Origin of the sequence: Streptomyces marispadix, from assembly GCF_022524345.1 — a bacterium.
In the GTDB taxonomy this organism is placed as follows: Bacteria; Actinomycetota; Actinomycetes; order Streptomycetales; family Streptomycetaceae; genus Streptomyces; species Streptomyces marispadix.
Genome location: NZ_JAKWJU010000002.1, coordinates 3,505,528 through 3,562,101 on the forward strand (window position 1 = coordinate 3,505,528; position 56,574 = coordinate 3,562,101).

Annotated in this window: 48 protein-coding genes, 1 tRNA gene and 1 pseudogene (2 of these 50 cut by a window edge); 27 read left to right on the forward strand and 23 right to left on the reverse strand. The window is 68.9% G+C overall.

All coding sequences use genetic code 11. The annotated features are described in order from the left end of the window. A protein-coding gene (locus tag MMA15_RS14590; protein ID WP_241063199.1) for an FkbM family methyltransferase crosses the window boundary here: on the reverse strand, nucleotides 1-194 show its 5' end (the start). 727 nt of this gene lie to the left of the window's left edge; 194 of the gene's 921 nt are visible here — the first part of the coding sequence; its start codon is at nucleotides 192-194; the stop codon falls past the left edge of the window. Nucleotides 195-334: 140 nt separating this feature from the next. Between MMA15_RS14590 and MMA15_RS14595 the strand changes: the two genes are divergently transcribed. Together MMA15_RS14595 and MMA15_RS14600 are read left to right on the forward strand one after the other, a co-directional pair. Beyond that, on the forward strand, nucleotides 335-910 hold the full coding sequence (locus MMA15_RS14595) for a hypothetical protein (protein ID WP_241060097.1): 576 nt from the start codon (nucleotides 335-337) through the stop codon (nucleotides 908-910). A gap of 95 nt (nucleotides 911-1,005) precedes the next feature. After that, nucleotides 1,006-1,809, forward strand: coding sequence for a trypsin-like peptidase domain-containing protein (locus tag MMA15_RS14600; RefSeq protein WP_241060099.1), 804 nt, complete (start codon nucleotides 1,006-1,008; stop codon nucleotides 1,807-1,809). Between the two features lie 18 nt (nucleotides 1,810-1,827). On the opposite strand, the gene MMA15_RS14605 is transcribed toward MMA15_RS14600, so the two are convergent. The 3 genes from MMA15_RS14605 to MMA15_RS14615 form a co-directional block, all read right to left on the reverse strand. Continuing rightward, nucleotides 1,828-2,808, reverse strand: coding sequence for a PIN-like domain-containing protein (locus MMA15_RS14605; protein ID WP_241060100.1), 981 nt, complete (start codon nucleotides 2,806-2,808; stop codon nucleotides 1,828-1,830). Between the two features lie 317 nt (nucleotides 2,809-3,125). Further along, complete coding sequence (locus MMA15_RS14610; RefSeq protein ID WP_241060102.1) at nucleotides 3,126-4,334, reverse strand: response regulator; 1,209 nt, start codon at nucleotides 4,332-4,334, stop codon at nucleotides 3,126-3,128. Continuing rightward, nucleotides 4,331-7,348, reverse strand: coding sequence for an ATP-binding protein (locus MMA15_RS14615; RefSeq protein WP_241060104.1), 3,018 nt, complete (start codon nucleotides 7,346-7,348; stop codon nucleotides 4,331-4,333). Before MMA15_RS14615 ends, MMA15_RS14610 begins: the two co-directional genes overlap by 4 nt. Nucleotides 7,349-8,210: 862 nt before the next feature. Between MMA15_RS14615 and MMA15_RS14620 the strand changes: the two genes are divergently transcribed. From MMA15_RS14620 to MMA15_RS14630, 3 genes are all read left to right on the forward strand, one after another. Then, nucleotides 8,211-9,413: a DUF1266 domain-containing protein gene (locus MMA15_RS14620; RefSeq protein WP_241060106.1), complete on the forward strand. Its 1,203-nt coding sequence runs from the start codon at nucleotides 8,211-8,213 to the stop codon at nucleotides 9,411-9,413. 94 nt (nucleotides 9,414-9,507) lie between these two features. Continuing rightward, nucleotides 9,508-9,595, forward strand: a tRNA-Ile gene (locus MMA15_RS14625). A 272-nt stretch (nucleotides 9,596-9,867) separates the two neighbouring features. After that, the gene (locus tag MMA15_RS14630; RefSeq protein WP_241060107.1) at nucleotides 9,868-10,674 is read left to right on the forward strand and encodes an SDR family NAD(P)-dependent oxidoreductase; all 807 of its coding nucleotides are present in this window, start codon (nucleotides 9,868-9,870) and stop codon (nucleotides 10,672-10,674) included. 183 nt (nucleotides 10,675-10,857) lie between these two features. Here the strand turns inward: MMA15_RS14630 and MMA15_RS14635 are convergent, their stop codons facing one another. The 6 genes and pseudogenes from MMA15_RS14635 to MMA15_RS14660 form a co-directional block, all read right to left on the reverse strand. Then, nucleotides 10,858-11,775 carry an NADP-dependent oxidoreductase gene (locus MMA15_RS14635; RefSeq protein WP_241060109.1) on the reverse strand — a complete coding sequence of 306 codons (918 nt, stop codon included), beginning with the start codon at nucleotides 11,773-11,775 and terminating at the stop codon, nucleotides 10,858-10,860. A 66-nt stretch (nucleotides 11,776-11,841) separates the two neighbouring features. Continuing rightward, on the reverse strand, nucleotides 11,842-12,135 hold the full coding sequence (locus MMA15_RS14640) for a DUF6510 family protein (RefSeq protein WP_241060111.1): 294 nt from the start codon (nucleotides 12,133-12,135) through the stop codon (nucleotides 11,842-11,844). Between the two features lies 1 nt (nucleotide 12,136). Beyond that, nucleotides 12,137-12,897: pseudogene (locus MMA15_RS14645) on the reverse strand (ferredoxin reductase). Next, entirely contained in the window at nucleotides 12,867-13,466 is a 600-nt protein-coding gene (locus MMA15_RS14650) for a sulfite oxidase-like oxidoreductase (RefSeq protein ID WP_241060113.1), read from the reverse strand. Before MMA15_RS14650 ends, MMA15_RS14645 begins: the two are co-directional and overlap by 31 nt. Before the next feature lie 280 nt (nucleotides 13,467-13,746). Further along, complete coding sequence (locus MMA15_RS14655) at nucleotides 13,747-14,019, reverse strand: hypothetical protein (RefSeq protein WP_241060115.1); 273 nt, start codon at nucleotides 14,017-14,019, stop codon at nucleotides 13,747-13,749. Further along, complete coding sequence (locus tag MMA15_RS14660) at nucleotides 14,020-14,448, reverse strand: DUF1622 domain-containing protein (protein WP_241060117.1); 429 nt, start codon at nucleotides 14,446-14,448, stop codon at nucleotides 14,020-14,022. 220 nt (nucleotides 14,449-14,668) lie between these two features. On the opposite strand from MMA15_RS14660, the gene MMA15_RS14665 reads away from it, so the two are divergent. Together MMA15_RS14665 and MMA15_RS14670 are read left to right on the forward strand one after the other, a co-directional pair. Beyond that, complete coding sequence (locus MMA15_RS14665) at nucleotides 14,669-15,091, forward strand: DUF3592 domain-containing protein (RefSeq protein ID WP_241060119.1); 423 nt, start codon at nucleotides 14,669-14,671, stop codon at nucleotides 15,089-15,091. A gap of 1 nt (nucleotide 15,092) precedes the next feature. Next, the gene (locus tag MMA15_RS14670) at nucleotides 15,093-15,518 is read left to right on the forward strand and encodes a DUF3592 domain-containing protein (protein WP_241060121.1); all 426 of its coding nucleotides are present in this window, start codon (nucleotides 15,093-15,095) and stop codon (nucleotides 15,516-15,518) included. Nucleotides 15,519-15,678: 160 nt separating this feature from the next. Here the strand turns inward: MMA15_RS14670 and MMA15_RS14675 are convergent, their stop codons facing one another. Beyond that, complete coding sequence (locus MMA15_RS14675) at nucleotides 15,679-16,299, reverse strand: dihydrofolate reductase family protein (protein ID WP_241060122.1); 621 nt, start codon at nucleotides 16,297-16,299, stop codon at nucleotides 15,679-15,681. Between the two features lie 354 nt (nucleotides 16,300-16,653). Beyond that, entirely contained in the window at nucleotides 16,654-16,917 is a 264-nt protein-coding gene (locus MMA15_RS14680; protein WP_241060124.1) for a hypothetical protein, read from the reverse strand. Nucleotides 16,918-17,282: 365 nt separating this feature from the next. Between MMA15_RS14680 and MMA15_RS14685 the strand changes: the two genes are divergently transcribed. Next, nucleotides 17,283-17,846 carry an RICIN domain-containing protein gene (locus MMA15_RS14685; RefSeq protein ID WP_241060126.1) on the forward strand — a complete coding sequence of 188 codons (564 nt, stop codon included), beginning with the start codon at nucleotides 17,283-17,285 and terminating at the stop codon, nucleotides 17,844-17,846. Between the two features lie 242 nt (nucleotides 17,847-18,088). Here the strand turns inward: MMA15_RS14685 and MMA15_RS14690 are convergent, their stop codons facing one another. Both MMA15_RS14690 and MMA15_RS14695 read right to left on the reverse strand, forming a co-directional pair. Continuing rightward, nucleotides 18,089-18,409, reverse strand: a complete 321-nt coding sequence (locus MMA15_RS14690; protein ID WP_241060128.1) for a hypothetical protein — start codon at nucleotides 18,407-18,409, stop codon at nucleotides 18,089-18,091. A 59-nt stretch (nucleotides 18,410-18,468) separates the two neighbouring features. Beyond that, nucleotides 18,469-19,191 carry a dienelactone hydrolase family protein gene (locus tag MMA15_RS14695; protein WP_241060130.1) on the reverse strand — a complete coding sequence of 241 codons (723 nt, stop codon included), beginning with the start codon at nucleotides 19,189-19,191 and terminating at the stop codon, nucleotides 18,469-18,471. 546 nt (nucleotides 19,192-19,737) lie between these two features. Here MMA15_RS14695 and MMA15_RS14700 point away from each other — a divergent pair. Beyond that, nucleotides 19,738-20,283: an RICIN domain-containing protein gene (locus MMA15_RS14700; RefSeq protein ID WP_241060132.1), complete on the forward strand. Its 546-nt coding sequence runs from the start codon at nucleotides 19,738-19,740 to the stop codon at nucleotides 20,281-20,283. 471 nt (nucleotides 20,284-20,754) lie between these two features. Here MMA15_RS14700 and MMA15_RS14705 read toward each other — a convergent pair whose 3' ends face one another. Further along, nucleotides 20,755-22,374 (reverse strand): ABC-F family ATP-binding cassette domain-containing protein, encoded by a 1,620-nt coding sequence (locus MMA15_RS14705; protein WP_241060134.1) that lies wholly within the window; start codon nucleotides 22,372-22,374, stop codon nucleotides 20,755-20,757. 683 nt (nucleotides 22,375-23,057) lie between these two features. Between MMA15_RS14705 and MMA15_RS14710 the strand changes: the two genes are divergently transcribed. The 6 genes from MMA15_RS14710 to MMA15_RS14735 all read left to right on the forward strand — a co-directional run bounded on the left by MMA15_RS14710 (nucleotide 23,058) and on the right by MMA15_RS14735 (nucleotide 33,290). Beyond that, nucleotides 23,058-24,494, forward strand: coding sequence for an ABC transporter substrate-binding protein (locus tag MMA15_RS14710; protein WP_241060136.1), 1,437 nt, complete (start codon nucleotides 23,058-23,060; stop codon nucleotides 24,492-24,494). Nucleotides 24,495-24,628: 134 nt separating this feature from the next. Beyond that, a complete protein-coding gene (locus MMA15_RS14715; RefSeq protein ID WP_241060138.1) occupies nucleotides 24,629-26,527 on the forward strand; it encodes a B12-binding domain-containing radical SAM protein in 1,899 nt (632 codons plus the stop codon). Nucleotides 26,528-26,576: 49 nt separating this feature from the next. Continuing rightward, on the forward strand, nucleotides 26,577-27,746 hold the full coding sequence (locus MMA15_RS14720) for a HesA/MoeB/ThiF family protein (RefSeq protein ID WP_241060140.1): 1,170 nt from the start codon (nucleotides 26,577-26,579) through the stop codon (nucleotides 27,744-27,746). Then, a complete protein-coding gene (locus MMA15_RS14725; protein WP_241060142.1) occupies nucleotides 27,743-29,509 on the forward strand; it encodes a carbamoyltransferase family protein in 1,767 nt (588 codons plus the stop codon). Before MMA15_RS14720 ends, MMA15_RS14725 begins: the two co-directional genes overlap by 4 nt. Before the next feature lie 9 nt (nucleotides 29,510-29,518). Then, complete coding sequence (locus MMA15_RS14730) at nucleotides 29,519-31,867, forward strand: SGNH/GDSL hydrolase family protein (RefSeq protein WP_241060144.1); 2,349 nt, start codon at nucleotides 29,519-29,521, stop codon at nucleotides 31,865-31,867. Then, on the forward strand, nucleotides 31,851-33,290 hold the full coding sequence (locus tag MMA15_RS14735; RefSeq protein ID WP_241060146.1) for an MFS transporter: 1,440 nt from the start codon (nucleotides 31,851-31,853) through the stop codon (nucleotides 33,288-33,290). The genes MMA15_RS14730 and MMA15_RS14735 overlap by 17 nt, the downstream gene beginning before the upstream one ends. A 165-nt stretch (nucleotides 33,291-33,455) precedes the next feature. Here the strand turns inward: MMA15_RS14735 and MMA15_RS14740 are convergent, their stop codons facing one another. Both MMA15_RS14740 and MMA15_RS14745 read right to left on the reverse strand, forming a co-directional pair. Beyond that, nucleotides 33,456-34,409, reverse strand: coding sequence for an aminoglycoside phosphotransferase family protein (locus tag MMA15_RS14740; RefSeq protein WP_241060148.1), 954 nt, complete (start codon nucleotides 34,407-34,409; stop codon nucleotides 33,456-33,458). Nucleotides 34,410-34,540: 131 nt separating this feature from the next. Further along, nucleotides 34,541-35,077, reverse strand: coding sequence for a Pycsar system effector family protein (locus MMA15_RS14745; RefSeq protein WP_505016611.1), 537 nt, complete (start codon nucleotides 35,075-35,077; stop codon nucleotides 34,541-34,543). Between the two features lie 235 nt (nucleotides 35,078-35,312). Between MMA15_RS14745 and MMA15_RS14750 the strand changes: the two genes are divergently transcribed. Continuing rightward, the gene (locus tag MMA15_RS14750; RefSeq protein ID WP_241060152.1) at nucleotides 35,313-36,029 is read left to right on the forward strand and encodes a Crp/Fnr family transcriptional regulator; all 717 of its coding nucleotides are present in this window, start codon (nucleotides 35,313-35,315) and stop codon (nucleotides 36,027-36,029) included. A 193-nt stretch (nucleotides 36,030-36,222) separates the two neighbouring features. On the opposite strand, the gene MMA15_RS14755 is transcribed toward MMA15_RS14750, so the two are convergent. From MMA15_RS14755 to MMA15_RS14765, 3 genes are all read right to left on the reverse strand, one after another. Beyond that, complete coding sequence (locus tag MMA15_RS14755) at nucleotides 36,223-37,032, reverse strand: hypothetical protein (RefSeq protein ID WP_241060154.1); 810 nt, start codon at nucleotides 37,030-37,032, stop codon at nucleotides 36,223-36,225. Further along, nucleotides 37,029-38,510 carry an AbeC-like domain-containing protein gene (locus tag MMA15_RS14760; RefSeq protein WP_241060156.1) on the reverse strand — a complete coding sequence of 494 codons (1,482 nt, stop codon included), beginning with the start codon at nucleotides 38,508-38,510 and terminating at the stop codon, nucleotides 37,029-37,031. The genes MMA15_RS14755 and MMA15_RS14760 overlap by 4 nt, the downstream gene beginning before the upstream one ends. A 576-nt stretch (nucleotides 38,511-39,086) precedes the next feature. Then, entirely contained in the window at nucleotides 39,087-40,031 is a 945-nt protein-coding gene (locus tag MMA15_RS14765; RefSeq protein ID WP_241060157.1) for a LysR family transcriptional regulator, read from the reverse strand. Nucleotides 40,032-40,178: 147 nt separating this feature from the next. Here MMA15_RS14765 and MMA15_RS14770 point away from each other — a divergent pair, with 147 nt between their 5' ends. The 5 genes from MMA15_RS14770 to MMA15_RS27925 all read left to right on the forward strand — a co-directional run bounded on the left by MMA15_RS14770 (nucleotide 40,179) and on the right by MMA15_RS27925 (nucleotide 46,124). Next, nucleotides 40,179-41,339: a 2-methylaconitate cis-trans isomerase PrpF family protein gene (locus tag MMA15_RS14770; RefSeq protein ID WP_241060159.1), complete on the forward strand. Its 1,161-nt coding sequence runs from the start codon at nucleotides 40,179-40,181 to the stop codon at nucleotides 41,337-41,339. 217 nt (nucleotides 41,340-41,556) lie between these two features. Beyond that, nucleotides 41,557-42,690, forward strand: coding sequence for a type 2 periplasmic-binding domain-containing protein (locus tag MMA15_RS14775; RefSeq protein WP_241060161.1), 1,134 nt, complete (start codon nucleotides 41,557-41,559; stop codon nucleotides 42,688-42,690). Nucleotides 42,691-42,877: 187 nt separating this feature from the next. Then, nucleotides 42,878-44,905: a tripartite tricarboxylate transporter permease gene (locus MMA15_RS14780; RefSeq protein ID WP_241060163.1), complete on the forward strand. Its 2,028-nt coding sequence runs from the start codon at nucleotides 42,878-42,880 to the stop codon at nucleotides 44,903-44,905. After that, nucleotides 44,902-45,603 carry an AbrB family transcriptional regulator gene (locus MMA15_RS27920; protein WP_308290545.1) on the forward strand — a complete coding sequence of 234 codons (702 nt, stop codon included), beginning with the start codon at nucleotides 44,902-44,904 and terminating at the stop codon, nucleotides 45,601-45,603. Before MMA15_RS14780 ends, MMA15_RS27920 begins: the two co-directional genes overlap by 4 nt. After that, nucleotides 45,600-46,124, forward strand: a complete 525-nt coding sequence (locus tag MMA15_RS27925) for an AbrB family transcriptional regulator (RefSeq protein ID WP_277400278.1) — start codon at nucleotides 45,600-45,602, stop codon at nucleotides 46,122-46,124. The genes MMA15_RS27920 and MMA15_RS27925 overlap by 4 nt, the downstream gene beginning before the upstream one ends. Nucleotides 46,125-46,234: 110 nt before the next feature. Here MMA15_RS27925 and MMA15_RS14790 read toward each other — a convergent pair whose 3' ends face one another. Then, nucleotides 46,235-46,966 carry a GntR family transcriptional regulator gene (locus MMA15_RS14790; protein WP_241060165.1) on the reverse strand — a complete coding sequence of 244 codons (732 nt, stop codon included), beginning with the start codon at nucleotides 46,964-46,966 and terminating at the stop codon, nucleotides 46,235-46,237. Between the two features lie 162 nt (nucleotides 46,967-47,128). Between MMA15_RS14790 and tcuA the strand changes: the two genes are divergently transcribed. The 3 genes from tcuA to MMA15_RS14805 all read left to right on the forward strand — a co-directional run bounded on the left by tcuA (nucleotide 47,129) and on the right by MMA15_RS14805 (nucleotide 51,303). Beyond that, entirely contained in the window at nucleotides 47,129-48,610 is a 1,482-nt protein-coding gene (tcuA, locus tag MMA15_RS14795; RefSeq protein WP_241060166.1) for an FAD-dependent tricarballylate dehydrogenase TcuA, read from the forward strand. Between the two features lie 56 nt (nucleotides 48,611-48,666). Continuing rightward, nucleotides 48,667-49,782 (forward strand): isocitrate/isopropylmalate dehydrogenase family protein, encoded by a 1,116-nt coding sequence (locus MMA15_RS14800; protein ID WP_241060168.1) that lies wholly within the window; start codon nucleotides 48,667-48,669, stop codon nucleotides 49,780-49,782. Nucleotides 49,783-49,971: 189 nt separating this feature from the next. Further along, a complete protein-coding gene (locus MMA15_RS14805) occupies nucleotides 49,972-51,303 on the forward strand; it encodes a hydroxyacid-oxoacid transhydrogenase (protein ID WP_241060170.1) in 1,332 nt (443 codons plus the stop codon). Here the strand turns inward: MMA15_RS14805 and MMA15_RS14810 are convergent. Together MMA15_RS14810 and MMA15_RS14815 are read right to left on the reverse strand one after the other, a co-directional pair. Beyond that, nucleotides 51,281-51,871, reverse strand: coding sequence for a GNAT family N-acetyltransferase (locus MMA15_RS14810; RefSeq protein ID WP_241060172.1), 591 nt, complete (start codon nucleotides 51,869-51,871; stop codon nucleotides 51,281-51,283). The two genes, MMA15_RS14805 and MMA15_RS14810, sit on opposite strands and share 23 nt — an antisense overlap. A 144-nt stretch (nucleotides 51,872-52,015) precedes the next feature. After that, a complete protein-coding gene (locus MMA15_RS14815) occupies nucleotides 52,016-53,299 on the reverse strand; it encodes a Gfo/Idh/MocA family protein (RefSeq protein WP_241060174.1) in 1,284 nt (427 codons plus the stop codon). A 218-nt stretch (nucleotides 53,300-53,517) separates the two neighbouring features. On the opposite strand from MMA15_RS14815, the gene MMA15_RS14820 reads away from it, so the two are divergent. The 3 genes from MMA15_RS14820 to MMA15_RS14830 form a co-directional block, all read left to right on the forward strand. After that, nucleotides 53,518-54,690: an ROK family transcriptional regulator gene (locus tag MMA15_RS14820; RefSeq protein WP_241060176.1), complete on the forward strand. Its 1,173-nt coding sequence runs from the start codon at nucleotides 53,518-53,520 to the stop codon at nucleotides 54,688-54,690. 248 nt (nucleotides 54,691-54,938) lie between these two features. Next, a complete protein-coding gene (locus tag MMA15_RS14825) occupies nucleotides 54,939-56,210 on the forward strand; it encodes an ABC transporter substrate-binding protein (protein WP_241060178.1) in 1,272 nt (423 codons plus the stop codon). Nucleotides 56,211-56,215: 5 nt separating this feature from the next. Continuing rightward, a protein-coding gene (locus MMA15_RS14830; RefSeq protein ID WP_241060180.1) for a carbohydrate ABC transporter permease crosses the window boundary here: on the forward strand, nucleotides 56,216-56,574 show its start. The gene runs 634 nt beyond the window's last position; 359 of the gene's 993 nt are visible here — the first part of the coding sequence; it begins with the start codon at nucleotides 56,216-56,218; the stop codon falls past the right edge of the window.

A 56,574-nucleotide genomic window follows, 5' to 3' on the forward strand; every position in this document is an offset into this window, starting at 1 on the left:
CGCTGGATCAGGTCCTCGCTGTCGACGAGCAACCTCGCGCCGAAGCGTGTCCGTGCTTCGCGACGTACGGAGTGCTCCCGGAGGTGAGGAGTGAGGTACACCCGCGCAAGCATGTTCTTGCCCAGCGTCCCGGGCGAGTAGCGGACGTAGTTCCGCCCGAGTCCCCACAAGAACCGACGCCCGTCGACACCCATCCCGCTACCCACCTCTTCGCCGGCCGTCTTGCCGGTCACCGGGGCTGAGCTGCACTTACCGGCCCACTGGAACAACGCTTCACGCGCCTCATAAAGTCCTCTGGACATCTGGACAACAAGTTCCATGCCAGGGGGATGACTTGGACACCGGCGAACAGTTCGTGACCATCAGCGCCGTCTTATTGGGTGCCCTGATGACGCACGTGACCAACTACATGCTGGAGCGAAGCCGCAACCGCCACCAACTGCTGACGCGGTGGGACGACAAGAAGCTCGACGCCTACGAGGGATACGTCGACCGCACCCGCGCGATGATCTTCCTTGCCGTGCAACTGTACGAACACAAGGAAGGCATACGCGAAAGCCAGAAGTCAGAGCCGGAGATGCTGGCGGAGATGAGCGACGCAAGCCGGCTACGGGGCCGTGCCTTCGAGCGGGTCATGCTGCTCGGGGGTGACGAGGTGGTCGAGGCTGGCCATCGACTCAACGCGGCCGTTGTCGAAGTCGACTGGCAGGCCACCGGTAGGACATCCGGGCCCCTCGACGAGTGGCGAGCACGGAACCGAGCCGCCTTCCAGGCCATCAATAGCTTTCACGACGCCGCGAGGGAAGACCTGGGCGTCAAGGGCGACGTGACTGGCGAAAGCCACCCAGAGCGGGACCTCTTGCTTCCACCGCGTCAGCGAAACAGCGAAGAGTCACTGCGAGACGCGTGAGTTTCTATGAGCTGAGCCGAGGTCAGAACGGTCAGTGAAGCGGCAGGGTGCCGCGCCACTATCTTCACTCTAAGTATACGGATGCGGAGACTGAAATGCCCATCTCGCCATTCTCAGTGGCATCATTGTTGCTGACACCGTTGGTTGAGACCAAACCGCTAGGCACGGCCACAGGATTCGTCCTTACCCATGATGCAAAGAACTATCTGATCACCAACTGGCACGTTGTAGCCGGGAGAAACCGACTGACGGGCCAACCCATCCATAACTCGGCAGCAACTCCCGACTCAATCACCATTCGGTGCCTCGAAAATCGAGGCAGGCGAGCGTCGTACGTCGACGTTGCTCGATGGGTCGACGTATCCGAGGAGCTACTTGACGAGGAGGGTATGCCCTTGTGGCTAGAACATCCCAAGTTCGGACGTCGCGTGGACGTGGTCGCACTGCCACTGACGCCGAGATCAAACACGCAGCTGGTTCCGTACAATGACCAATTGATGAATGAGACGATGCGAGCGGGGGTTTCAGACTGGGTCAACATACTTGGATTCCCCTTTGGTGTTACTGGTGGAGGATCTCTTGCAGTATGGACCAAGGGTGCAATCGCCACTGAGGTTGACGTGGATTTCGGGGACTTGCCGTGTTTTTTGATTGACTCACGGACTAGGCCCGGGCAATCCGGGTCCCCGGTAATCGCCTACTCGCCGGGAGGGATGACAGCAATGGCGAACGGTGAGACCGTGATGGCTCAGAATGCTATGGCCAACTTGCTTGGTGTCTATTCAGGAAGGATCAATGAAAAATCAGACCTCGGCCACGTGTGGAAAACTAAAGCTGTTCGCGAAATTCTTACTAATGGCGTCGAAGGGAATGGCGCCTTGAACTCTAATGCAACCTGAGCATGGCTCTCGATTACCTTACTGACTCTCCGGTTCCTCGAAAAATGTGAAACTTCCAGGGGTTGGTGCGTTGATGAAGTCGGTGGCAACCCAGTCAAAGCGATTCACTTGCTCCTCCGATGCCTCGGCAACGTGGACCTGCAGGCTCTCTTTCCCCAAGCGCAGCAGCACCTGCGGAGACACCATGAACAACCTGCATCCAGCTCGGTCCTTCATCTCGCGGACGAGTTCGGGGCGGGGTCCCCGAACTACGCCTCGGGTTCGACGCCACCAGTCTTCTTTCATGTCCTGAGTCACGAACAGCACATCAGCATCCCGGCGTTGTGCTTCCCGCAGCGTCTGTTCCCACCGCAGGTAGTCTCCCGCTGCTCGATCCCCCCTCTTGTTTCGATCCAGGTAGCCTGGCGGGATCTCCTCCTGAGCACGCTTGTCCGCCTGTTGTACAGCCTGCTCGTAATCGCTCCGCGACAGTGCCGGCCCGACGCGGCCCGACAGAATGGTCTCAAGAGCACAAGTTACCGGGTCATCCCCGGTGCCAATCAAGTAATCGAGCTCTGCGTCGTTAGCATGGACGGTAATGAAGTCTCGCAGTCGCGCAAAAGCAGTGTTTAGGTTGGCAAGGGGCTCCTCTCGATCGGCCTCGTCGACACCGGTGGAACGTGCCCAGCTCTCCACTACCGTGACGCTTTTGCTAGCAAGGTTCTCCAGCGAGGACGAGGCTTCTCGTGCCCTGTTCCGGCGAAGCGTGAGAATAGATTCTCGGTTGCTCCAGAATTCGGCAATTGCTTGGTGAGGGACCCAGATTTGATCTTTGATGCGACTAAGAACGGAGAGAAGGTCCTGCCGGGCCTGGACGCTGTACAGGTACAGATTGAGAAGAACGTTCGTGTCGAGGACGACCATGCCTTCGGTCATGACCCGCTGGTATTCCTCTGCACCCGGGGTACGGTATGCCTCAAATCCATCGAATAGTCCATGATTGATTCCCTCGTCGGGCATCTGTGCCTCCGCGTCCCTTCTCGACCAGGAGAAAGCATGACGCATTGAGCGCTAAAGCACCAAGGGAGCTGGCCATGGGAGGGCCTGGATTGGGTTTCACGCCCCACGTGGGCTGGCCTTCTGTTTGGAGCTGGTGAGGGGTCGAACACCACGCTCTGAATTTGGGAATCACCGAGCGGTTGGGGCTGAGCAACCCTACTGAGCTGCGTACACGACGGCTGAAGCCCTGCCGAGAGAGTCCTAGTCGTGACCGAAGTTGACCGGGACTCCCTGCTCTTTCTGGCACGAAGCTGGAACGGTGCAGCCGACAGCCTGCTTCAGGTGGCAATCCACTGTGCCAGGGTCTGCCACTGCGCTGCTGGGTGGCTTACCGTCGGCATCTCGATACCCTCGTCCGTCTTCGTGTATGTGAACGGCGTATTGGGTGCGCGGCCGCCCTTGGCGTGTTGCAGCCCGTCGAATAGCTGGCAGCGTACGGTGCCTGCCGCCGGGTCCGAAGACGTTAGTAGCCACGGGGCTAAGGGCAGCGGTTCGGTATCGCCGGAAACGAGGAGCGGCTGCCCTGTGATCACCGGAGCCTGGGCCATCACCTTGTCAGGGACCGGCCTTCCCACTCCCTTGAGGCTGAGTAGGTGGATGACGTACATCGCGCCGTCGTAGGTCATGGAGACGGGCACCGTGAGGTTCGCGCGCCACGAGGAAGCCGCGCGATGCGCGAATCGGCGTAGCAGGCTGTCGAGTTGTTCAGCTTGGGCTGGTGTGGGTTCATCCCTGCCGTGCGCGAGGGCGTTACGCATTGAGATGAGGTCCTGCACTGGCTGGTGGTCGGAACGTTCAGGAACGAGACACGAGAACATCCGGGCGAAGTCATTCCCCGCACCAGGCAGTCCCGAAAGGGCTGTGCTGAGGGCGAACCAGGTCCTCATACTGGGGGTTGCGAGCCGCTCCGGTGTGATTCCTCGGAGTGGCGCGGGTGGGGTGCTGCTGAGCCCTAGAGCGGTCGTGAACCGCAGAACAGCCTCCAGCGTGTGGAGCCCCTCCAGGACCTTCTTGTTAGGATCATCGGTTCGGGCATACCTGGCGAGGCGGTGGGCCAGGGGCGTCGGCAGTTGGGCGGCGGCAAACTCCAGGGATTGCCGCAGATGGTCGGCGATGGTCGAGAGGCAACGTTCCAGCAGTTCTTCGCCTGCAGCGTCTTTGACGATCCAGTCGTCTGCGTCAAGACGGAGCGCTTCGATGACCTGTTGCTTCGAGCCCTCGCCGGACAGTACAAGACTGGGAATTCGCCACCCCCCGTGCTTGAGCTGCCGGAGCAGCCAGAGGCCGCCCCATTCCGCTGGTGGCATCTTCATGTCGACGAGGACGAGGTCGAAAGGGCGGTCAGTGATCTCCTGCAGCGCGGCGTGCCCGTCTGCCGCGAAGCGCAGACGGGCTCCGGCCTTCTGGAGTGGACGGCACAGCGTGCGGGCTACGTCAGTCTGGTCGTCGGCTACGAGGATGCGCATGTTGGTCAATTGCTGGATCACTCGGGCTCCCCAGCCGTAGGGGTGGCCAGCGGCAGGGTTATCAGCCAAGCAGTGCCCTGGGCTGTTGCGACCGGGGTGAGCTGCCCGCCGGCTCTGGCAAGGAATGAGCGGACGCCGAGGAGGCCCAAGCCGTTGCCGCCGGGCTTGGTGCTGCTAACCCGCTTTCCGGCGTCCAGTGCGGCTGCGACATCTGGTGGGAGCCCGGGACCATCGTCGGCGATCTCGACGATGGCTTCATACTCGTCGGCGGTCCAGTCGATGGTGATGGCCCCCCCATCGTGGAGCGCTTCAATCGCGTTGCTCACTAGGTTATCGAGGGCAGCTGTCAGAGTCCTTGCATCCAGTGCGACGTGGACGGCGCTGCTGGACTCGGGAATCGACAGCGAGATGGCGGGGGGAAGACGAGTAAGTACAGCTCCTGCGTAGTGGCGGAGAAAACCCCCTAGCTCGACGTCCTCGGAGTCGACTGGCGTGAGCATTGAGGTTGCCGCCCTGAGGCGCAGGGCCAGGGCATGCGCCTCGTCGAGGTGTCGGCTTGCGGCGAGTTGCTGCTGTAGCCGCGCTGTACGGCTTTCCGCGGGCTGGGATTCGGCGAGACGGGCAGCGGCGAGCTGATTCTTGAGGTCGTGCAGGAGGTCCGCCGATGCGGCTCGATACGGCTCGGGCCTGGGACGGAGGGCGGCCAGCACCGCCGCGGTGATTGGACCCGGTTCGCTCGGTAGGTTGGGAGCAGTGATGATCACATCTATGCCGTGCTCACTCCCCTTCAGGGTGGCTGTCCTGCTCACTCTGGACCAGAGCGCGCAGACGGTGTCTACGTCGATCCGCGAGGGAGGCTGGGTCGATCGGAAGCGCAGATGGAGCGGCCGGGCGTTGAGAGACTCTACGGAGATTTCTCCATCATGCACCTTCAGGCTGGATAATGCGGCATCGACAATGGCCCGCTCTCGCCCGGAGAGTTGTACAGACGGGAGGAGCCCGGTGGTCTTTAGACGGCCGCGGTGCAGGATTCGCCAGTCGTCTGCAAGGTCTGGCAGGGATATGTCACTGTCCTCGGCGCCGAGGCACCGGTAAACATCGCACAACTGCACCAGGTGCTGTACGTGCGCCTGCGTCAGGTTCTCTGGTTCCTCTACGTGCTCCAAGGTGTCCAGGGCACGTGCGAGTGCTGTATCGAGTGTGTGGTTTGAATCAGTGGGCTCGTCGATGGCTTTCCGGAACCCATCACACAGGTGACTGCCTGGCTGAAGGGGGAGATCGAGTCCCAGGAGTTCATCTACGCCGGTGGCCCACTTGAGCAGCGTGGAAGCATCCGAGGCGAGATGGAGTCCGAACAGTCGGGCATCGACCCACCTTTGCGTCTGAACAGGCGCCATGTCCAGCACGCATGCCTGCTGCGCGAGTAGGAATTGGGCCAACGAGCGATCCCGTCCATCGGCGCCGTCGAAAGATCGTGCCGGGGACCCATCAGCGAGTCGGTCGAGAACCGCGAGGACAGCTAACGAAGCGATGTGCTTCGCTGGTGTCTTACCGGCCACGGAAGCGCCGTCCACTCGAAATTGGACTCCCAGCGCCACACTGTCGAGCACGGCGACCGCCGCGTACCGCCGTGCGTGGTCAGGCCCCGAGACGCGGAACTCGTAGGTCACGTGCAGTTTCATGGCGCTAGCTGCGCGCTGCAGGCGGGTTGTTGGGTCAACTGGCCGTGGTGCGGTGGGTGCTACAAGCTGCCACGCTTCTGCCCACTCTGTCGGCCATCGATCGGCCAGTGTTCCCTGGAAGCTTCCTGCAGCGGAGACTGCGCCGATGACAGCTTGAAACGTGTCGGCTCCGATTTCCACAGGTATCCCCTGTGAATGCTGGCCAGTGCCGAGGAGTAGGCCGGATGCTAAGCCGACCTGGTGGAAAGCTGTGTCGTACACGTCGTTCGGGAGCGTCATGAATCCGAATTCATCAGGAGGATCAATCGCTATATGGCGTGTCTCCGCGAGTCTGTGCTCGTATATGAGGACTTGAGATCCCAAATAAGCAAGAGTCTGATAGTCCTGTTGTTGGCACCTTGCCATTAGATAGCGGTTCTCGTAAGCCCACGAAGCGTGCACGAGGGCTTGGGAGAGAAGGGGACGTGACGTCTCAGGAAGCGAAAAGAGGTCCTGCGTGCGGCGTATTGTCACTAGATGCCCGGGCGATGCACGGATCTCCTGTGCTGGCCGGGACGGTGCGGTGGCCACACGCCGAGGGTTGAAGACCTGGGGTATGTGCCGATGGAGGAAGTCAAGCGCAGCCTGCTGAGCGGCGGCCTTCTTGTTCCTCCCATTTCCCCGGCCTGATCGTCCGCGGCTGTCCTTGACTAAGGCTCGGAAAATTGTGACGTGATCGGGTCCTTCACGCTCATATTCGTACGCAACTGCGTCATAGCCCAGGTACTCGCCCAGGACGGTCTTGGGATCGCTGACGCCAGACTCCATCTTCCGGCGCTGAAAGGTTATGTGATCCATCAGTAGCCGCTTGGCTACCTCCTCCTCGCCTTCAAGGCACAGGACACCGACGACTTGTCGATAGAGGATTGCTGTGACCCTCGAGGGAAGAGTTTTTCGATCAAGTCCGACGCTCAGAGCTGCGGAGTCGAGGAGCCACTTCTGTGCCGTAGTCCAGGCTGGGAACTCGGCGGTGATCCCGGCAACCTCCTTGCTGAGGGTCCCCGAGCTGGGATTTACGGTGCTGCCGTAACATTCAACAGCTGCTGTCTTCCTCAAGAACGCATCGCCCAATCGACTGAGTGCATCCAACGAGACCTGTGTTATGGCTGGCAGGGTCTGACGGTTCTCGTGGAGGTAGGAGCGGTGCACAAGGGCCATGGCAATAGCATTGCGTACGCCTCGTCGGGGGGCAGTGAGTCCCAGTGTGCTCAAGTGCTCGAAGGCCGCACCTGCCTCTCTGACCCGTGCCTCTACGGGGTGCTCAAACTTGCCCAGTCGAGCCCTGCTGAATCCGTCATCCTCAATCGCGATCATGCCCCCCCCGGTTGGTTCCTCTACACAGGCATTCAGTATGACCTGTAGCCACGTCGCTCGATCAAGCTCATTGCCGTATGAGCGCTGTCCTCCATGAGCACGGGCGCTTCGAGGCCGGTCTCTCCGGGTGCCTGCTAGTACCCGCGGAGCCGACCGGCCCTGCCGGTGCCTTCGCTCTTAAGGTTGTGCTCCGCGCACGGGCCGGCCGCCGGGCCGCGCGCGAGTCCCACTCGTGCTACGGCCAAGCGCGGGCAGTTGCTCAGCACTGCGCGGCGGCGTCGAAGTGTATTGGCTGCGGCCGACTTGCCATCTTGGCGCTTCGCCACCGCCGAGATCATTGCAGCGATCTGCCAGGCAGTGCCGGGAGTTCGGTTGCACGGCTTTGGCATTCTTTCGCCCAGCCGACACTTGTCGATGCATCTCTCAGATTGATGAACCGGTCGAGGGGTTCGCCCCGCCGGGGCTGGTGATGTCGCGCGGGGAACGGCACAGCCGGCGGCGCGCTGGGCGGCGTCGGTCGGGGGCCGTTGTCGTGGGCGATGCCCGACGGTGACCGTGGATCCCCGTGGTTTCCCGCTCGCTGGGGCACGGGAGGTGCACGGCCCCCCTGTCTCTGACAACTGAGGCCTTAGACGGGCTTGTTGACCTCGGCGTTTCGTCTGTTGGGGTGTGAGAAGCGTCGGGCGTGAAAATTGCACGCGACTGCCGCGACGCCACTGTCAACGGCGAACGGATCCCGCCGCTGAGGATTCCATCCAGGCAAGAGACCACTGCAAGGAGAGGCGGGAATTCACGCCTCCGTTCGTGCAGGCTGCAGGCCCCAGGTAAATCAGGCGGTTGGGCGTTAATAAGGTTCTTGCTCATGGAGACGTGGAACGCACCGGCGGCTGCTGCGCCGCCCCGTGCAGGAGTGTGGCAGGCGCCGACAGAGTGCGAGCAGAAGCTGCACGAGGCGAAGATGCGTGGCGACTGGGCAGCGTACTTCGACGTCCTGGCCGATTCGGAGCTGTTCATGTCGATGCCTCGGCTGAAGGCCGACGGGATGGACGCCGGCCCGGAGCAGATGTATTGGAGCCCAGCGGTAGGGCAGTGGTGCGAAGTCCTCATGACTGAAGGTGTGCTGCCTGCTCCGGCACCCGATCCCATCTTCATCCTCCTCTCTCTGGAAGCCGTCGCGCAGCTGTGGGAAGAGAACGATGGCGAATGGCTCGCGATCAATCCCGGTACTCCGTGTGAGGCGTTCTTCCCGCCCAACCCCGCCCTGTGGAAGCAGCACGCCGACCGGGCGGCTGGACCGAACGGGAACCTCGGAACCCTGCGCACTCTGAAGCTAGGCGGTCCGCTGCAGGGACCGGTCGCCCACGGTCTGGGCTGCGGAGCGATGATGAGTGTCGTCAACGGTTCCCTGTGGAATGCGATGGCCTCACACGGAGGCGGCTACTTCCAGGAGCGCAAAGCCCTTGAGGAATGGTGGGGAGTAACAGACCACGAGAGCTGGCGTAAGGCCACGGAAGCTCTCCTCAACGGACGAAATGTCAGTGGCACATGGGAATTCGTGCTGGAGATACGCCGCTCCTTGTCCCGACAGTTCGGAGGCCCGGTCGAGCCGGAGTTGTGGCGGGATTCGGCCGAAAGAGCCATGCGCGCTGCCGCCGCCGAGACAGGCAGCACGGTTCTCGACGCCGAAGTAGCCGGCGTGAAGCAACTCATCGGCCGCATCACCCGGTACGAGGCCCGCTTCCGCGCAGAGGGCATCCTCGCAGCCAACACTCAGGTCCGATCCGCTCTGGCCTGGGACTACGGACGGGCCTCCAGCATGGCGCGCTGGGGGATCGCTGCCCGCTACTGCGGGATCCCGGAGGCGGAACAGGTGGTGCTCCGAACCTCCCGCCTGAGCCAGGTCACATACGGCTCCTGGGAAGACTTCGCCGCCGGATACATCCTGGGCCGGTGCCTCCACTTCGACGAGGAGCACTTCGGCGACTGGTACACGGAGATGCTCGACGCGCACCGTCTCCTGAAGACGCACAGAGAGAGCCCCTGGCTCACCATCCCCTGGAACTAGCACAGCTCCACAGGCGGGGCGAGCGGAGAGTCCAGTGGGCCATGTGTGGGCCGAGGGCACGCGCTGCGAGGCTGCGAAGGGCTTCATCGCAGGTGGGCGGCGTTTCGGTTCTCCCAGCCTGACGGTCTTGAAAACCGTCGTGAGGTGATCCCTCACCGTGGGTTCGAATCCCACCGCCTCCGCGGAGGTTATGAGTTTCGCAGGTCAGAAGGGGCGCCCGACGAAAACGGGCGCCCCTTCGGCGTGCACGGTGTCTCACTCTCGATCGCCCGTGTATCGGGTTCGACCAGCGCGTATGGGCCATGTGTTGGCCAGGATCGGCTGTTGCCGTTCGTGCATATCCCGGGTGAAGTGAGCCGAGGCGGGCGTTTGGGACCATGAGGCGTGGGCGGCACCAGTCGTGAAGGTGCGATCCCACCCGCCGCCACACCACTCCAAGCGCCAGGAGCCTGCTGTGCCCTCCGCATTCAAGACCTCGTCGTGGGACGTTCACCGTCTGCCTCACGCGGAGGGCAAGAGCTTCCTGGTCACCGGCGGCAATGCGGGCATCGGGTACTTCGTCGCCGAGCAACTCGCCGGCACTGGGGCCACGGTCGTTCTCGGCAGCCGCGACGAGGCGAAGGCCAAAGCTGCGATCGCTTCGATCAGTTCACGCGTCCCCGGTGCCGATGTGCGGCATCTGCGTCTGGACCTGGCCGATCTCTCGTCGCTCAGGACGTCCGTGGACGCGCTCGAACTGGGCCGCCTCGATGCGGTCGTCTACAACGCCGGCGTGGCACTCGACCATCCACCGCGCCGCGAGACCGAGGACGGCCACGAGCTGATGTTCGCAACCAACCACCTCGGCCACTTCGCACTGACCAGATGGCTGGCTCCCCTGCTCATGGCCACCCCAGAGAGCCGGATCGTCACCACCGGCAGAAAAGGCCGAGCGGCAGGCCGCGATCGAACGCATCTGGAACCACCTGGCCGACAACACGATCGCGGCGCGCCTATGGGCGGCCAGCTGCGAACTGATCGGCGCCGACCTGGCGTTCACCCCAGACGGCCAGGTTCGCTGAGGCAGAAGGCGAAACGACTGCGTTCGCTGAGTGAACGCCTCCCTTGGATGGGGCGGACACAGCAGAGCGCTGGCTTTCGAGCAGTAGTGACGTTGCCTTCGATGGGTTCGGGAGGCGCCCCGATCTTCGGCTGGGCGATGTCGATGAGCTTGGGAGGCACCGGAGTTCTTGCCAGGGCAGCACCCGAGCTCCGCGGGTGAGGTCGCCTTCGATGCCCATGCCCATGCCCATGCTGTTCCAACAGTGGAAGTACTTGGGCAGGAGCAGAGCCGGCAACGCAGATGTGGGCGACTTGGCAGGCCGGAGCACTACCGCCCCCTCACCGACCTGGCTACGCGGCCGACGCTGATCCACGAGGGGGGCCGGTCGCTCTCCTCGAGTCCTCACGGATGAACGCGGATGATCGTCTGCCCGCTGATCCGCTCGGTCGGGTTGAAGGCGGCGACGGCGTGGTCGAGGGTCGAGACGTTGCCGATGTCGGTCCGCAGTCGTCCGTCACGCACCCGCCGGACGATCTCGCTCAGTTGGGCACGATCGGCCTCGACGACGAAGTCGATCGCCTGGCCGTCCGCGGGCCGCGTCTCGGGCGGCCCGACGATGGACACCAGCGTTCCTCCGGCTCGAACCAGGCCCGCGGAGCGCTTCTGAATGTCGCCGCCGATGACATCGAAGACCAGGTCGACGCCGCCGACGTCTTCCAGCGCGCTGTTCTCAAGGTCGACGAACTCCTGCGCGCCGAAGTCGAGCGTCTTCTGACGGTCGGCGGCGCGTCCGGTGCCGATGACGTACGCGCCGAACTCACGTGCAAGCTGCGTCACCATCGAGCCGACTGAGCCGGCCGCGCCGTGCACGAGCACGCTCTGCCCCGCCTGAAGGCGACCGTGCTCGAACAGTCCCTGCCACGCGGTCAGACCCGGAATCGGCAGGCTCGCGCCCACCGTGAAGTCGACGTCGCCCGGGAGCGGCGCGAGGTTGCGTGCCTCGACGGCCACGTACTCCGCCAGGGTGCCGTCGCGATGCCAGTCTGTGAGGCCGAACACCCGCTGTCCCACTGACAGCCCCGTCGTGCCATACCCGAGGGCGGTGACCACTCCGGCCAGCTCGTGCCCGGGAACCGACGGCGTCCGGTCACGGTCGACGCGATCGGTCCAGGTCGAGGGCCACGACAGCTCGGTCGGGACGAAGCCCGAGGCATGAGCCTCGACGACGACGTCGTTTGTCGCCGGTTCAGGCTCGGGCAGCTCCACCAGCGTCATCCCGGCCGTTCCCGCAGCCTGGTCCGTCACCACGATCGCTTTCATCAGGCACCTCCCTGTATCCAGTTCTCGCCGGCACACTCTGCGCACGCTTCTGTGGACGGTCTCGGGTCACTTGGCCGTCAGGGGGATGCGCAGGGTCATGGTGCCGCGCAGGTCGAGCCATGCGTCGTCCGGTGAGCGCATCATGCGGAGCGTCACGTGGCCGCAGTGGGGGCAGCGCCCGACCAGGCCGGGGGCCCGGGTGTAGACGTGCAGCCGCGCCACCGGTTCGGTGACACCGCAATTCGCGCAGCGGCCGCGGGCGCTGGTGAGGTCGACGGCGAAGATCTCGGAGAGCGGGCCTGCCAGGGTGTTGCCGTCCTCGTACTCGTCGCCGTCGGGGTGGTGGGTCATGTCAGCCATGTCAGCCTCCACTGGGGCCGAATCGTTCGGTTCGGATGCGGTCGGGGCCGTGGCCCAGGTCGACGAGGAGGTCCGCCGCGGTCTCGACGAATCCCGTGGGGCCGCAGACGTAGCACATCGGTGAGGTCTCCGGCGGCCACGCGAAGGCGCTGATGTCCTGCCTGGTGATCCGGCCGGCCGGCGCGGCCAGCCGTCGGGAGAGGTCCGTGTGTAGAGGAGTTCCGTCTCCAGGCCGGGGTCGCCGCGCATCAGTTCGGCGCCGTAGTAGCCCTCGGCCGGACTGCGGACCGAGTGCAGCAGCCGGAAGGGTGTGGGGTCGGTGGTCTCGCGCCGGGCGCGGATCATCGCCATGAGGGGTACGACGCCAGAGCCGCCGCCGATCAGCAGCACTGGCCGGGTTCCGTCCGGCGACCACACGAACCAGCCGCCGACCGGTCCGCGCAGCTCCACCGGGTCTCCCGCCGCGAGTTGATCGACCAGATACGGGGAGACCTCGCCGTCTGCGACCCTCTGCACCGTGATCTCGACGTGCTGCCCGCCGGGCGCCGACGCGAGCGAGTAGCTGCGCTGGGCGCTGTAACCGTCCTCAGCGGTCAGCCGCACGTCCACGTGCTGTCCTGCCAGGTGACCGGGCCAGTCCGGCACGTCCAGTACGAGAGTGCTCGCGGTCGCGTTCTCCGTGCGCCTCTCCATGAGCGTCGCGACCCGCCAGCGCAGGCGGGGGCGGGTGCCTAGTCGCCCTGATACCGCTGCTCGCGCCATGGGTCTCCGTAGTCGTGGTAGCCGAGGCTCTCCCAGAAGCCGGGCTCGTCCCGGGTGAGCAGGCGCATGCCGTGCACCCACTTCGCCGACTTCCAGAAGTAGAGGTGGGGGACGAGCAGCCGGGCCGGGCCGCCGTGCTCCGGCGGAATGTCGTCGCCTTCGTAGCCGTAGGCGATCCAGGCCTGGCCCTCTGTCAGGTCCTCCAGCGGCAGGTTCGTGGTGTATCCGCCGTAGGAGCTGACCATGACGAAGTCGGCGGCCGTCTCCACGTCCGCGAGGAGTACGTCGAGGGAGACGCCCTGCCAGGAGGTGTCGAACTTCGACCACTTCGTCACGCAGTGCAGGTCGAGCGTGGGGCTCTCGCTCGGCAGGGACGTCAATTCGGCCCAATTCCAGGAATGCCGGTCTCCCGTTTCGGTGGTCACCGTGAACTCCCAGTCGTCCCGGCCGATTTGCGGCGTAGGGCCGGCCGAAAGCACCGGAAAGTCATGCGTCTCGTACTGCCCCGGCGGCAGCCGGCGGGAGGACTCCCGCGGACGACCCCGGAATCCGGGGGAGACCACACCCATCCGCGACTCCTTCTTCTCCGTCCCCGAAGGGAATGGGACGCAGCGCGCCCACGACGCCTGCTACCGGCGGTGACGAATCGTCGAGCTTTGACGAACGTACGATTCGGTGATCGAGAATGCGACGCGAGGAGCCGGTCGGCGTAACGCCCAGCGGAAGCGAGCCCTCGTGGACCCGTGTCCAGGGCACGCCCGGCGTGGAGATCGCCCGCCCACCCGGGCGGACATCGGGGCGACGTGGCCAGGGCGGTGGTTGCGTCATGTCGGGCTCGAAGGCGGCCAACTAGCGTCTGCCCAGTTCATAGTGCTCACTGTGCAGGCCCTTCTCGGCCACGCCGAAAGCGGCGACCTTGCGGACAGCGATGATGGCGACCGTAAGCAAGATGCTGCTCCAGGACAGATCACCCGCGAGACGGAGCAGGCCCGCCGCCATGAGAAAGTCCAGGAGCAGCGGCAGGGCGGTGCGAATCGTGCGCGTGGTCGCATAGGCGGCCAGGAAGGACACGACACCGAGTGCGGTGATCAGCAGCGCGGCTGCCTCGATCGCGGCGTTCACCTAGGGCGCCTTTCGCCCGCTGGACCGGGCTTCCGCGTCTTGCTGTGGTTCTCCTTCCGCGTCGCGTTCGAGCTCGGCGCGCTCATGGGCGATCTCACGGCCCAGGATGTAGTTGAGCGCCGTCCGGATGGCGGCGATCGCGGCGAGCTGTCCGATCTCGCTGAAACTGGGCGCCACCGCGGTACGCAGTACATCGCCCGCCAACTGGAACTCGAGCCCCAGCACGAGAAACCTGCCCAGCGTCAGCCGGATCCGGTGGAACCCTCGCCCGTGGCCCCCGCTACGCACCACGGCCGCGATGAAGCGGGCGAACGCCCAGACCGCCCCCACAAAAATGATCAACGCTCCCGCGGTCTCCACCACACGTACGAGGACACCGATCGCCTCACGCAGACCCGACTCCGGCAGTACCTCCCACGACAGGACCATGCCTGGCAGTTACCCGCCCGCCGGAGCCCCTTTCACCACCGAGCCTCCCGGGCCCTTCTAACGGCAGACACCAGGCACCGGATCAAGCTTGCAGCACGCGGAACAGACTCCCCGTGCGGTGCAACCCCCCGCCGTCGAGGGCGCGTGTTCGTCGGTAGCGGTGCGCGGCCCGGGGCTGCGCTGCGTCCGTGCCCGGATATGCGACGGGGGTGAGAGATCGGTGGTGGACGCCGGTATTTCGTTCTGGATCTGTCTGGCCGGCGCCGTGTCCTTCTCGGGCGTCCTTTGCCTGGAGGCCCGCTCGGTGCTCCGGTTGCGTCGTGAAGGCGTGCGTGCCGAGGGGACCGTGGTCGACAACGTGGAGAAAGCGGAGCCGAGACGGCGGCGGTGGGTGCCCGTCATCGCGTTCACCGACGCCGAGGGCTACCACGTGGAGTTCGTATCGCGGGTCCAGTCAGGGCGTTCCCTGCCGCTCGGGCGCACGGTGAGCGTGATCTATCCGCGCGAGAATCCGTGGGCCGCTCGGATCGACCGCTGGGCCGATCTGTGGCTCGGCGTCACGTTGCTGGTCGTCATGCTGGCCGGCGACGGGTGGGCACTGATCGGCCTGGGGATGCAAGTCGCGGCGGAGGGAGGCGTGTGACATGTCGGGACGAGCGCGGAACCTCACGCGCCGCCTGCCGGACAAGCCCGGTGCATTCCTGGTCGGTCTCTACGCGTTGAGCCTGGGCTGCCGGGAAGCCTCACTTGCGCTGCGTCTGCGCCGGCGCGGTCTGACTGCTGAGGGCACGGTGGTGGAGAACGTCCGCTGCACGGGCGCGAGCGGACCGTCCTGGGCTCCCGTGATCGCTTTCACCGACTGTGCGGGCAACCGAGTGGAGTTCACCCCCAGCATGCGGGGCACCGGCATGGGAATCTCCACCGGCCGCACCGTGGAGGTGATCTACCTCCCCGAGTCATCGCCGGACGCCCGGGTCAACACCTGGCAGCACCTTCTCCTGCCGTCTCTGGTCGCCATGTTCGCGGGTCTGGCGCTCGTCGCCTTCGCCGTCTTGTTCGTGGCCCTGTAGCGAGGGCGTCTGCTGAAGATCCAGCCGGAGGTGGCCGGGGCTCGTGTGCTCTCGTCAGCCTTGGGCATTCTCGTCAACTCCACCGCTGGCCAAGGGAGTCGGTCGGTGGGCAGGGACCGGGGCCCCTTTCCGTTTGCCTGTCCGGCTGGAGGACCGTGGGTCAGCGCAGCACGCGATAGGTCACGTGCGTGACCGAGTTCGCTGCTCGCGACTCCACCTGCTCAAGGTTCAGTGACGGTACGCCGTCGAAGAGCCGCGTGCCCGCGCCGAGCGTGAACGGCACGATGTGCAGCCGCAGTTCGTCGATCAGGCCTGCGGCGAGGTACTGGTTGACGGTGGTCGCGCCCCCGTGAATCGACACGTCGCGGTCCCCGGCCGCCTCGCGTGCCTGCCGCAGTGCGGACTCGATGCCGTCGGTGACGAAGTGGAACGTGGTGCCGCCGTCCATCGGCTGCGGGTCGCGCGGGTGGTGGGTGAGCACGAAGACCGGTGCGTGGTAGGGCGGGTCGTCTCCCCACCAGCCCTTCCACTGCCGGTCCCACGCGCCGCGTACGGGGCCGAACATGTTGCGCCCCATGATGAAGGCGCCGACCGCCGTCAGCCGGTCGAGCTCGGCCTGCCGCTGCTCCGGGGTCTCGAACATCCAGGCGTGCAGCCTTTCTCCCCAGCCGTCGCCGGCGTCGTCGCCGAACGGGCGCTGCTCGGTCTGGTTGAGCCCGGCCGAGTATCCGTCGACGGAGATCGACAGGTCGCAGGTCACCCTGCCCGACTGTTCAGTCACTGCGTCATCCTCCTGGTGGCGACCTTTCCGTCGCCCTAGCGGTGAGCCGCCTGAGCCGTTCAACACCGGAGCAGACCGTTGCGGGGCCGCGAACTCATCGCACGCCCCTACCAAGGTTGCCGGGCTGCGAGCTGCTCCCGGCTCGGAGGACCCGGCACGAGCGACCACAGCCGGGAACAGCTACGAGGGCGCCGCGCCGCGATGCCCGAATAGCGCCTTGAGCAAGCAGACCTGCAACTGCCGCCGGATCACGGTCGGTTGTGCTTGTCGGCTCTCGTGGGCGTCATGCCTTGAGAGGCAACTCGCGGCGACTCGGCGCGGACCAGATCAGCGTCCTCGTTCTGACGCGCCGCTTCACAGTCCGATCTGCCACGGGAACGGCGGCAGCTCGGCCGCGCGGCAGTAGACGTCCAGCGCCCACGGCAACAGCGCCGCCATGGGGTGCAGCCGGGCGCCCTTCATGCTGGCGAGCTGCCGGGCACTGTGCTGCACACATCCCGTGATCTGCGTGCCGTCGCCGGTGACGATCACCACTGCGGCCAGCGGCCCCTCGCACGGCGTCGGATCGCCCTCGTCCGCCGCGGCGCACCGCCGGGTTAAGCCGTCCGGACTCCCCATTCCGCCCCCTTCCCGATGCCACTCTCGGCAAGGGAAAGCTGCCCCAACTAATCCTCTTTACGGGCTAGTTGGATACTCCATGGGGTGATATTTACGGCGGATTACCCTCGCGCGCCCCTCCCCGGGCGGGCGGCCGAGTAGGGCCCGGTTCTTCACCCCGCAACGCGCCGTCGCCCGGGGCGACATCGGCGCTCGCCTCCGCCGAGCACATCGTGAACGAGGCCCTACTGGGGCGTGGGCGTCAACTCCCTTGAGGGCGGCGGCACTCGGTCGGGTGGCATGATCAACTGTCGCCGGATTCCGACCCGTTTTCCCGGGCAGTCTGGGCGAGTTCCAGCAATTCGGACACTCGCCAGAGGAGATCAATGCGCAACTCGCGCTTCCGTGTAGCAATGGCCGCCGTCGCCGCTCTCGTCGGCGCCCTGGGCAGCGGCAGTTCGGCACAGGCCGCACCGGCGGCGCCGGTGGCAGCAGGTGCGGTTCCCACCGGTTCGAATGTCGTCATCACCAACAACGCCTACTCGAACTACCTGATCCCTGACGACACGAAGGGCAAGCCCGGCACCTACCTCCAGGTGTACTACGCCGACAACCATCCCTACCCGCGCACCTTCACCTTCGAGCCGGTCAGCGGCCGGGAAGGCATCTACAAGTGGAAGCACTCCAGCATGGGGGCCTGCGCCGAGACCCAGGGCAGCGGAAAGGTCGGCACCTCGGTCTACCTACAGGAGTGCAACTCCAACAAGGCGCAGTGGTGGGTCGTCCGGCTCGTGCACGGCACCGGTGACCAGTTCGTCATCTCCCCCTACAACGACGAGAGCCTGGCGGTGACCGGCCTCTACGGCAACGACAACATCGCCCCGCTGCGCGAACTGCCCAGCGCCACCACGTCCACGGCGCCGCAGCGCTGGCACATCGATCCGAGGTAGGCGAGGCAGTTGGAGCCGGGCCGCAAGCGGCGGCCGGCAACTCGGCCCCCGGTCAGGGCAGTCGACCGGGGGCCGGGTCGTGGCCGGGGCCCGGGGGCGGGCGTTGCCGACCGGGTGCCGTTGTTCCACGTGGAACCAAGCACAGCGCAACGAGGCCCATGCAGGCGGTAGTTGACCGACGGACGCTGTTCAGGGTGCAGTCGATCAGCTCATTCATGCTTGCCGTTCATCTGCGGTCGTGCTCAGCCCTGTTCGCGTCCCGGCAGCGGTGCCCCTTGGAGGAAGGCTTCGTAGGCCTCGCGCGCATCGGCTTCGATGTCCGGGGCGGTGCGCCCGTAGCGGCCGTCGGAGCGGTCGCGTTTGGGCCCGGAGACCCAGAACTCCTCGCGGGTGGCCTCGTCGTAGAAGTTCGCATCGATCATGCCGGAACCACGGCGCAGCGTGCGGCCCTGAAAGTACGCGGTCTGCCACGACTTGGAGAACCGGACCCACGCGATCCACGACGGGCCCCGGTCGGTGTCGTAGCCCGTCTTGAGCTGCACGTACATGATGCGCTGCGGCATGGGCCCATCGTATGGAGTGGTCACCGCGCCGTCGACGGGGTTCAGGGGCGGCCCCGGCCTCACTTCAGGTGCCGGGCGAAGAACCGGTTGCCGTCGTCCACTTCGAACCACGGGGTGCCGGTGTGCCCGCCCATATTGGCGTGCAGCGTCTTCTCCTTGGTGCCGAAGGCGTCGAACAGGTCCAGCGCCTGCCGCCGGTCGTTGCCTTCGTCGTCCCACTGCATCAGGAACAGCAGCGGAACGGTGACCTGCCGGGCCTCCTCGCGCTGTGCGCGGGGCACGAAGCCCCCGGCGAAGAAACAGGCCGCCGCGATGCGGGGTTCGACCGCCGCCAGCCGGATACCGATGGCCGTCATCCCCGAGTATCCGACCGGGCCGCCGATCTCGGGCAGCGAAAGGAGGGCGTCCAGGGTGGCCCGCCATTCCGGGACCGCCTTTTCGACGAGCGGTGCGACGAAGGACTCGAAGATCTCGTCGACCGGCTCTCCTGCCGCCATCGCCCGGCGGAGGTCGGCGCGAGCCTGCTCGTCGACGGCGGAACGTGGCCGGCCGCCGTGCCCGGGGTGGTCGATGGCGGCCACCGCGTAGCCGTACTCGGCCGAGGAGTGCCGGGCGCGGGCCACCAGCCGCGATTCCCGCTTGTGCAAGCCGCCGTTGTGGCCGACCAGGATCAGCGGGGCAGGTGCGGACCCAGACGTCCACAGGATGCCGGGGATCTCGCCGAGAGTGAATTCGCGTTCGAGGACGCCGTCGTCGAGGCGCTCTTCAGAGGTGAATCGCATGGTCGTGCCTTTCGGGAGTGCTCTTGGACGGCGCTCCCGGACGACCTGTCGTCCGGCCGTGATCCCGGAGGGGAGCACCCATGTCGATACTGCGTTCACGGGTACCACCTCCTCGTTCTCCGGCACGGCCTCCGAAAAGGCTAGTCGTGGCCGCCTCGGGTCCGCCAACGGGTTTTCGCTCAGGCGCCGTTGCCGGATGCCGCCTCGGCCGCAGGACACCGTCCAGGTGATCGCTTGCGTGGTGTCTCACCGGTGTCTCGCCGGTGTCTCGCCGATCGGTCGGCCTGCGGCGGCCGGTTCTCAAAGCATTCTCGATGCCCGTCTGTTTGCAAGCCGTTCGGCGGAACGGCCGTGCGGATTCCGCGAGTTGCCGCTGCATCATCGGGAACCGGCGCACTGGCGCGCCGACCTGCGGGGTTCGCCCCTGCGTCACTCATTCCGGGAGTTTGACCGCCGCCGTGGTGCGAGGTCGTCGTTGTCGGCGGAATGCTGGGCTGCGCAATTCCCCGCACCTCGCGGGGAATTCAGTTCAGAAGGGATACGTACGTGCTCCGCAGAGGAATGCTCAGTGCCACCGCGCTGCTCGCGCTGACACTCACGGGCCTGTCGGCGGGCCCGGCCACCGCACAGGGCGCACAGGGCGCCCAGCCGGTGTCCGACGCGGCGCCGGCCGTGGTGCTGCACACCGTCAAGGACCCGAACCTCGTGGTCGACCTCGACCATGGGAACCCGGCGCAGGGGACCCCCGTCATCCTCTTCGGGGCGCACGGCGGGGCGAACCAGCAGTGGGAGGTCGTGCCGGTGCAGGGCGACTGGTTCCAGCTCAGGAACAAGGCCTCGGGCACCTGCCTGGTGAACGGCTTCCACAGCGTCGAGAACGGCCACGGGCTCACCGGCTCCGGCTGCAACAAGTCGTACGCGGACCAGCTCTGGACGCGCGTACCCGTCGAGGGCGGCAATCAGTTCACGCTCGTCAACAAGTACAGCGGCAAGTGCATGGACCAGACGCTCGACGGCCGGAGCATGACCCCGGTCACGCAGTGGTCCTGCCACGGGCTGGTGCACCAGCGCTTCACGGCCGAAACCGTCTGAGCCGAGTCGGCGCAGGCCGCTGCGGTCGCCGGGCTGCGGTCGCCCGCCCGAGGCCGGGGCATGAGGTGTCTCCCAGCCTGATGCCCCGGCCGGTGCGGGCGTAGGGAACGGCAGAGACCGGCCGCAGCGCGCTCCCGGTCCGACGGCGGTTCAACAGCGCGACAGCCCAGGCCAGTTGGGAGCCCGGCTCACCGGGCCGCCTCGTCTCCCGTACTCAACTGTCCCCTTGTGCACCAGGCGCCGCAGTCCTGCCGAGCGCCGGGGCCGAGTTCCACGCGGAGGTCCCGGCATATGAGCGGACACGTCCACCATCGCAGTCGGCGGGCGGGCGCCGCCGTCAACTGGCTGCAACGTCCGCGCACTTCGGCTGGGACCTTCACGTCGTAAGTCGTGGCGGACGCGATCGGATCGGCGGCGGATCAGGGGCAGACCGACCGACCGCGGAAGGCGGGATCGTGCCCCCGCCGCGCCTCAGCGCGCCCGGTCGACGCGCCCCTCCTCCCATACGGGCTCCGGCGTCTCGCGCACCTTCCCATCGGACTGGAAGACCACGAACCTGTCGAAGGACCCCGCGAACCAGCGGTCGTGGGTGACGGCGACGACAGTGCCGTTGAAGCCCTCGATCGCCTGTTGCAGCGCCTCGGCGGACACCAGGTCGAGATTGTCGGTCGGCTCGTCGAGCAACAGCAGGGTCACTCCGCCCAGTTCGAGCAGCAGCACCTGGAACCGTGCCTGCTGGCCCCCGGAGAGCGTCTCGAAGAGCTGGTCGGCGGCGCGTCCGAGTTCATAGCGGGAGAGCATGCCGATGGCCGTGCCACGGTCGACGCCATCCCTGCCGCCGTCGCCGCGGCCCATGATGTCGACCAGGGTGCGGCCGTGCCACTCCGGGTGCTGATGGGTCTGCGCGAACAGGCCGGGCACCACGCGGGCGCCGAGCCTCCACGAGCCGCTGTGCTCGACGGCTTCCCCGGCAAGCAGGCGCAGCAGGTGGCTCTTGCCGGAACCGTTGGACCCGAGCACCGCGATCCGGTCGCCGAGGAAGACCTCCAGGTCGAACGGCTTCATCAGGCCCGTCAGTTCGAGCTGGTCGCACATGGCCACGCGCGTGCCCGTACGGCCGCCGGTGAGCCTGGTGGTGACCCGCTGCTCCTGCGGTATCTCGGGCGGGCCGCCCGCCTCCTCGTACTTGCGAAGGCGGGTCTGGGCGGCGCGGTACCGTGCCGCCATCGCCGGGCTGATCTTCGCCTGCTCGCCCAGGACGCGCACCATCTCCTTGAGCCTGGCGTGCTCCTCGTCCCAGCGGCGGTGCAGCTCCTCCAGGCGCTCCCTGCGCTTCTCGCGGGCGTCCTTCCAGCCCCTGAACGAGCCGCCGTGCACCCACACTCCGCGGCCTTCGAGGGTGACGACCTTCGTGGCGACGTTGCCGAGGAGTTCGCGGTCGTGGCTGATCAGCAGGATCGACTTGCCGCTGTCGCGCAGCCGCTCCTCCAGCCAGAGCTTGCCGGGGACGTCCAGATAGTTGTCGGGCTCGTCCAGCACGAGGACCTGCTCGCGCCCGCGCAGCAGCGCCTCCAGGGCGAGCCGCTTCTGCTCGCCGCCGGAGAGGGTGTTGACCTCGCGGAACCGCGCCCTGTCGAAGGGGATGCCGAGGGCGGCGGTGGTGACCACGTCCCACAGCACCTCCATGTCGTACCCGCCTGCCTCGCCCCAGGCGGTGAGGGCCTCCGCATAGCGCATCTGGGTCGACTCGTCGTCGCGCTCCATCAACTCGAGTTCGAGGGCGTCGACTTCCGCCGCCGCGCGGCTCACGGGCTCGGGGGCGGCGGCCAGCAGCAGGTCGCGCACGGTGGAGGAGTCCCGCATCGAGCCGATGAACTGGGGCATAACCGCCAGCCCGCCCTGCACGTTGACCGTGCCGCTTCCGGGCTTGAGCTGCCGGGAGGCGATACGGACCAGCGTGGACTTGCCGGCGCCGTTCTGGCCGACCAGGGCGGCGACTTCGCCCGCGCTCACGGAGAAGTTGACGTCCTCGAACAGGGTCCGGCCGTCGGCCATGGTGTGCTCGATGCCGTTGAACTCAAGGAATCCCATACCCGCTGCTTCAACCCTCCTGTAGCGCCCCGAAAACCGGGACGGTTCAGCCTACCGAACCGATGATTCGGATGACTCCATTCCTCTTCCGTTCGACCCACACGCGTTCCCGTCGTGACGGTGGCGCGTGCTCAAAAGGGCAGGCGTGCGCACGCCCCGCACCAACCCAACGGAATTGCTGAATCCGGTTGTTGGGGCAGCGGTGGGCGGCATGAAGCCCGTTCGGAATCGTTTATGAATCGACCGCCCGGTTTTTTCTTGAACGGCTCTGACCTGCGAACGTTCAACTCACGGGTAGGCAGGCTGGATTGCTCTGTTATCGCAGCGTGATGCGCATTTCAGGAATCAAACATTCCGAGAGTGGAGGCCGGAGCGCGGTATCGCACTTCAGTTATTCCATTGACACCTGTGACACCCGCCGGATTAAGTGGACGGCCGATGCCGATGGGGGGTGAATTCATGAACGACGTCGAGACTGTTGTCGAGGCAGCGCCGGCTCTGGAGATGGACGAGGAGCTGGATTTCGAGCAGGTGACTCTGAATGAGCAGCTTGCCTTTGTGAACCGCTGCTGATTCCAGCACCCCGGGCCTGGCGTGCGCCACCTGCCCGGTCCGGGGATGCGGCACTGGATCGGTGATGTGGCGCGCAGCCGTGTGACACGAGCAATGGGGGGACCGGGGCGATGGGCACCAGTGTGACGTTCGCTCTGGATGCCATGCCGCTCATCCGCGATCTGCACCTTCCCGTGGACTACAGCGCCCGGTTCGTCGCCGAGGGCGTGCTGCTCCCGCTGCTTCCCTCCGACGAGACGCCCGCCCCTGCTGCCCAGGGCCCGGCCCCGGCCCAGGACACGCACGACGCCCAAGTCCCGGTCCGCTGCGCCGAGTCCGTCACCTCGTACGACGGCGGACGGCGCTGGAGAGTACGTCTCGACGGACGGCTCCGCTGGTCGGACGGTGCGCCCCTGCGCGCGGAGGACGCCGTCCGCGGGGCCGAGCACGCGCTGCGGCGCGGCTCCAACACGGCCGTGACGTTCCTGGACCACTCGGGCAGCAGGCCCCCCGCAGTGGAAGTCGGCACGCGCACTGTGGAATACCGGTTCGGCCGACCGGTCGCATTCGCCCGGCAGTTGTTCTCCACTCCGGACTTCGCGCCCCTGCGTCAGGGCAGGACGGCCGTGCTCGGGAATCCGTCGCTGGGCCCGTACTGCGTAAGCCGCTGGGAAAGGGAGCGCATCACCCTTGCCCGCAATCCGTACTGGAAAGGGCTCCGACAGGGCCCCGGCGCAATCGACTTCGTGCTGGTGCGGGAGGCGGGCGACGCCGTCGACCGCTATCTGGCCGGCGAGCTGGACATGACCGCGACCACCGGCTTCGGCGTCCGGGAGGTGGCGCGCTGCGCGGGGCGCGGGGACATGGCCGGCGGCCCCATTCCGGTCTACGCGTCGCTGGACTTCGGGAGGCGGGCCGGCGGTTTCGCAGGGCGGCCCGCACTGCGCCGCGCGCTGTCCGCCCTCCTCGACAGGACGGCCCTGGAAGGCGGTACGAACGGCCTTCTCCTGCCCTGGGCTCCTCCCGCGCACGAGCGTCACGACGCTTCCGGGGTGACGCTCGCGTCGCTGCGGCAGGCCGTACGCGGCGGACTGGAGATCGCCTACTCCGACTTCGCGCCCAACGCCGAAGCCGCTGAGGTCCTTGCCGCCCGGCTGCGCGACGCGCTCGCCGTGCCCGTCGAAACGGTCGAGTTGAGCTACGACGCCTATGTACGGGCGTCGTCCGACCGCGACTTCTCCCTGCTGTACTCGCTGACCTCGCCCTTCTTCGACCACCCTGCCGGGTCGCTGTCCTTCTGGCGCTCCTCGGGGCGGGCCGCACGTCAGAACGCCTTCGCCGACGCGGAGTTCGACCGGCTGCTGGACCTCGCCGAGGGCTGCGAGGACCCGTCCCGGGCCGACGAGCTGTGGCGGCAGGCCGAAGCGCGCTGGTGGTGGACGGTGCCGAAGATTCCGCTCGCGCAGGTCCAGGCCCGCTTTCTGCGCTCGCCACGGCTGGCGGGCCCGCCGCTCAGCCCGGCGGGGCTGCTGAGGTTCGAACGGCTCAAGGCCACCGCCCCCGTATGAGAGCCGCAGGACCCCCGGCTTCCCCTTCCCGCCCACGGACCCTGTCGCCACCGACGCCCTCGCCCCAGACCTCGTCAATCCAGACCTCATCGCCCCAGACCTCGTCGCCCCAGACCAATCGCCAGGAGGCTCTCGTGCACCGATCGACAAGCGGCCGGGCCTGGCTGGCCTTTCCGCCTCTCGTGGACACCAACTTCGGGAGTTTCTACCCCTCGACGGCCGTGCTCGCCGCCTATCTCGAAGCGGCCGGCGTCGACTGCGTACAGGCGGACCTCAACGAGGAGTTCGCCCTCTGGCTGCTGGAGCGGACCCGCGACACGGACGGACGGCCGCCCGGCGTCGGCCAGGACACGATGGCGGGCGCAGCCGCGCGCTGGCTGGCCCGTTCCCACGACAGCGTCTTCGACGAGCAGGGCCGCCACGACTTCGGGCCCGAGTCCGAGTACGGCTATCTGGTGCGGCTGCTCGCGGGGCCCTTCCTGGTCGACCCCGACGAGAGCGTGCTGGGCCCCGTGGACCGAGAGCGCCCCGTCGTCGCCGCCTACGAGGAGTTCTACGCCGCGGCGGGTATCGCGGACCGCGTCCCGGAGGACACCTCGCTCATCGGGATCTCGGTGCCGATGGGGCCACAACTGCTGCCCGCGCTGCTGCTGGCCGAGCGGATCAAGGCGACGGGCACGGCCGCGCCCGTGGTGCTCGGCGGCCCGGCGCTGAGCCTGATGAGCACCGGCGACCTGGGACGGCTGCTCCGGGCGCATCCGGCCGTCGACTGCGTGGTCCGCTTCGACGGTGAGCAGCCGCTGCTGGAACTCGTGGAACAGGCCGCCGCCGGGCGCTGGGACCCCGGCAGCGTCGCGGGCGTCAGCCACCTCTCCGCGGACGGGCCCCTGCACAACGACCCGGTCGCCGGTCCCAACCTCAACTCCCTTCCCGTGCCCTCGTATCCGCGTGAGGCCCTGTCGCAGCTCGCCTCGCCCACGCTCGCCGTCACCCAGGCCCGGGGCTGTTACTGGGGCAAGTGCGACTACTGCGACTTCATCGAGCTGTACGACGGCAGTCCGCCGTTCCGCGGGCGCCATCCGGGACCGTTCCTCGACGAACTCGCGGAGCTGGTCGGGCGGTTCGGGAAGTCCCGGTTCACCTTCATCACCGAGTCCATCCCTCCGGCGTTCGCCAGACGGGTCTGCCGGGGGATGCTGGAGCGCGGACTGGACATCACCTGGAGCTCGTTCGCCATGGTGGACCGTCGGTTCGACCGCGAGCTGCTGGAGCTGATGGCCCGTTCCGGCTGTGAGTTCCTGGTGGTCGGCATGGAGACGACGATCACCCGGGTCCTGAAGCTGGTGCACAAGTCGGCGGACCGCGAGGAGAATCTGCGCTTCCTCGCGGACGCGCGGGACGTGGGACTGCCGCTGATCGTCAATCTCATCCCCGACCTGCCCACCACCACCTACGAGGAGGCACTCACCGCCCTCGACGACGTGGCCGCCTACGCCGATTCGCTGCGTTCGGTCTCCGTCTTCCCCTTCGAGGCGACCCGCTCGTCCAACGTCGGCCGGTTCCCCGAGCGGTTCGGCCTTCAGGTGGACGACGGGGGCGGGGCCTCCGGTCAGGCCCAGTACGCCCTGAACCACCTGCGTAACACCGACCCGGCGATGACGCCCGGCGAGCGGGCCGAAGTACACAGGCGCTACCGGCAGTTCGCGGACTCGGTCAACAGCCGCGACTACCGCACGGCACGCAGGCTCGGACACGACCCGGACGACGCGCTGCGGTTCGCCGTCGAGGAACTCGACCTGCTGGAGGTCGACGGCGCGCTGCTGTGCACCAACATGCGCACCCGCGAGCGAGTGCGGGTCCCCGCGAAGGCGGCGGCCATCCTGCGCCCCTACGTGCACGGTTCGGCCTTCACCCGGCGGCAGCTCGCCGTACGCGCCGGCGAGAGCGCGGCGGAACGGCTGCTGGGCAATCTGCGGAAGGCCGGCATGCTGGTCGACGCCTCAACCGGGGCTGAGCACGATGTCCGGGTGTGAGGGCGTGCGGCCCGCCGAGACCGTGCGACCTGCGGAGACCGTACGGCTTATGGGGCCCGTACGGCTCGTGGAGTCCGTACGGTGCGTGCGCGAGGACGGCGGTGTCCTGCTCGTAAGGGGACGCGAGGCGCTGCGCGTGTCTGTACGGGCAGGGCGGACAGGCGAGTTCGTCGAGGCGTTGCGCGGCGGTACGACCGTCGAGGCGCTCGGCTCGATCGCGGCCCCGGAGCGGGTGCGGGCGCTGTTCGGGAAGCTCGACTCCCTCGGCTGGCTGACCGGCGAGGAGGCGCACAGCGAACAGGCAGTGCCATGGGACCGGCAGGTCGGCTGGTTCACGGCGCTCACCCCCGACGCCCAGGCCGCCCAACGGCGGCTGTGCGGCAGCGAGGTGGGCATCCTCGGTGTCGGCGGCATCGGAGGGCCGGCCGCACAGCATCTGGCGGCTGCCGGTGTGCCCCGGCTGTGGCTGATCGACCACGACCGGGTGGCCGTGCACAACCTCAACCGCCAGTACCTCTTCGGCAGTGAGGACATCGGGCGGCCGAAGACGGAGGCGGCGGCCGACGCGTTACGCCGTCTCGTGCCCGAGGTCGAGGTGCGGACGGTCGACCGCCGGGTCTCCGGCACCGCGGACCTGGACGCGCTGCCCGCGTCGCTCGATCTGCTGCTGCTCGCCGCGGACCGGCCCCGCACCATCGGGGAGACGGCCTGGGAATGGGCCCGCGCCACGGGCACCGCGCTGCTCGGCGGTGCCGTCGGCCTGGACACCGGCTGCTGGGGCCCGCTGCTGGACCCGGCCCAGGGCCACTGCCTGCACTGTTTCGAGGCGCGCCGATCGGCCCGATTCAGTTCAGTGGAACGGGAGTTGGAGAGCCGCAGTGATCCGACCCCGTACTCCTTCGGACCAACGAACGCGCTCATCGCCGCCTTCGTCGCGAGGGACGCGCTGCTGTACCTGGGCACCGGACGGTGCGAGAGCCAGGGGCGCCGGGTCGTGATGGACGTGCTCGGCATCGGCGGCCGACGCGAGGAGGCCACGGCGGACGAGGCCCGATGCGAACGCCCCGGCGGCGAGGGGCATTCGGGCGGCGGCCCTTCCCCGGGCAGCGCACCGGCAGCCGCAGCCCCAGCCGCAGCGGACGCGGCACAGGCCCCCGCAGCGCGGACGGCCATGACTCCGGCACCGGCGACCACCAATGGAACGGGACGGCACGCGTGATCATTCTCGGGATCTCCGCCTTGTACCACGACTCCGCCTGCGCGGTCATGGCCGACGGACAGGTCGTGTCGGCAGCGCAGGAGGAGCGCTTCTCACGCCGCCGGTTCGACCCGGCGATGCCCGTGCGTGCCGTGCGGGCGTGCCTGCGAGACGCGGGCCTGAGCATCGCCGACGTGGACCATGTGGCGTACTACGAACGGCCCGAGCGGAAGCTCGCCCGCCAACTGTGGATGGGGCTGCCCGAGTTGCCCGAGACCTCGCCGTCCGCGCTGTTCCGGCTGGACGCCGACCGACCGTTCCGGCAGATCGAGGAACTGCTCGGCTTCACGGGCCCGGTGACGGCCGTCGGCCACCACGAGGCGCATGCCGCCAGCGCGTTCTACCAGTCCGGCTTCGCCACGTCGGCGCTCTTCACCGCGGACGCGGTCGGGGAGTGGACGACGACGTCCTACGGGCGCGGCGGCCCCGAGGGCGTCGAACTGCGGGAGGAGGTCGCCTTCCCGCACTCCCTGGGGCTGTTCTACAGCGCGGTGACCTCCTATCTCGGCTTCGCCGTCAACAGCGACGAGTACAAGGTCATGGGGCTCGCCCCTTACGGCAGCCCCCGCTACGCCGACCGGCTCGCGAGGCTCGTACGGGACGAGGACGGGGACGGCGGCGGCCGCTTCCGGCTCGACCTGGACTACTTCGACTTCAGCGGGCGCGGGCCGATGTACACCGAGCGGCTCGCGGAGCTGCTGGAGGAGCCGGCACGTGAACCGGAGTCGGAGATCAGCCGGTTCCACACCGATGTCGCCAGCAGTCTTCAGGAGGTCCTGGAGAACGTACTGCTGCGGAAGCTGCGCCATCTGCACCGTGAGACGGGCGAGAGCCGGCTCGGCTACGCGGGCGGTGTCGCCCTCAACTGCGTCGCCAACCGGCGCATTCGGGAGGAGGGCCCGTTCGAGGAGATCTTCGTACAGCCGGCGGCGGGCGACTCCGGCGGGGCCATCGGCGCCGCCGCGATGGTGCACCACGAGCTGACGGGAGAGTTCGCGCCCAGGCGGCTCACCGACGCGAAGCTGGGTCCCCCCGGTGCCACCCGCGGCGCCCCGGGCTGGCTGCGGCGGGCGGGCGTGCCGTACACCGACTTCACCGGCGACGAGCGGGCTCTGCTGGAGCGCACGGCGGATCTGCTCGCGGACGGCGCTGTGATCGGCTGGTACCAGGGGCGGATGGAGTTCGGTCCACGAGCGCTGGGAGCGCGCTCCATCCTCGCCGACCCCCGCGACCCGGGGATGCGCGACCGGATCAACGCGCTGGTCAAGAAGCGGGAGGCGTTCCGTCCGTTCGCACCCGCAGTCGTCGAGGAGCGCTGCGCGGAGTTCTTCGAACTGGACGGGCCCTCGCCCTTCATGCTCGATACGGCAACTGTGCGTCAGGGGGCGGAACTTCCCGCCATCACCCACGTCGACGGCAGCGCCAGGGTGCAGACCGTCAGCAGCGCACAGGACCGCCGATTCCATGGGCTGCTCACCGCGTTCGCGCAGCGCACGGGGTTCCCGATCCTGCTGAACACCAGCTTCAACATGCGTGGTGAACCGATCGTCGCGCAGCCCGCCGACGCGCTCGTCTGCTTCGTGCGCTCCGATCTGGACGTGCTCGTGCTCGGCGACCACATGGTGCTGCGCGAGGACATACCCGGTCACTGGGCCGCGCGGCTGGAAGAGCTGCTGCCGTATCGCAAACCGCCCATCAGCCGCGACGTCTACTCGTTCCTCTAGGAGCCCCCCATGGAGAATCTGCCGGATGCCCGCTTCATGGCGCGGGCCGACCGCCTGGCCCGGCTCCTGTCCGACGAGCGAGGGGCCCGCATTCTCGCGGAGATGCAGAAGTTGGCCTTGGTGACGGGTCGTTCGGGTGCCGGCAGCACCGATACGGCTGGGGATGCCGGTGCGGATGCCGGAGCGGAGAGCGCCGCCCGGAAGCGGGAGCCGTTCGCGGTCGGCCCCTGGGAGGTCGCCGATGACGGAGAGGGCGCGCTGCGGCGCCGTGAGATGCCCGCCGACGAGGCCCGTACATGGGCCGACACCGGAGACGTACCGGCAAAGGGTGCCTCCCGGCGGGTGGTCGTCCTGGGCGAGTCCAGCGCACGCGGTTTTCTGCTCGACCCCGTCCTCACTCCGGCCTCCGCGCTGCACGGCAGGCTGGAACTGGCCGATCCCGGGGCCTTCCAGTGCGTAGACCTGGCACAGACGGGTGCGACGCTCCAGCAGTCGGACGCCCTGATCGCGAGGCTGCCTCGGCTGCGACCGGACGTCGTCGTCCTCTACGCGGGCAACAACTGGGTGCTCTCACAGCACACGCCCGCACATCTGGATCTGCTCGCCACGGCGTTGCAGGAGGGCGGCTATCCGGGAATGCGGGACTGCCTGCTGGAGCGGATCGTCACGCCCGCCGTGCGGCGGCTCTTCCGTCGGCTGGCCGGGGTGACGGCCGCTGCCGGGGCGCGTGTCGTGGTCGTGGTACCGCAGTTCAATCTGAGCGGATGGGCGCCCGATCCGAGGTTCGAACTGCCGCCGCTGGCGCCCGCGTTGCTGAGCCGCTGGCGGGACCTGCGGGAGGAGGCCGAGAAGGCGGGCCACGCGGGAGACCACCACGCTGTGCTGCGCTGCGCCGAAGAGATGGCGGCACTGGACCACGGCACCAGCAGCCTCCCCGGCTGGCTGAGCGCCAAGGCGGCAGAGGCGCTGGGCGATCCCGAAGGCACCCGCCGGGGATACGAGTCCGCCCGTGACGCGGTGTGCGGTCTGCTGACCACGCACACCCCACGCATCACGTCCGCGCTGCGGCGGCTCATGCGTGACTGCGCCGCGGAACACGACTTCGCGACCGTGGATCTGGACACGGTGCTGCGGCCCGAGAGCGCTGACCCGGACCCGGGCCCGGACCCGGGGTCGGACTCCGGCTCCCCGCTCGGGAGCACCGCCGGTGCAGTGTCCGTACGTACCCGAGAGGCCGCAAGGCCAGGGGCGGCGCTGCCCGACCCTCGGTACTTCCTCGACTACTGCCATCTCAGCGACCGAGGCATCGAACTCCTCGCCGCCGCCGTGGCCGACGAGATCCTGGAGCTGCCGGGCGGCAGCACCCCGCCCGGCCCGGGTGCGTCGCCTCAACAGCGCGCCGTCGCCGCGCTGTTGGCGGCCGTGCACAACAGCTTCTACGGCCAGCCACGTGAGCGGGTCGCCGCTCTCGTCCGCGTCGCCGCCGAGGGAGCGCCCCGTGAGACGCAGGCACTGCACGAACTGCTCGGCTCCGACGGGCCGGTGTGGGCACACCCCGCGGTCGGCGTCCTCACCCGGCCGGAGAACGCCGCCCGCTATCTCGGCCCGATGCTGACCCGGCAGGCGCAGAGGCTGGGCATGTGGTCGCTGCGGGAGGTTCTCGACGAGCGGTACGGGCTGCCGGACGCAACGCACGCAACGCACGCAACGGACGTGACGGACGTGGCGGACGTGGCGGACGTGGCGGAAGGGGCGCCGCAGCCGGACGTACGGGCGGTGCACGCGACGGACCCGGCCGTCGGCCGCCGCGAGCCGGAGGCGCCAGGGCAGCCGGTGTCGCCGGGGGAATCGGCGGAACGGCTGGACCTGCTGGCTGCCGTAGAGCAGGGGCTGCTCGACGACTGCTTCCGGCCCCCGAACCACCGGCCCGAACGCGGCTACTTCCAGTGCTTCGCGCAGACCGCGACCCTCGGCTTCGCCCTGAGCCGCCCCACCGGAGGCACCCTCACCCTCGTCCACCGCATCCCGGGCGCCGCCGACCCCACCGCGGAGGTCACTCTGAACGGACGTCATCTGGGTACGCTCCGTGCGGCGGACGGGAGTTGGCGTAGCGTCAGTCTCGATGTGCCGCGATCGGCGACCGTGGCCGGGGTGAACCGCGTCGTGATTCAGTGGCCGCACGGTGGCGGGGACTGGCAGCGACGTGAGTCCGCCGACGCGGCGGCGCTGACCAGGAACGAGTTTCCCCAAGTGCTGGCCGCACAGGGCGAGTTGTCCGAGGTCACGTTCGCCTCCGCCGGGAACGAAGCCGCCTCTCCCCACGACCCCGATGGAATGAACGATGCCGAGCCCCGCTGAGCCCGACACCCCGCCGCCGGCGCCCGCCCCACAAGGGCCGGATGCGCCCGTCCTCCCCGGGGCGGATTCCGCCCCGCCCGGGGCCGCCGGTGCCCCGGGCGACGACGCCGCCACGTCCCGTACGGCCCGCAGGGAGCTTGCCGCCACCGGGTTCTTCCGTCTGTGGACCGGGGAGTCCGCGTCGCTCGTCGGCAGCCAGGTCACGCTCTTCGCGCTGCCGCTGGTGGCCGTGCTGGTGCTGGACGCCAGCGCGTGGGAGATGGGACTGCTGGGCGCGGCGGGCTCGCTGGCCGTGCTGCTGTTCGGGCCCTCCATCGGCGCCTGGGTCGACAGGATGGACCGCCGCAGCGCGATGCAGACGGCCAACGTTCTGCGGTGTCTGCTGCTGTTGCTGGTGCCCGCGGCGTATCTGCTCGACGCCCTGCATCTGTGGCTGCTGCTTCTGGTCGCCTTCGCCGTCGGCGGGCTGTCGCTGCTCTTCGACACCGCGATGGCGGGCTACGTGCCCGCACTCGTGGGCCGGCGGCTGGTGGCGGCCAACTCCTGGATGCAGAGCACCGTTTCGGTCTCCGACACGGCCGGTCCCGGGCTCGCGGGCGCGCTGGTGCAGGTGCTCGGGGCTCCGCTGGCGATCCTCGCGGACGCGGCCAGCTATCTCGTGAGCATGACGGCGCTCCAGCGGCTGCCGAAGGCGCCGCCCGGGGAGGCCGAGGAGGAGCAGACGCACTTCCGTGCCGTCGCCGCGGGTTTCCTGCTGGTCCTCAGGGACCGGGTGCAGCGGCCGATGATGCTCGCCGCCACGCACTTCAACCTCTTCACCGCGATGTTCTTCGCGGTCTACATGCTCTATCTGATCAAGGTGCTCGGGTTCAGCCCGCTGGCGGTCGGACTGCTCAATGTGGCGGGCGGGCTGACCGGCCTGCTGGGTGCCTGGATCAGCAGCCGTGTTGCCGAACGCTTCGGCTACGGCACGGTGTTGACCGTCGTCTATGCGATCCCCGGCGTCGCCGCCCTGCTGGTGCCCGCGGCGCAGCTCTTCGACGGCCCGCTCCCGGCCGTGCTGGTCGGGGCGTCGACCGCATTGTGGTCGTTCTCCGTGACCGTGAACCTGATCCTCAGCGAGACGATCAAGCAGGCGCTGGTGCCGTCGGGGATGCTGGGGAGGGTCACCTCCGTGATCCGCGTGACGAGTTGGGGCGTCGAGCCGGTGGGCTCCCTGCTGGGCGGCGCGATCGCGAGCAGTGCGCTGGGGCTTCGATACACGCTGGTCCTCGCGGGCGCCGGGGTCTTCACATCGATGTTCTGGACGCTGTTCAGCCGCGTGAGGTCGTTGCGCGTACTTCCCGAGGAGCCGGTAGGCGACTTGGCCGTCGAGCAGGGCGAGGAGCAGCGCGAGAGCTACGGGCTGGCCAAGGAGCGGTGAGCGGCGCGGCGGCGGGCGGTACGGCGGTGATGGTCGCGCCCCGGCCGGAAGTTCGGGCCCCCGCCGGAGGCTCGCCCGCAGACGCTCAAGTCGCAGACGCTCAAGTCGCAGGCGCGGACGGTGCGTTCAGGCCAGCGACTGAAGCCGTACGTGCAAGCCCGGCGCTCAGGTGGCGCGTTCGGTGACGGCGCCCGTGTCGGCCAGGATGCGTTCCAGGGTGCGCCTGCCCATCCCGCTCATGGCCGGGTTGCTCTCGACGTAGTACCAGACCGCGCCCATGGCCTGTTCGAAAGCCCACGCCCTGCCGCGCTCCCACTGGATGTCGTCGCAGCCCAGCTCGTCGCGCAGCACCTGACGAGGCCCTTCCTCCAGCAGATGCCAGGCGGCCACGAGATCCAGCGCGGGGTCGGCGGGGCCCAGTCCGCCGACGTCGAGGATTCCGCTGAGACGCCCTCGGGAGACCAGTACGTTGCCGGGGATCAGGTCGCCGTGGGTCATCACATCGGGGGCGGGGGTGGGCGGCAGCGTCCGCATGGCGTCCCAGACCCGGCGGAGCCTCGGTACGTCGAGCACGCTGCGGAAGGGCCCGGGCAGCACGTCGTACAGCTCTTCGGTGCGCTTGAAACACGTCCGCATCCATGTGTCGTGGGCTCGCAGATCGCCACCGCGCCCCCGGCCGCCGAAAGTGCGTCCCCGTGTGCCGATGGCACGTACACCGTGTACGAACTCGGCCAAGTCGCGGGCGAACGCGGCCGATTCGGCCGGGTCCTCGTCCGTGGCCACCGTGCCGGGCAGCCAGGTCTGCACCGACCACGGCAGCGGGTAGCCGCTTCCCGGGCGCCCCAGCGCGACGGGCTCGGGCGTGGGGAACCGCGTACGGCCCGCCAGCTCGCGGGCCGCTTCCGCCTCCGACTCCAGTTCCCGCAGTGCCGATTCGACGTCGTCGCCACGCAGCGGGAAGCGTGCCGAGAGCCGGTCGCCGATGCGGAAGACGGCGTTGACCGTCCCCTGCGAGGCGATGCGGCGCACCGGCAGGTGCCGCCAGTCGGGGAACTGTTCGTCGACCAGGCCGCGTACCGTCTCCACCGGCACGCTGAGCTGATCGGGATGCATGTCCATCGCGGGAGCGTCGCGTGCCCCGGTTCCCGGCGGCAACTGCTTTTCGAGCGTGGGGACTTGGTGTGCTGCCCGTCGCCGACGGAACGTGGCTCGTAGCGGGGCGGCCCGTAGTCGGTCGGGCTCCGGCCCCCTCACAGCGACAGCATGGCCACCAGGGCGACGAAGGTCAGCCCGAGCGCGGAGACGGTCAGCGAGCACAGGACGAGCAGATGCTTGCGCCATACGATCCGCGACATCGCGACGAGCTGCACGCTGAGCATCTCCAGCGGATCGGTCTCGCGCAGGGCCACCTGGAGCTCCTCGGCCTCCCAGTGCCTGAGAGAACCGAAGTAGACGAAGTTGCGCTGCGGTCGCCCGGTGCGGCCGAGGCGGGGAATGACCGCAGCGATGGCCAGAAACGCTCCCGACAACAGCAGTGCCACCCCGAGACAAAGCGTCGCGAGGGTGAATGCGCCCTCGGGGCGTACGAGTACGAAGCGGCTGCTGAGCGCGGTGATCACGGCGGTCACCAGGGCCAGTTCCGTGCTGAGCGCTATGGACGCCTTGACGTCGACCTTTCCCGTCCAGTCGGCCAATGCCGAATGAATATTCCATGCAGTGGAGACAGAGGCATTCTCAATTGTTCCGGCACCTCTCCGGCCGTCCACATCGCTGATCTGACCAGGCATATCGATCCCTTTCCGTGACTGGGTTCGTGGCTGGGGCCGTGACTGGGTTTCGCGGTCGGGGCAGTAACCGTCTCCGTGAATCCGGCCGTGACCGCGGCCGAAAAACGGCGTTACCGCGGCCTTTCTACGTGAAGGGTCCGCGGAGCAATAGGTCAATTGGCGCACACCGGCTGTGACTTGGCTCTACCATTGCCTCCGTGCGGAACCCGGAATGTCATGACGGGGGAGATCGGAAATGACAAGCGGAGCACCGTCCTGGTATGAGCAGCATGGGCTCCCGGGCGCGGGCTCCTCCGTCGGTCTGAAGCCGGAGAATCTGGCGCTTCTGCGCGGCGCGGGCACGCCGCACACCTGGCCGAGGGGCGAGGTGCTGATGCGCAGGGGCGACCCGGCGGACAAGGTCGTACTGATCGAGGCGGGGCTGGTCAAGGTCGTCGCCGAGTCCTCCAACGGCTATACGAGCCTCCTCGCCTTCCGCGGCGCCGGTGAACTCGTCGGCGAACTGGGCTGCTTGGACGGCGGTGAGCGTTCCGCCTCGGTGATCGCGATGTGCCGGGTGCGAGGCGTCGTCGTCGCCGCGCCGAGGTTCGCGGCGCTGCTGGAGGAGCGGGGCGCACTGGCGCTGGCCGTGCTGCGCAGCATCAGCGGCAGGCTCCGCCATGCCGACGGCCACCGCGCCTCGCTCGGGGCGAGCACGGCGTCCGTGCGGGTCACGCAGGTGCTGGTGGAGATCTCCCGCAGGCATGGCACACCGGCGCCCGGCCGTGCCCCGCACGCCCTCGAAGTGAACCTCACCCAGCAGGAGCTGGCGTCGGCGGCAGGCACGTCCCGGGAGTCGGTCGTACGGGCCTTACGCGAGCTGCACCACGAGAAGCTGGTCGACACCCGGCGGGGCGCGATCGTCGTGCTGGACCCCGAGGGGCTGGAGTGCTGGGAGCCGGAAGGGGATTGAGCGTTCTGCGTCGTCTGCGGCAGAGGCGCGGCGCCGCCGGCGGTACCCATGGATGAGCGGCAGCCGCCGTTGGCCGGCTCGGGGGAGGCCGACGTCGGCTGCCGTCCGCCGTCTTCACGGACGGACGGCCGGGGCGGGGACACCGTAAGGGGCCCCGGCGCCCGGCCGTCGCCGGTGGAGCAAGGCGCCGCCGTCACTGCGGCGCCTGATGATCGGGCAGATGTATCCAGGCGGTGGTGTCGGTCTCCTTGACGGTGACCCTGATCTCCCGGTGGTCGCCTGGCACCGTGGCCGCCGCGCTGTGGCGTACGACCTCGTCGAAGAACCACGACGACATGATCATGGCCAGCACCCCGGGAGAGGCGGCCAGTTCGGCCTTGAGGCTGCCCGCGTCGACGAGCCGGAAGGCACGGATGAGTGCTTCGCCGGTGACGCCCTGCTCGTCGTGCCGTACCTCCCCGGCGTGCAGTGCCATACGGAGCCGGATGCGGGACCTGTCGGCGTGGATCTCGTTGTGCTCTCGCAGCGCCGCTACGAGCCGGTGCGGCAGGGCCTCCACGAAGAGCTGCTTGGGCACCTCCGGCGGCGCCAGCAGGAAGACGCCGTCGCCGCGGTCCTCGCGGTAGCACTCGTCCCAGGGGATGCCCGCACCGTCGAACGCCTTGTGCAGCGCACCGTAGAGGCCGTTGCGCACGGCGATCTGGTGGGGGGCCGTGCGGCGGCGGTCGCTGAAGCTCTCCACGTCGACCACGAGGATGGTGCGGTGTACGGCGGAGCCCGGTGCGGCTGAACTCCCGCCCGCACCGGGCTTGTCGGCACCGTCTCCCTGCGGCGGGTCGTCCCGCCGGTCAGGCTCGTTCGCATCGCCCCGGGCGTCCTTGTCGTGCGGGTCGTCCGGGTCCTGCGCACCGCCGATGTGGCGGGCGACCGCGTGGTCCCCGACCGCCAGTGCTCCGGCCTCGATGCGCCCTCCGCTCATGTGGACGCCCTTGTTCTCCTTCATGACGCCGCCGGTCCGTCCGATGCGCTCTGCTGGCTCGTACCGCTCTTGATCCGGTCGATGTGCAGGGAGAGCGCGTTCGTCCCCGCGGCGATGCTCCCCGCGCTGAGCGAACCCTTGCCGGTGACGTAGATCCCGTTGTTGAGGATCGTCTTCCGCTGCTCCTTGAGGTCGCTCACGTCGACGTTGTGCTCCCTGAGGAAGTCCGTCAGGGCGTCCAGCAGGCGCCGCTCGATCAGTCCCCGGTACATCTCGGAGTCGAGCTGCTGGAAGTAGCGGTAGTACTTGTGGTCGCTCGCGGCCTCGCGGGGGCAGATCTCCGAGCCGTAGTTGAAGCTGCGGTCGTCCTCGATCGCCCGCTTCTCGTCGCGCTGCTGCCCCGCCCTGCCGATGGCCGAGCCGGCCGCGGAGAGCAGCCGGGGGATGCTCAGCAGCACCGCGCCCGCCGTCGAGAAGATGTTGGGTGCGTTCTTCAGGACCTGGCGTGGGGTCGGCTGGCTCAGCAACCGGTCCACCGAGCGGTACTGCTCGCGTACCGGGGCCAGCAGCGAGTAACTCGCCTCGATGAACAGCAGATCGCGCTGCGGAAGGAGCGTGAAGCGCAGGAACACGGTCATGACGACCTCGCCGCCCCAGCCGGGCACGCAGATCGTGAGATAGGGCCGTGCCCGGGTGTGCGGGTCGCTGCGAAGCTGCTGGACGACGTCGTCCGGGACGTCGGCGGCGGGGGCCCTCAGCTCCGACGGGAGGACCGCCTTGCGCACGCTCCCGGGCTCGATGTGGTGGAGCAGGTCGTTTCCGCTGACGAAGAGCCTGTCCTCGGTCGTCGCGCCGGGAAGCCCGATCGCTCCCACGGCCTTGGCCACGGCGGAGTACAGCTCCTGCACCTCGAAGGGCTCGGCCTCCTCGCCCTCCTCGGCGGCGGCGACGTTCAGGCTCAGCGACCATGTCTGAAAGGCCTTGCCGTAGCCGATGAAGGGCTGGTACTGCGGGAAGACGGTGACGTTCCCGCGACCGCGCTCCTTTATCTCCTCCAGGCGCTTGACGAGCCAACTGTCCTCGGGCACCGGGGCCTTGTCGGGATCGAAGACGTCCCGGCGCAGTTCACGGGCGAGAACGTGATAGTGGGTCCACAGCCTCTCGGCGTACATGACGAGCCATGCGAGCAGGAGGACCGTGACCAGGCTTCCCGCGCCGGGCGTGAGCAGGAATACGACGAAGAGGAACGCCAGGCCGACGTCGCGCAGGATCTGCCGCTGCCTCGCGGCCAGCCCGTACTTGAGCACGGGGACGAGGTCGATTCCCGGAGAGGTGGGAATCGCACGGCGCTCGTTGTGCACGATGCCCTTGATGAGCTTGCTGTTGAACTGGGCGTCCATTTGCGCGGCCACGCACAGATAGCGTGTGGCGTCGCGTGCGGACGCGGGATCTGACGGGCTGCGCGGGCGAGTCGGCGCGGCCGCCGCTCGGACGTGGGACATCGAAGGCTCCTAGGGCGAATTGTCTCTGCTCGTCAACTGCCGTTGCCGGCAGGCGGGATGGTCCTGCGGCATTCGGCAAGGGCTTTCCGGCGGCCCACGGTCCGCGGACGACACGGCTGCCGTCCTGCGTGACGGACGACTCGCCGCCCGGTGAACCGAGGGCCGCGGCCGTTCACTTCGGCCCCGCGCATGACGATTCGCCGGACGCGGAACGCCGGAGTGGAACCGCCTGCCCGTACGAGGTCCGGCGAGCGGCCGCAGGGACAATCCGCGGGCCGCGACCCGAAGGACTCTGGTCTGCCTTGTGCATTCATAGACGACGAATACCGCCTGCTTCTGCGTCAGATGACGCACAACGGCGCACGCCTTCCGGAATCTCTTCGGCCCGCTCCTCGACGGCGCTTTCCGATAGCGCTTGTCATGGCCGTACGCGGTGGTCTGCCGCCCGCCCATTTCGTTTACGCCGAGTTCGCCGGGCGGGCGGCGGCTTCCGGCCCGTCGACGACACCGTTCCAATGCGGTCGCCGTTTCGGGGTACTCACGAATTCGCCATGATTTCAGTGCGGCGTTTTCGAATCACGAAGGCCCCGGCTCGCGTTGACGGCCGCCGCCTCGTGCGGCCTCGCTCCGTACGACCTCGCGGAGGATTCTCGTCATCGCCGTACCGACCGGGGAGGGCGCCCGGTCCGCGGAGCGCGCCAGCATGATGCGCCGCGCAGGGGCCTGGCCGCCCAGGTCGAGGACGCGTACGTCCTCGCGCACGCCGCTGAGCGCCAGTTGCGGTACGAGCGCTACGCCCAGGCCCGCGGCGACCATGGCCTGGGCCTCCTGGTAGTCGTGTGCCTCGAAGGCGACGGCCGGTTCGAAACCGGCCGTCTGGCAGGTGCGGAGCAGTACGTCCACCACGGGGTGCCGGTCGGCCCTGGTGATCCATCGCTCCTGGGCGAGTTCGGCGAAGCCGGTGCTGTCCTGCCCGGCCAGGCGGTGACCGGCCGAGACCACCAGCCGCGTCGGGTCCAGCAGCAACTGCTGGATGCTGAGGCCGGGTTCGTCGAGGCGGGACCATTCGTAGTCCCAGAGGACGGCCATCTCGATCTCGCGGGTGTGCAGCAGTTCCAGCAGCCCGGTGAGGCGTGCGCTGCGTACGGACAGCGAGACCCCGGGGTGCTGCGAGGTGAAGCTGGTGATCGCGAAGGGCAGCAGCGAGGCGCCGAAGGTGGGGAAGGTGCCGAGCCGCAGGGTGCCGGCGCGTGCACCTCGAATGTGCTCCAACTCCTCGCGCAGGGCGGCCACTTGGCGTTCGATGCCGGCGACGTGCTCGACGACGGCGCGTCCCGCGTCGGTGAGGTCGACGCCCTTCGCATGGCGGTCGAGGACCTGAAGCCCCAGCTCCGCCTCCAGTTTGCGTATCTGCTGCGAGACCGCGGAGGGCGTGTACGCGAGGCGGTCGGCGGCGGCGGTCATCGAGCCGTGGCGGGCGACCGCGGCCAGCAGTCTCGACCTTCCTATGTCGACGTGCATCCGCGGAATCTAGCAGTGCCTGTAGCTGAACTTAAGACCGCGTGGAGAGATGGGAGATGGCGTTCAAGCCGTACCTGTAGCAGAGTGCGCACCACTTGGCGTACAGATTGCATGCAACTTGCATGGCGAGTGGGAGGCGAGCGGACGATGCAGGTACCGGCGGTACTGATGCGTGGCGGAACCAGCCGGGGGCTCTTCTTCCACGACTCCGACCTGCCCGCCGACCCCGAGCTGCGGGACCGGTTCATCCTCGCCGCGTACGGCAGTCCCGACCCGTACCGCAGGCAGGTCGACGGCGTCGGCGGCGCCACGTCCGCGACCAGCAAGGTGGCGATCATCGCCGACGGCAGGCATCTCGGCGTGGACGTGACCTACGAGTTCGGGCAGGTCTCGATCGACTGTCCGCTGGTGGACCGTACGGGCACCTGCGGCAACATGTCCGCGGCCGTCGGCATCTTCGCGGTCGAGGAGGGCCTGGTCCCCGTGACCGACCCCGTGACGCGCGTGAAGTTCCTCAATCTGAACACCGGCAAATCCGTAACCGCCCATGTGCCCACCCGCGACGGCCGCTACGACCCGGCAGGAGACTTCTCCATACCCGGGGTCCCCGGCACGGGAGCGAGCATCCGGCTCGACTATCTGCACCCCGGCGGCGCCGTCACCGGTGCGCTGCTTCCCACCGGGCGGACCGTCGACGAGGTGGAGGTCCCCGGGCTCGGCGCCGTCGAGATGTCCGTCGTCGACGCCGCCAACCCGCTGCTCTTCGTCAGGTGGGAGGCCCTGGGGCTGGACGGCACCGAACTCCCCGACGAGATCGACTCGGACGCGGCACTGCTCTCCCGGCTCGAACTCGTACGGGCCGCGGCGGGAGTGCACATCGGAACGGCCCCGTCCGTGGAGGAGGCGACGGCGAGGACGCCCTCCGTGCCGAAGCTCGCCCTGGTCGGCGCTCCGCGCGACTATCCGCTGGCAGACGGCATGGTGCAGCATCGCAAGGGCCAGACGCTGAGGGCGTCGATGATGTCGATGGGCAGGCTGCACCGCTCCTTCGCGCTCAGCGGGGCCATCTGCACGGCCGTCGCCGCGGCGATCCCCGGCACGGTCGTGTCCCAGGTCGCCGAGGGCGAGGCGCCGGAAGGCGAGATCCGGATCGGTCATCCCTCGGGTGTGCTTCCGATGACGGCGCGAGTGGAGCGGGAGGGCGACGGCTGGTCCGTCCCCGTCGTCTCCGGCTATCGCACCGCGCGGCGCCTGATGACCGGTGAGGTCGTCGTACCCGACTGGAAGGTCGGTGCCGTGCACGCATAGCGACCCGCGGGACCGGTCCGTACCCGGCCATGGCAGTCCCGACGACCCCGCCCGCCCCGCCAGTCCGCGAACCCGCGGTCCGAGAACCTGCGGTCCGAGAACCCGCGGTCCGAGAAACCGGCAGCCCGAGAACCCAGCACTCCAGCAGCACGGCGAACCCCCCACAGGCCCAGGCCGACCACAGCTCCGTCCGCTCAAGCTCCAAGGAGGACCGGCGATGAGCCGCAAACCGATGAACCGGATACGAACAGCCGGGGTGATCGCCGCCAGTCTCAGCCTCAGTCTCGGGCTCGCCGCCTGCGGCAACCCCCAGGGCGTGGGGGACGACGGCAAGACCGACGCCGGTGCGAAGGTCCCGTCCCGCGTCGAGATGGTCATTCCCTACGACGAGGGCGGCGGCACCGACACCTGGGCGCGCTTCCTGGAGCCGTATCTGAAGAAGCACGTGGCGGGCGGCCCGACGTTCCTGCCGGAGAACAAGCCGGGCGGTGAGAGCATCACCGGCTCCAACGAGTTCGTACGGTCCGGCGGCACGGACGGCAAGGAGGTCCTGGTCACCTCCGGCACCACGTACTTCCAGGCGCTGCTGAAGCGCCCCGAGGTGGAGTTCGACTTCTCCAAGATGCGCCCGCTGATCATGAACGGTTCAGGCGGCGTCATCTACACCTCCCCCAAGACCGGGATCAAGAACGCCAAGGACCTCGCCGAGTCGAAGAAGAAGCTCAAGTACGGCGGCATCAGCGCCACGGGCCTCGACATGACGATGCTCCAGGCGATGGACGTGCTGAAGAAGCCGGTCGACGCGACGTTCGGCTTCGAGGGCCGTGAGACGGCGCTCCTCGCCTATCAGCGCGGTGAGGTCGACATCGACTACCAGACGACCTCCGCGTACAAGACGCAGGTCGAGCCCCTGGTGAAGAAGGGCAAGGCGGTGCCGCTGATGTCCTTCGGCGTGATCAAGAACGGGAAGGTCGTCCGGGACCCGAACGTCCCGAACCTGCCGACCGTCGAGGAGTTCCACAAGGAGATGTACGGCAAGAAGCCCTCGGGCCGTGCCTACGACTCCTACCGTGCGTTCCTCGTGCCGGGCTGCACGTACCAGAAGGGACTGTGGGCCAACGAGGACACCCCGGACTCGATCGTGAACGCCTACTGGGACTCGGTCGAGAAGCTCAAGAAGGACAAGAAGTTCGCGTCCAAGAGCGGCGAGGTGCTCGGCGGCTATCCCCTCTACTCCGGCGAGAACGGAGAGAAGCAGATCCAGAAGGCGTTCGAGATCGACCCGGACGCCCGCAAGTACGCGCTGGAGATGCTCAAGCGCGAGTACGGCGAGAGCCTCGGCGGCACCTGAGCCCGCCGCGGACCGGGCACGGGCCGGGCACCTGTGCCCGGCCTCCGGAGCATCCGGAACCCGAGCCCACCCGTCCCGAAAGACGTCCGGTACGGGGTGCGATGCGGCGCCCCGTACCGGACACCTCCCGGCGAGACCGGGGTGGCACTCCTCAAAGCCTCCCGAAAGTCCCCGAAAGGTCTGATCGATGCTGGAAGCCGCGTTCAGCGCGCTGGGCAACCTCTTCGCCCTGTCGAACTTGATATTCCTGCTGCTCGGCGTCGCCTCCGGCCTGGTCATCGGCATGATTCCCGGGCTCGGCGGCACGGGCGCGGTGGCCATGCTGCTGCCGTTCGTCTTCGCTCTGGACCCGACGCAGGCGCTCGCGCTGATCATCGGCGCGGTGGCGGTCGTGCACACCTCCGACACCATCGCGTCCGTACTGCTGGGCATACCGGGGTCGGCGTCCGCGAGCGTGCTGATGCTCGACGGGCATCAGATGGCGAAGCAGGGGCAGGGCGCGCGGGCGCTGTCGGTGGCGTTCCTTTCGTCGATGATCGGCGGGCTGCTCGGCGCGCTGGGGCTGACGCTCTCGATACCCGTGGCACGTCCGCTCGTGCTCAGCTTCGGAGCGCCCGAACTGTTCATGCTCACGCTGCTCGGGGTCTCGCTGACGGCGGTCCTCTCCCGGGGCAACATGCTCAAGGGGCTGCTGGCCGGGGCGTTCGGGCTGCTGCTCGGGGGGATAGGCGCCGCGCCCGCCGCGGCCGACTACCGCTTCACCTTCGGCTCGCTCTTCCTGTCCGAGGGGCTGGACCTCGTCGCCGTGGCGCTGGGCATCTTCGGCATCGCCGAGATCGTGACGCTCGTCGGCAGCCGCTCCAGCGTCGCCACCGGCTCGGGACTGGGCAGCGGCTGGCGCACCGGGCTGCGGGACGTGATGCACCACTGGCGCCACGTGCTGCGCGGTGCGCTCGTCGGGATGTGGGCCGGGGTGCTGCCGGGACTCGGTGCCACCGCGGGCACTTGGATGGCGTACGGGCAGGCTCGTGCCACCACGCGAAAGGAGCCGAAGAAGACCTTCGGCAAGGGCGATCCACGGGGGATCATCGCGCCGGAGAGCGCCAACAACTCGGTCGAGGCAGGGGATCTGATCCCCACCCTGCTGTTCGGCATCCCGGGCGGCGCGCCCGCGGCCCTGCTGCTCGGTGCGCTGCTCGCCTTCAACATCGAGCCCGGCCCGAGGATCATCACGAAGGACCTGGACATCGTCTACACGATCATCTGGTCCTTCGCGCTCGCGAGCATCCTGGGGGCGGCGGCGTGCTTCCTGCTCAGCAAGCCGCTGGCGAAGCTCAGCTTCCTGCGGTTCCCGGTGCTGGCCGGCGGGCTCGTCGTAGTGCTGTTCACGGCCGGTTTCCAGGAGTCGGAGCAGATCGCGCTGCTTCAGATCATGCTGCTGCTGGGGGCCGTCGGCTGGGTGATGAAGGCGTGCGGGATACCGAGGGCGCCGTTCCTGATCGGGTTCGTGCTGAGCCTGCCGATGGAGCGCTACTACTTCCTGACGGCGAATCTCTACGCGTTCGACCAGTGGATCGTGCGGCCCTGGGTGCTGGTCCTCTTCGGCGTGCTGGTGGTGCCGACCGTCTTCTCGCTGGTGAAGAAGGTACGGGCCCGACGTGCCCGGGACCGTGCGGCGGACGGAGCCGAGGGGGCCGGGGCGGCCGGGCCTGCCGAACTGCCGGACGACGACGAGGGCGAGGGCGGCCCGACGCCGCCGAGGATCTGGGACGTCGCGGTCCCCGCGGTGTTCCTGGCGGTCTTCGTCGCCGCGTTCCTGATCTCCCGCGGCTACAGCAGTCAGGCCAGGCTCGTGCCGGGGCTGGTGACCGTGGTCGGGGCGGTGATGGCGGCGGGCGCGCTCGTCTCCGGCATACGTGCGCTGCGCGGGGCCGGGCCCCGCGAGCCGTCGGAGCGGGAGGCGTGGGCGGCCGAATGGCGTGCCGTGCTGCGGTCGTTCGGCTGGCTCGCCGGGTTCGTGGCGCTGACGTACGTACTGGGTGTGCTGCTGGCGGCGCTGGTGTTCCTGCCGCTCTTCCTCCGGCGGGTGGCGGAGATGCACTGGCCGGCGATCGCCCTGTACACGGTCGGCACGACAGGTGTGCTCGCCGCGCTCGCGGCCTTCGCGGACATCGCACTGCCCATCGGATATCTCACGCCGGTCGGCCTGCTGTGAGCGGTGCCGCTGCTTCAGGCGGGCGCGGCGGTTCGGGTGGTTCGGACGGTTCGGGCGGTGCCGGCGGCAAGTCCGGTGGTTCCGGCGGCTGTTCCGGCGGGAGCGGTCCCGGCGGTCCGGATGCTTCCGGCGGGCCCGTCGTGCCGCTGCACCGTGCCGTGGCCGGGCTGCTGGCGGGAACCGCCGGTGCGCTGCTGCTCACGTGGCTGCGCGTACCGGCGGGGACGCTCGTCGGCGCGGTGCTCGGCAGTGCGGCGGCCGGGAGCGTCACATCCCGCCGCGGCTCCTGCGGCAGCGGCCCGTGCCCCGGCCGAGACGCCGCGCAGCCGCAGCAGCATCCGCTTCAACTCTGGGCCCGTACGGCCGGGTTGGTGCTGATCGGCTGCGTGTCGGCGGCGCGGCTGGACGGCAGGAGCCTGCGGATGATGGGCCTGGTCGCCCTCCCCGTGCTGGCTGGCGTGATGCTGCTGCTGGCGCTCAACGCGGTGCTCGCCCGCTGGCTGATGAAGCGCCACGGTCTCGACGCGACGACGGCGGTGCTCGCCTGCGCGCCGGGCGGGCTCAGCGAACTGTCCGTGCTCGCCGTCAAGGAGCGCGCGGACGTGGGGACCGTGACGGTCGTCCACCTCGTACGGGTGCTCGTGGTCGTGCTGCTGGCGCTGCCGGGACTCGTATTCGTACTGGGGCGGCTGCCATGACCGGCGGGGGAAGCGGAACGGGCGCCCTGACCCTGCTGCTCGGGCTGGCCTGTGCGGGAGCGGCACTGGGCCGGTCGCTGCGGCTGCCGATGTGGCCGGTGACGGGGTCGATTCTCGGCGCCGCCACGGCACCGCTCGCCGGTCTCGGCGCCGTACCGCCCGGCTGGTGGTCGACGGCCGGTCAGATCCTGGTCGGTTCCGGGGTGGGCTCGATGGTGGGGCGGAACTTCCTCGCCTCCGTACGGCGGGTCAGCGTGCCCGGTGCGGTCGTCGTGGTGCTGATCGTCGCCCTGGGCGCGGGGATCGGGGCGGCCCTCACCCTCGGCGGAGTTCTCGGGCCGACTCCCGCCCTGCTGGGGTCGATTCCCGGAGGGGTCGGCGAGATGGTCGCGGCAGCGGCAGGACTGGGCGGTGACAGCGGGCTGGTCGCCGGTATGCATCTGATCCGGCTGGTCGTGGTGCTGTCCGCGCTGCCGCTGCTGCTGCGTTGGGCCCGCGGGCTGGAGGGGCGGGACGGATGACCGTGACGAACGCCGCGGCGCCCACGGAGCCTCAAGTCCTCGCTCCCGTCTACGAGTCGACGGGCACGGCGCCGGCGCCGCACACCGGGCTCGTCGCCCCCGGCGCCCGTTCAGCCGCCCAGCAGCACCGCGAGCCTGATCTCGCGCGCCCTGCGCATATGGGCCCTCGCATGCTGCTCGGCCACCTCGCCGTCGCGCTCCTGAACCGCCCGCGCCACCGCGTCGTGCTCGGCCAGCACCTCCTCGGCGCGGCCCGGATGCACCAGGGTCGTCGCCGGAAGCCTCCGCACGGCGTGCTCGACCTGGTTGAGGAAGCGCTCAAGGTACGGGTTGGCGGCGCCGGTCCGCAGCGCCCGGTGCCAGGAGAGGTTCAGCTTGGACAGCTCGGCGACGTCCTCGCGGGCGGCGGCCTCGCGCATGTCCGCGTTGATCTCGTCGAGCTGCTCGACCAGTCCCTCGGGGCACCGTACGGCCGCGAGCCGCGCCGCGAGCCCTTCGAGGTCCTCCCTCACGACGTAGAGAGCGAGCACGTCCTCAAGGGAGAGGGCGGCGACCATCGCGCCGTGGTGGGCGGTCTTGACCACGAGGCCCTCGTCGGCGAGCCGCTTCAGCGCCTCCCGGATCGGCGTTCTGCTCACCTTGAAGGCGGTCGCGAGTTCGCTCTCGCGCAGCCAGGTCGAGGGGGAGAGCACGCCGTCGAGGATCGCCTCGCGCATCGCCCCCGTCACGTCGTCAGTCGTACGCCCGCGGACCGCCACCCCCTCGTGCAGATAGGCGCGAAGGCGTTCGACGGACCCGGATGTCTCCGATCGGTGGTCGATGCCGCTGGAGCCGCTGGTCATAGGTGCTTTGTCCTCCCGCACCCGTGAACCGTACGGGAGGGAACAGATCGTCCGCAAGTTGAGTACAATCCCCGTCAAGTTGCATGCAATGTGGATGCGAACGGGCCTCAGCAGGGTACGGCCCAGCAGGGTCCGGCAGGGAACGAGCAAGGAGCGTGGTGCATGGCCGGGCGTCGGGTCATCGTTGTCGGAGCGGGAAACGCGGCGCTGTGCGCGGCGCTCGCCGCACGTGAGGAGGGCGCCGAGGTCCTCGTGCTGGAGAGGGCACCGAAGGAACGGCGCGGCGGCAACACGGCGTTCACCGCCGGCGCGATGCGCGTCGTGTACTCGGGGGTCGAGGATCTGAGGCGGCTGATGCCCGATCTGACCGAGGAGGAGATCGCGAGCACCGACTTCGGGAGCTATCCGGCGGGGGCGTACCTCGACGACCTGGCACGCGTCACCGAGTACCGGACCGATCCCGAACTCGCGTCCGCACTCGTGGAGAAGAGCCTGCCGACGCTGCTGTGGATGTCGGAGAAGGGCGTGCGCTTCGTGCCGATCTACGGGCGGCAGGCGTTCAAGGTCGGCGGGCGCTTCACCTTCTGGGGCGGTCTCACGGTAGAGGCGTCGGGCGGCGGCATGGGCCTCGTCGAGGCGCTGACACGGGCCGCCGAACGAGCCGGCGTACGCATCGAGTACGGGGCGCGCGCACTGTCGCTGATCCAGGACGACGCGGGCGGCGTACGCGGCGTGACGCTGCGCCAGGCCGGGGCGACCCGCGAGGAGCGAGCCGACGCGGTGGTGCTCGCCAGCGGGGGCTTCCAGTCCAGCGCGGAGATGCGGGCACGCTATCTGGGACCCGGATGGGACCTGGCCAAGGTGCGGGGCACGATGTACAACACCGGCGACGGTCTGCGGATGGCGCTGCGCGCCGGGGCGAGCCCCGCGGGGAACTGGTCGGGCTGCCACGCCGTCGGATGGGACCGCAACGCACCGGAGTTCGGGGATCTCGCGGTCGGCGACAGCTTCCAGAAGCACAGCTATCCGTGGGGCGTCATGGTCAACGCGCACGGCCGCCGCTTCGTCGACGAGGGCGCCGACTTCCGCAACTACACCTACGCCAAGTACGGGCGCGTGATCCTGGAGCAGCCCGGTCAGTTCGCCTGGCAGATCTTCGACCGCAAGGTGGCGCACCTCCTGCGGGACGAGTACCGGATACGGCAGATCACCAAGGTGAGCGCCCCGACGCTGGAGAAGCTCGCCGAGAAGATGGACGGGGTGGACCTCGCGGGCTTCCTCGCGGAGATGGAGACGTACAACGCAGCCGTCGACACCGCCACGCCCTTCGATCCCAACGTCCGTGACGGCAGGGGGACTTCGGGGCTCGCCGTCGACAAGACCAACTGGGCGAACACCGTGGACGAGGGACCCTTCGAGGCGTACGCGGTGACGTGCGGCATCACCTTCACCTTCGGCGGAGTGCGGATCTCCCCGGAGAACGCGCAGGTCCTCGACACCGACATGGCACCGATTCCCGGGCTCTTCGCCGCCGGTGAACTCGTCGGCGGGCTCTTCTACTTCAACTATCCGGGCGGTGCCGGGCTGACGAACGGCGCGGTCTTCGGGCGTACGGCGGGCAGCTCCGCGGGGCGGACCCGGTGAACGGCGGGCAGGGGAGCGAAGGTCCGGGGAGCGGCGGTCCGTCGGCGGGCGGTCCGGTGGACGGCGAGCCGTCGGGCGGCCGTCCGGCGGGCGGGCCCGCCTCGCGGGAGCCCCTGGACCTGGTGGTGATCCCCGGGGACGGGATCGGCCCCGAGCTGGTCGACAGCGCGCTCCAGGTGCTCGAACGCGCCGCCGCCGCGGGCGACTTCGCCTACCGCCTCACCACCGTCGAGGCGGGCGCCGAGGCGTACCGCGCCACGGGCCGGGCGCTGCCCACCGACGCGCTGGAACGGCTGCGTGCCGCCGACGGCGTGCTCAAGGGCCCGGTCGGTCTTCCCGGCGTACGGCATCCGGACGGTACGGAGGCCGGGCTGCTCGGCGGGCTGCTCCGCCTCGGCCTCGACACCTTCGCCAACGTACGGCCGATGAGGCTGCTGCCCGGCGTCTCCGGCGGTACGCGGCACAGCGCGGGTGAGATCGACTACGTACTGGTCAGGGAGAACACCGAGGGGCTGTACCTCTCGCGGGGCGCGGGCGCCGCGACGCCGGACGCCGCCTGCGACCAGTTGATGATCACCAGGGCGGGCACGGAACGCGTGGTGCGGTACGCCTTCGGCCTCGCACGTGAGCGTGAGGGCGCGCCGGCCGACGGCGTACGCCGGGTCACTTGTGTGGACAAGAGCAATGTGCTGCGCAGCTATGCGCTCTTCCGCCGCGTCTTCGACGAAGTGGCCGCGGAATTCCCGGACATCGCGACCGAGCATCTCTACGCCGACGCCGCCGCGCACGATCTCGTCGCACGGCCCGAGTGCTTCGACGTGCTGGTGACGGAGAACTTCCTCGGCGACGTGCTGAGCGATCTCGGTGCCGCCACGGTGGGCGGCCTCGGCATGTGCGGTTCGCTCAACGCCGGTGTGGAGGCGGCGTATGCGGAGCCCGTGCACGGCAGCGCCCCCGACATCGCGGGGCGCGGCCTGGCCAACCCGCTCTCGCAGATCCTGAGCCTCGCGCTGCTGCTGGACCGCGCGGGGCTGCGTACGTCGGGCGACCGGGTCAGGGCTGCGGTGGAGTCCGCGCTGGCCGAAGGCGCCGTGGAGCTGGACGTGCGGGGGCGGCCCGCTGGGGGGACGGGGTCGGTCACGTCGGCCGTGTGCGAGCGCCTGGCACGGTGAGGGCGCGGCTCCGGTCCCGGTCGGGCGTCGTTACCGGTAAGGGTCCGGGCGTCGTTACCCGTCCGGGTTTCGCGCCCGGTCCCCGTCGGCCCGCCGCCCGCTGCCGGGGGGTTGCCGAACGGCCCCGACAACTGGGAGACCGGGGTACTGGCCCGTTGAACGACCCCCGAGCCTGGAGGCGTACTTCCGATGAACGGTGACAGCGGCAAGCGCACGGCCGAGGAGCCGGACGCGGAGCCCGTGTCCGAGTCCGAGGAGACCGTGTTCACCTGGGGTGCGCCCCCGTTGAAGTTCGGCGCGGGCGCGAGCGACGAGATCGGCTTCGACATGGCGCAGTACGGCGCGAAGCGCGTGCTCGTACTGACCGACCCCGGTGTCGCCGCCTTGGGAATCCCGCAGCGGGTGGCGGAGAACCTGGGCCGGTACGGGATCGACGCGGCGGTCTACGAGGGTGTGCACGTCGAGCCGAGCGACGCCAGTCTCGCCGCGGCCGTCGACCACGCGCGGGAGAGCGGCCCGTGGGACGGATTCGTCGCGGTCGGCGGCGGTTCCGCGATCGACACCGCGAAGGCCGTGAATCTGCTGACGTCCTGCGGCGGCGAGTTGATGGACTACGTCAACAAGCCCATCGGCGGGGGCGTTTCGCCGCCGCATCCGCTGAAGCCGCTCGTCGCCGTTCCCACCACCGCGGGCACGGGCGCGGAGAGCACCGCGATGTGCGTCCTGGACGTGCTGTCGATGAGGGTGAAGACCGGCATCAGCCACTGGCGGCTGCGCCCCACCCTCGCCGTGGTCGATCCGCTGCTGACGATGACCCTGCCGCCCGAGGTGACCGCCTCCGCGGGCATGGACATCGTCTGCCACGCGCTGGAGTCGTACACGGCGGGCTGGTACGCGGACTCCGCGCGCCGCAGGCCCGAGGAACGGGTGACGTACTGCGGCTCCAACCCGGTGTCCGACCTGTGGTGCGAGAAGGCGCTGAGCCTGATCGCCGGTTCCTTCCGCCGTGCGGTGCGCCACGGGGCCGAGGACGTGGCGGCACGCACGGACATGATCATGGCGGCGACCTTCGCGGGCATGGGCTTCGGCAACTCCGGGGTGCACATCCCGCATGCCAACGCCTATCCGATCGCCGGCATGGTCAAGGACTACCGGCCCGCCGGATATCCGCAGGGCGAGCCGATGGTGCCGCACGGCCAGTCGGTGTCGCTGACGGCCCCGGAGGCGTTCCGGTTCGGTTTTCCCTCCGCCCCGGAGCGGCATCTGCGGGCGGCGGAGCTGCTGGCTCCGGATCAGGACCGGGCCTCCGACCCGGCCGAGCGACTGCCCCGTGCCCTGGTCGAGTTGATGCGGGACATCGGCATCCCCAACGGCATCGCCGCCGTCGGCTACGACGAGAGCGACGTACCGGACCTGGTGCCGGGGACGATGAAGCAGCAGCGGCTGCTGGCCACCTGCCCACGGCCCGTACGCGAGGAGGACGTCGAGCGTATCCTCCTCAACTCCCTGCGGAACTGGTAGCGGTACGGCCCGGGTCGCGCTGCGGCCCCGCCGTGCGGCACATACGCCAGACGACCTCGACGCCCGATTCGCCGGGCGCCGAGGGCCCCTCGATCGCCCGCCGCCGCTCGACCTCCGTGAAGCCCAGCCGCCTGGGCACGCCTCCGCTGGCCTCGTTGGCCTCGTCGTGGTGTATCTCGACCACCTCGACGCCGGGCAGCTCGAACGCCGCCTCCAGCAGGGCCGCCGCGGCGCTGGTCGCCAGTCCGCGCCGCGTCCACGACGGATGGATCCAGTAGCCGATCTCCAGGCCACCGGGGCCGATGCGGCGCAGCAGGCCGCAGCTACCGACCGTCCAACCCTCCACCGACACCGCGTAGTTGTACGCCTGGCCCTCCGCCCACTCCCGTTCGCACCTGGTCACGAACTCCAGCGACGCGTCGGGGCTGTGGTCGTGGGCCCACGGCATCCACGGCTTGAGATGGCCGAGCGACTCGGAGACGACCCGGTACGCCACGTCGGCGTCGGTGACACGCCAGCGGCGCAGTACGGCATGGTCGCGGCGAAGCAGCTCAGGGGGTCTGTCCATGACGGGATCATGCCCGGAACCGGCACCTTCCACGACTCGATTACGAGCCGTCTCCGCCGTCTCCGCCGTCTCCGCTGGACCACGGGCCGGGCCCGTAAGCGCGGTGGCCGTGCCCGCTGCCCTCCGTCCGCCCGGCGGCCTTCCTCACGGCTGCCCCTCCTCGTAGTACGAGACCAACTCCTCCGGCAGCGGCGGCACTTCGACCGGCACGCTCCCCGAGCGCAGTGAGCGCGCCGCCGCATGGCCCGCCGCCACCGCCTCTCGCGCCGCGAGCGGCGAGGTCTCGGTCGGCCCGCCGTGCGCGGCGAAGCGCAGGAACTCCTCGACGAGCAGCCGGTCCGCGCCGCCGTGCATGTCCTCGCCTCGCGGTACGGGGACGGTCAGGTCCGCGTCGTCGCGGTAGCCGGAGCGGCGGGAGTTCCACACCTTGACGACGGCACCGTCCAGGTCGCCGAAGTTCTCCAGGCGTCCGTGGTCGCCGATCACCGTGTAGTTGCGCCAGTAGTCGGGCGTGAAGTGGCACTGCTGGTAGCTGACGAGCACGCCGTTGCGGGTGCGGCCGTGAAGCATGCTGATGTCCTCGACGTCCACGACCGGGTTGAGGCCGGTCAGCGACGTCGGCGGCCAGTTCGCGTCGGGGTCGTGCCACTCCTTCATGCGCTCGCCGCTGCGGTCGCGCCGGTCCGGTATGCCGCCGTAGACGGCGAGTTCGCCGACCGCCGTGACCGTGCGCGTGGGGGCGCCCGCGAGCCAGTGGACGACGTCGAGGTCGTGGGCGCCCTTCTGAAGCAGCAGGCTGGTGGTGTTGCGCCGCTCCGCGTGCCAGTCCTTGAAGTAGAAGTCGCCGCCGTGCCCGACGAAGTGGCGGCACCACACGGCGCGGACGCGACCGACGGCCCCGTCGAGCACCAGTTCGCGCATCCGCCGTACGAAGGGCGCGTGCCGCAGATTGTGGCCGACGTACAGGCGGCTGCCGGTCTCTAGCGCCGTGCGCAGTATCAGGTCGCAGTCCTCCGTCGTCACGGCGAGCGGCTTCTCCACGAACACGGCGACACCGGCGTGCAGCGCGTCCAGCACGCACCGGGCGTGCAGATGGTCGGGGGAGAAGACCATGACCGCGTCCACGCCGCCCCTCTCCAGCAGCTCCGAATGGCCCTCGTGGACGGGGACTTCGGGCCCGAAGAGCGCGTGCGCCGCCTGCCGTCCCCGTGGGTGCGGGTCGGCGCAGGCCACGACCCGGCTGCCCGCGCCCGGACGGTGGGCATGGGAGGCGAGCGCCGCACGTTCGCCCACGCCGACGACACCGATCCGCAGATCGCCGCCGCTGTCCGCGCCGTTCAGGTCCGCCCTGTTCACGTCCGGCCCGTTCGTGCCCGGCTCGTTCGTCGGCATCCCGTTCCCGTACGCCGTGTCGTCCTCATCGCGCATGTCCTGTCGTCGAGTCGAGTCCCGCCGTGGAGTCGCGCCGCCGTCGCCGTCGCCGCCGTCTCGGCGGCGGCCGCTCTCGCCGGTCCGTATCGGCCGCCCATATCGAGGAGTCCTTCGTAATCGCTCTGCCGGAAGCCTTCACGCCCACCGCCGTTTATGCAACAGTCCTCAATCAATCAGTACGACGAACCGACGTGCGGCCGTTGGGAGGTGCACCGATGCGAGGCCACGATCTGGCAGCCCTGCGGCGGCTGAACACCGTCGCCGTGCTGCGCTACCTGCGCTCCCAGGGCCCCGGCCGTCCGCAGTCGCTCAGCCAGCTCGCCGCCGCCACCGGGCTCTCGCGCCCCACCGTCGACCAGGTCGTCGAGGAGCTGACCGCACAGGGCTGGCTCACGGAGGCGTCCGACCACGGGCCCGGCCGCTCCGGCCGCCCCGCCCGCCGCTTCCGCTTCCGGGGCGAGGCGGGCAAGGTCGTAGGCGTCGACGTCGGACTGCACAAGATCGTGCTGCTGCTCTCGGACCTCGCCGGGGACGTCGTCGCGTCCCAACGCGAGGAGACCGACCCGGACATGGGCGGCGCGGAACGCCTCGCCTTCCTGCGCGCACGCATAGAGCGCTTCCTCGACGAGCAGAAGGTGCGCCCCGACGAACTCTGGGCGCTGTGCGCGGGGGTGCCGGGAATCGTCGGCGAGACGGGCCGCATCACCTCCGTGATCGTCCCCGAGTGGTCGGACTTCGAACTCGCGCGACGGCTCGGGGAGTCCTTTCCGTGCCGGATACTCGCCGAGAACGACGTCAACCTCGCGACGCTCGCCGAACACTGGCAGGGCGCGGCCCAGTTGGCCGACGACGTCGTCTGCCTGCTGATCGGCCACCGCTCCTCGTGCGGTGTACTCCTCGGCGGCAGGCTCCACCGCGGACACCGCGGCTGGGCCGGCGAGCTGGGCCTGCACCGCGGCCTCGGGCTGGCGAAGGCGCACAACGCGCTGAGCTGGCGGGGCGAGCGGCGCGAAGGCGAGTCCGAGGTGGCCGCGCTCGCACGTGCCGCGGGCGACTCCGACCCGGACGCCCTGGACGTACTCGACCGCTACGCCGGCCGCCTCGCACCCGGCATAGGCGCCCTGCTGCTGGCCGTCGACCCCGAACTCGTCGTCCTCTCGGGCGGGATGACCCCCGCCGGGGAGGTGCTCACCCCGCTGCTCACACGGCATCTGCGGGACGTCTCCCTCGATCTGCCGCTGTACGTGCCCCGCATCACCGTCAGCACGCTCGGCGAGCAGGGCGTGGCGCTGGGCGCCGTGCGCAAGGCACTCGACAGTGTCGAAGCGCTGCTGTCCGACGCCACTGGTCCGCTTCCGTCCGTACCGCCGCCGTCCGCCGCACGCTGAGCATCCCGCCGTCCGCCGCACCTGAGCATCCGAGTATCCGGCATCGGAGCATCCGGCCTCCGAGCACCGGGGCCGGGCCCACGCGAGGCCGTCCTGTCCCGACGAACCCAAGTGCACCCGCCGACCCAAGTGCGCCCGCCGACAGGCGAGTCGAGCCCGAGCCCGCCCCACTTGAATCTCCCGCGATCTCCCAGAACCTCCCCGCCCCTCCTCTCTCCCGTCCCCACACCGTCCCCACGGAGTCGCCGATGCGAAGGAGAACACTGCTCGCCGGAGCGCTCGCCGCAGCTCCCGTCGCCGCCGGTGCGGCCACCGGCTGCACCGCCGGGGGCGCGGCCTCGGCACAAGGCGCCGGAGGCCGCGTCACCATCTCGTACGGGATGTGGGACCCGCTCCAGGTCGCCGGCATGGAGAAGATCATCAAGGCGTTCGAGGCGGAGCATCCGAAGATCTCCGTCAAGATCCAGGTGACGCCGTTCACTTCGTACTGGACGACGCTCAAGACCGCCATGCGCGGCGGCTCCGCGCCCGACGTCTTCTGGATGAACGCGGTGAACCTGCGGCTCTACGCATCCGAGGGCGTACTGGAGCCGCTCGATCCGTACATCGAGCGCGACGGCTTCGACATGGGAGTCCATCCGCCCGAGCTGCTGCGGATGTACACCCACGGCGGCACCCGATACGCCATGCCGAAGGACTTCGACACCATCGGACTCTGGTACAACAAGGAGCTCTTCGACAAGGCGGGCATCAATTACCCGGACGAGAGCTGGACTTGGGACACCGTCCGGGACGCCGCCGCCGAGCTGACCGATCCGCGGTCCGGCGTGCACGGCATCGCCGCCGAGATGAGCAGGCAGTACACGTACTACAACACCATCGCCCAGGCCGGTGGATATGTCCTGCGTGACGGGCGCTCCGGCTTCGCCGACCCCCGCACCATCGACGGCCTGCGCTTCTGGACCGACCTGATCGACAGGGGCCGTTCGCCGTCGCAGAGCGCGATGACCGACACCAGGGGCCGCCAGCTCTATCTGTCGGAGCGGGTCGCCATGAACTACGACCTGTCCGCGATGGCCTCCCAGATGTACGCGGAGCCCGCCATCAAGGATCACGGCGGCGTCGCGGTGCTCCCGAAGGGACGCGAGCGGGCCACCACCATCCACGGCCTGGCCGCTGCGATATCCGGCAAGAGCCCCAACACCGAGGCGGCCTGGCAGTTCGTGAAGTTCCTCGGCTCGCGCAAGGCGGCGGAGATCCAGGCCCGCGAGGGCGTGACCATCTCCTCGTACGAAGGCACGCAGAAGACGTGGATCGAGTCGATGCCCGAGTTCGACCTGAAGGTCTTCACCGACATGCTCGACTACGCCGTCCCGTACCCCGCCTCCAAGCACACGGCGGTGTGGGAGAACCTCCAACCCCAGTTGCTGGGCGGCCCGTTCACCGGAAAGGGCGGCATCGAGGAGGCCGCCCGCACCCTGGCACGCCAGATGGACCTCGCCCTGGAACAGGAGAAGTGAGCGCCATGGCTGTCTTTCCCTCAACGGCCGCGGCCGGGCAGGCCGAACGGCGCTCGCACGGCACAGGCGCGGGCACGGGCACGGGAACGCGCAGGGGCGCCGGCGCGAACGGCGGCCGTGGCGGGCGCCCCCGATCGCAGCGTGCCGCGTACCTCTTCATCGCGCCCATCGCACTGGGCTTCCTGGTCTTCTACATCTGGCCGCTGCTGGAGACGTTCTGGTTCAGTTTCACCACCTTCGGCGCCTTCGGCGGCAACTCCTGGGTCGGCGGCGAGAACTACGAGCGCGTCGTACGGGACGTCACCGTCGGCAAGGCGCTCGGCAACACGCTGCTGTACATGGTGATGGGCCTGATGACCCTGCC

Bases quoted from the DNA above. Each gene is read 5' to 3' on its own strand.
- MMA15_RS14760 (WP_241060156.1), bottom strand. From the start codon at position 38,510: ATGTCCCACGTCCGAGCGGCGGCCGCGCCGACTCGCCCGCGCAGCCCG.
- MMA15_RS14720 (WP_241060140.1), top strand. From the start codon at position 26,577: ATGGGGCCCGTACGGCTCGTGGAGTCCGTACGGTGCGTGCGCGAGGAC.
- MMA15_RS14710 (WP_241060136.1), top strand. From the start codon at position 23,058: ATGGGCACCAGTGTGACGTTCGCTCTGGATGCCATGCCGCTCATCCGC.
- MMA15_RS14730 (WP_241060144.1), top strand. From the start codon at position 29,519: ATGGAGAATCTGCCGGATGCCCGCTTCATGGCGCGGGCCGACCGCCTG.
- MMA15_RS14810 (WP_241060172.1), bottom strand. From the start codon at position 51,871: ATGGACAGACCCCCTGAGCTGCTTCGCCGCGACCATGCCGTACTGCGC.
- MMA15_RS14815 (WP_241060174.1), bottom strand. From the start codon at position 53,299: ATGCGCGATGAGGACGACACGGCGTACGGGAACGGGATGCCGACGAAC.
- MMA15_RS14780 (WP_241060163.1), top strand. From the start codon at position 42,878: ATGCTGGAAGCCGCGTTCAGCGCGCTGGGCAACCTCTTCGCCCTGTCG.
- MMA15_RS14755 (WP_241060154.1), bottom strand. From the start codon at position 37,032: ATGAAGGAGAACAAGGGCGTCCACATGAGCGGAGGGCGCATCGAGGCC.
- MMA15_RS14680 (WP_241060124.1), bottom strand. From the start codon at position 16,917: ATGGGGAGTCCGGACGGCTTAACCCGGCGGTGCGCCGCGGCGGACGAG.
- MMA15_RS14620 (WP_241060106.1), top strand. From the start codon at position 8,211: ATGGAGACGTGGAACGCACCGGCGGCTGCTGCGCCGCCCCGTGCAGGA.
- MMA15_RS14750 (WP_241060152.1), top strand. From the start codon at position 35,313: ATGACAAGCGGAGCACCGTCCTGGTATGAGCAGCATGGGCTCCCGGGC.
- MMA15_RS14670 (WP_241060121.1), top strand. From the start codon at position 15,093: ATGTCGGGACGAGCGCGGAACCTCACGCGCCGCCTGCCGGACAAGCCC.
- MMA15_RS14770 (WP_241060159.1), top strand. From the start codon at position 40,179: ATGCAGGTACCGGCGGTACTGATGCGTGGCGGAACCAGCCGGGGGCTC.
- MMA15_RS14600 (WP_241060099.1), top strand. From the start codon at position 1,006: ATGCCCATCTCGCCATTCTCAGTGGCATCATTGTTGCTGACACCGTTG.
- MMA15_RS14615 (WP_241060104.1), bottom strand. From the start codon at position 7,348: ATGATCGCGATTGAGGATGACGGATTCAGCAGGGCTCGACTGGGCAAG.
- MMA15_RS14640 (WP_241060111.1), bottom strand. From the start codon at position 12,135: ATGGCTGACATGACCCACCACCCCGACGGCGACGAGTACGAGGACGGC.
- MMA15_RS14775 (WP_241060161.1), top strand. From the start codon at position 41,557: ATGAGCCGCAAACCGATGAACCGGATACGAACAGCCGGGGTGATCGCC.
- MMA15_RS14790 (WP_241060165.1), bottom strand. From the start codon at position 46,966: ATGACCAGCGGCTCCAGCGGCATCGACCACCGATCGGAGACATCCGGG.
- MMA15_RS14740 (WP_241060148.1), bottom strand. From the start codon at position 34,409: ATGGACATGCATCCCGATCAGCTCAGCGTGCCGGTGGAGACGGTACGC.
- MMA15_RS14695 (WP_241060130.1), bottom strand. From the start codon at position 19,191: ATGCGATTCACCTCTGAAGAGCGCCTCGACGACGGCGTCCTCGAACGC.
- MMA15_RS14650 (WP_241060113.1), bottom strand. From the start codon at position 13,466: ATGGGTGTGGTCTCCCCCGGATTCCGGGGTCGTCCGCGGGAGTCCTCC.
- MMA15_RS14805 (WP_241060170.1), top strand. From the start codon at position 49,972: ATGAACGGTGACAGCGGCAAGCGCACGGCCGAGGAGCCGGACGCGGAG.
- MMA15_RS14605 (WP_241060100.1), bottom strand. From the start codon at position 2,808: ATGCCCGACGAGGGAATCAATCATGGACTATTCGATGGATTTGAGGCA.
- MMA15_RS14765 (WP_241060157.1), bottom strand. From the start codon at position 40,031: ATGCACGTCGACATAGGAAGGTCGAGACTGCTGGCCGCGGTCGCCCGC.
- MMA15_RS14685 (WP_241060126.1), top strand. From the start codon at position 17,283: ATGCGCAACTCGCGCTTCCGTGTAGCAATGGCCGCCGTCGCCGCTCTC.
- MMA15_RS14745 (WP_505016611.1), bottom strand. From the start codon at position 35,077: ATGCCTGGTCAGATCAGCGATGTGGACGGCCGGAGAGGTGCCGGAACA.
- tcuA (WP_241060166.1), top strand. From the start codon at position 47,129: ATGGCCGGGCGTCGGGTCATCGTTGTCGGAGCGGGAAACGCGGCGCTG.
- MMA15_RS14820 (WP_241060176.1), top strand. From the start codon at position 53,518: ATGCGAGGCCACGATCTGGCAGCCCTGCGGCGGCTGAACACCGTCGCC.
- MMA15_RS14635 (WP_241060109.1), bottom strand. From the start codon at position 11,775: ATGAAAGCGATCGTGGTGACGGACCAGGCTGCGGGAACGGCCGGGATG.
- MMA15_RS14660 (WP_241060117.1), bottom strand. From the start codon at position 14,448: ATGGTCCTGTCGTGGGAGGTACTGCCGGAGTCGGGTCTGCGTGAGGCG.
- MMA15_RS14705 (WP_241060134.1), bottom strand. From the start codon at position 22,374: ATGGGATTCCTTGAGTTCAACGGCATCGAGCACACCATGGCCGACGGC.
- MMA15_RS14825 (WP_241060178.1), top strand. From the start codon at position 54,939: ATGCGAAGGAGAACACTGCTCGCCGGAGCGCTCGCCGCAGCTCCCGTC.
- MMA15_RS14690 (WP_241060128.1), bottom strand. From the start codon at position 18,409: ATGCCGCAGCGCATCATGTACGTGCAGCTCAAGACGGGCTACGACACC.
- MMA15_RS14735 (WP_241060146.1), top strand. From the start codon at position 31,851: ATGCCGAGCCCCGCTGAGCCCGACACCCCGCCGCCGGCGCCCGCCCCA.
- MMA15_RS27925 (WP_277400278.1), top strand. From the start codon at position 45,600: ATGACCGGCGGGGGAAGCGGAACGGGCGCCCTGACCCTGCTGCTCGGG.